The 57,671-nt window shown below is 28.4% G+C and carries 53 protein-coding genes, 2 riboswitches and 2 other annotated features (2 of these 57 cut by a window edge); of the genes, 40 read left to right on the top strand and 13 right to left on the bottom strand.

The genetic code is table 11. The features are described 5' to 3' along the window. From ACYUEX_RS12745 to ACYUEX_RS12710, 8 genes are all read left to right on the top strand, one after another. Positions 1–536, top strand: partial view of a 2-phosphosulfolactate phosphatase family protein gene (locus ACYUEX_RS12745; protein ID WP_460288537.1) — the 3' portion only. The gene continues 196 nt to the left of window position 1, outside the view; only the last 536 of its 732 coding nucleotides appear in the window; the start codon falls outside the window, past its left edge; its stop codon occupies positions 534–536. A 580-nt stretch (positions 537–1,116) separates the two neighbouring features. Then, on the top strand, positions 1,117–1,953 hold the full coding sequence (locus ACYUEX_RS12740; protein ID WP_460288536.1) for a CAP domain-containing protein: 837 nt from the start codon (positions 1,117–1,119) through the stop codon (positions 1,951–1,953). A 284-nt stretch (positions 1,954–2,237) separates the two neighbouring features. Further along, the gene (locus ACYUEX_RS12735; protein WP_460288535.1) at positions 2,238–2,957 is read left to right on the top strand and encodes a LytR/AlgR family response regulator transcription factor; all 720 of its coding nucleotides are present in this window, start codon (positions 2,238–2,240) and stop codon (positions 2,955–2,957) included. Between the two features lie 275 nt (positions 2,958–3,232). Beyond that, complete coding sequence (locus ACYUEX_RS12730) at positions 3,233–5,485, top strand: peptidase domain-containing ABC transporter (RefSeq protein ID WP_460288534.1); 2,253 nt, start codon at positions 3,233–3,235, stop codon at positions 5,483–5,485. Then, positions 5,472–5,969, top strand: coding sequence for a hypothetical protein (locus ACYUEX_RS12725; protein WP_460288533.1), 498 nt, complete (start codon positions 5,472–5,474; stop codon positions 5,967–5,969). The genes ACYUEX_RS12730 and ACYUEX_RS12725 overlap by 14 nt, the downstream gene beginning before the upstream one ends. Then, positions 5,956–7,068 carry an HlyD family secretion protein gene (locus ACYUEX_RS12720; protein ID WP_460288532.1) on the top strand — a complete coding sequence of 371 codons (1,113 nt, stop codon included), beginning with the start codon at positions 5,956–5,958 and terminating at the stop codon, positions 7,066–7,068. The genes ACYUEX_RS12725 and ACYUEX_RS12720 overlap by 14 nt, the downstream gene beginning before the upstream one ends. A gap of 139 nt (positions 7,069–7,207) precedes the next feature. Then, on the top strand, positions 7,208–7,585 hold the full coding sequence (locus ACYUEX_RS12715) for a hypothetical protein (RefSeq protein WP_460288531.1): 378 nt from the start codon (positions 7,208–7,210) through the stop codon (positions 7,583–7,585). A 1,151-nt stretch (positions 7,586–8,736) separates the two neighbouring features. Next, positions 8,737–8,976: a hypothetical protein gene (locus ACYUEX_RS12710; RefSeq protein ID WP_460288530.1), complete on the top strand. Its 240-nt coding sequence runs from the start codon at positions 8,737–8,739 to the stop codon at positions 8,974–8,976. Positions 8,977–9,308: 332 nt separating this feature from the next. Here the strand turns inward: ACYUEX_RS12710 and ACYUEX_RS12705 are convergent, their stop codons facing one another. The 4 genes from ACYUEX_RS12705 to ACYUEX_RS12690 all read right to left on the bottom strand — a co-directional run bounded on the left by ACYUEX_RS12705 (position 9,309) and on the right by ACYUEX_RS12690 (position 12,238). Further along, complete coding sequence (locus ACYUEX_RS12705) at positions 9,309–9,725, bottom strand: zf-HC2 domain-containing protein (protein WP_460288529.1); 417 nt, start codon at positions 9,723–9,725, stop codon at positions 9,309–9,311. Positions 9,726–9,744: 19 nt separating this feature from the next. Next, positions 9,745–10,269: a zf-HC2 domain-containing protein gene (locus tag ACYUEX_RS12700; RefSeq protein ID WP_460288528.1), complete on the bottom strand. Its 525-nt coding sequence runs from the start codon at positions 10,267–10,269 to the stop codon at positions 9,745–9,747. Beyond that, entirely contained in the window at positions 10,262–10,747 is a 486-nt protein-coding gene (locus ACYUEX_RS12695; RefSeq protein ID WP_460288527.1) for an RNA polymerase sigma factor, read from the bottom strand. The genes ACYUEX_RS12700 and ACYUEX_RS12695 overlap by 8 nt, the downstream gene beginning before the upstream one ends. A gap of 315 nt (positions 10,748–11,062) precedes the next feature. Continuing rightward, a complete protein-coding gene (locus ACYUEX_RS12690) occupies positions 11,063–12,238 on the bottom strand; it encodes a class I SAM-dependent rRNA methyltransferase (protein WP_460288526.1) in 1,176 nt (391 codons plus the stop codon). 437 nt (positions 12,239–12,675) lie between these two features. On the opposite strand from ACYUEX_RS12690, the gene ACYUEX_RS12685 reads away from it, so the two are divergent. Then, positions 12,676–13,374, top strand: a complete 699-nt coding sequence (locus ACYUEX_RS12685; protein ID WP_460288525.1) for a hypothetical protein — start codon at positions 12,676–12,678, stop codon at positions 13,372–13,374. A 275-nt stretch (positions 13,375–13,649) separates the two neighbouring features. After that, complete coding sequence (locus ACYUEX_RS12680) at positions 13,650–13,832, top strand: hypothetical protein (protein WP_460288524.1); 183 nt, start codon at positions 13,650–13,652, stop codon at positions 13,830–13,832. Between the two features lie 83 nt (positions 13,833–13,915). Here ACYUEX_RS12680 and ACYUEX_RS12675 read toward each other — a convergent pair whose 3' ends face one another. Then, a complete protein-coding gene (locus ACYUEX_RS12675) occupies positions 13,916–14,134 on the bottom strand; it encodes a (2Fe-2S)-binding protein (RefSeq protein WP_016206921.1) in 219 nt (72 codons plus the stop codon). A gap of 300 nt (positions 14,135–14,434) precedes the next feature. Continuing rightward, positions 14,435–14,696, top strand: a binding site (T-box leader). A 182-nt stretch (positions 14,697–14,878) separates the two neighbouring features. On the opposite strand from ACYUEX_RS12675, the gene ileS reads away from it, so the two are divergent. Together ileS and ACYUEX_RS12665 are read left to right on the top strand one after the other, a co-directional pair. Continuing rightward, complete coding sequence (ileS, locus tag ACYUEX_RS12670) at positions 14,879–17,989, top strand: isoleucine--tRNA ligase (RefSeq protein WP_460288523.1); 3,111 nt, start codon at positions 14,879–14,881, stop codon at positions 17,987–17,989. Positions 17,990–18,166: 177 nt separating this feature from the next. Next, positions 18,167–19,165: a LacI family DNA-binding transcriptional regulator gene (locus tag ACYUEX_RS12665; RefSeq protein ID WP_460288522.1), complete on the top strand. Its 999-nt coding sequence runs from the start codon at positions 18,167–18,169 to the stop codon at positions 19,163–19,165. A gap of 407 nt (positions 19,166–19,572) precedes the next feature. Here ACYUEX_RS12665 and ACYUEX_RS12660 read toward each other — a convergent pair whose 3' ends face one another. Then, entirely contained in the window at positions 19,573–19,758 is a 186-nt protein-coding gene (locus tag ACYUEX_RS12660; protein ID WP_411169422.1) for a hypothetical protein, read from the bottom strand. A gap of 115 nt (positions 19,759–19,873) precedes the next feature. Here ACYUEX_RS12660 and ACYUEX_RS12655 point away from each other — a divergent pair, with 115 nt between their 5' ends. The 6 genes from ACYUEX_RS12655 to ACYUEX_RS12630 all read left to right on the top strand — a co-directional run bounded on the left by ACYUEX_RS12655 (position 19,874) and on the right by ACYUEX_RS12630 (position 25,225). Then, complete coding sequence (locus ACYUEX_RS12655; RefSeq protein WP_411169423.1) at positions 19,874–20,449, top strand: nucleoside recognition domain-containing protein; 576 nt, start codon at positions 19,874–19,876, stop codon at positions 20,447–20,449. A 15-nt stretch (positions 20,450–20,464) separates the two neighbouring features. After that, entirely contained in the window at positions 20,465–20,989 is a 525-nt protein-coding gene (locus ACYUEX_RS12650) for a spore maturation protein (RefSeq protein WP_411169424.1), read from the top strand. Between the two features lie 132 nt (positions 20,990–21,121). Beyond that, on the top strand, positions 21,122–21,334 hold the full coding sequence (locus tag ACYUEX_RS12645) for a hypothetical protein (protein WP_411169425.1): 213 nt from the start codon (positions 21,122–21,124) through the stop codon (positions 21,332–21,334). A gap of 91 nt (positions 21,335–21,425) precedes the next feature. Further along, a complete protein-coding gene (locus tag ACYUEX_RS12640; protein WP_411169426.1) occupies positions 21,426–21,866 on the top strand; it encodes an ACT domain-containing protein in 441 nt (146 codons plus the stop codon). Positions 21,867–21,884: 18 nt separating this feature from the next. Beyond that, positions 21,885–23,126: an aminopeptidase P family protein gene (locus ACYUEX_RS12635; RefSeq protein ID WP_460288521.1), complete on the top strand. Its 1,242-nt coding sequence runs from the start codon at positions 21,885–21,887 to the stop codon at positions 23,124–23,126. Positions 23,127–23,203: 77 nt separating this feature from the next. Then, positions 23,204–23,379, top strand: a riboswitch (Lysine riboswitch). Positions 23,380–23,497: 118 nt separating this feature from the next. After that, positions 23,498–25,225 carry a Na+/H+ antiporter NhaC family protein gene (locus ACYUEX_RS12630; protein WP_460288520.1) on the top strand — a complete coding sequence of 576 codons (1,728 nt, stop codon included), beginning with the start codon at positions 23,498–23,500 and terminating at the stop codon, positions 25,223–25,225. 133 nt (positions 25,226–25,358) lie between these two features. On the opposite strand, the gene ACYUEX_RS12625 is transcribed toward ACYUEX_RS12630, so the two are convergent. Continuing rightward, positions 25,359–25,814 carry a DUF5680 domain-containing protein gene (locus ACYUEX_RS12625; RefSeq protein ID WP_460288519.1) on the bottom strand — a complete coding sequence of 152 codons (456 nt, stop codon included), beginning with the start codon at positions 25,812–25,814 and terminating at the stop codon, positions 25,359–25,361. Positions 25,815–25,981: 167 nt separating this feature from the next. On the opposite strand from ACYUEX_RS12625, the gene ACYUEX_RS12620 reads away from it, so the two are divergent. Further along, on the top strand, positions 25,982–27,748 hold the full coding sequence (locus tag ACYUEX_RS12620) for an aminopeptidase P family protein (RefSeq protein ID WP_460288518.1): 1,767 nt from the start codon (positions 25,982–25,984) through the stop codon (positions 27,746–27,748). A gap of 57 nt (positions 27,749–27,805) precedes the next feature. Here ACYUEX_RS12620 and ACYUEX_RS12615 read toward each other — a convergent pair whose 3' ends face one another. Both ACYUEX_RS12615 and ACYUEX_RS12610 read right to left on the bottom strand, forming a co-directional pair. Then, on the bottom strand, positions 27,806–28,297 hold the full coding sequence (locus ACYUEX_RS12615; protein ID WP_411169431.1) for an FUSC family protein: 492 nt from the start codon (positions 28,295–28,297) through the stop codon (positions 27,806–27,808). 27 nt (positions 28,298–28,324) lie between these two features. Then, positions 28,325–28,846, bottom strand: coding sequence for an FUSC family protein (locus ACYUEX_RS12610; RefSeq protein ID WP_460288517.1), 522 nt, complete (start codon positions 28,844–28,846; stop codon positions 28,325–28,327). Positions 28,847–29,097: 251 nt separating this feature from the next. Between ACYUEX_RS12610 and ACYUEX_RS12605 the strand changes: the two genes are divergently transcribed. From ACYUEX_RS12605 to ACYUEX_RS12540, 14 genes are all read left to right on the top strand, one after another. Then, complete coding sequence (locus ACYUEX_RS12605) at positions 29,098–29,439, top strand: hypothetical protein (protein WP_322413383.1); 342 nt, start codon at positions 29,098–29,100, stop codon at positions 29,437–29,439. 54 nt (positions 29,440–29,493) lie between these two features. Continuing rightward, positions 29,494–29,733, top strand: a binding site (T-box leader). 75 nt (positions 29,734–29,808) lie between these two features. Next, entirely contained in the window at positions 29,809–31,752 is a 1,944-nt protein-coding gene (metG, locus tag ACYUEX_RS12600) for a methionine--tRNA ligase (RefSeq protein ID WP_460288516.1), read from the top strand. A 107-nt stretch (positions 31,753–31,859) separates the two neighbouring features. Next, entirely contained in the window at positions 31,860–32,087 is a 228-nt protein-coding gene (locus ACYUEX_RS12595; RefSeq protein ID WP_460288515.1) for a DUF2164 family protein, read from the top strand. 29 nt (positions 32,088–32,116) lie between these two features. Further along, complete coding sequence (locus ACYUEX_RS12590) at positions 32,117–33,658, top strand: methionine--tRNA ligase (RefSeq protein WP_460288514.1); 1,542 nt, start codon at positions 32,117–32,119, stop codon at positions 33,656–33,658. A gap of 325 nt (positions 33,659–33,983) precedes the next feature. Further along, on the top strand, positions 33,984–35,600 hold the full coding sequence (locus ACYUEX_RS12585; RefSeq protein WP_460288513.1) for a Na/Pi cotransporter family protein: 1,617 nt from the start codon (positions 33,984–33,986) through the stop codon (positions 35,598–35,600). Positions 35,601–35,764: 164 nt separating this feature from the next. Then, positions 35,765–36,550 (top strand): TatD family hydrolase, encoded by a 786-nt coding sequence (locus ACYUEX_RS12580; RefSeq protein WP_460288512.1) that lies wholly within the window; start codon positions 35,765–35,767, stop codon positions 36,548–36,550. 258 nt (positions 36,551–36,808) lie between these two features. Continuing rightward, positions 36,809–37,861, top strand: coding sequence for a 3D domain-containing protein (locus ACYUEX_RS12575; RefSeq protein WP_460288511.1), 1,053 nt, complete (start codon positions 36,809–36,811; stop codon positions 37,859–37,861). Positions 37,862–38,004: 143 nt separating this feature from the next. After that, on the top strand, positions 38,005–38,559 hold the full coding sequence (gene rnmV, locus ACYUEX_RS12570; RefSeq protein WP_411170647.1) for a ribonuclease M5: 555 nt from the start codon (positions 38,005–38,007) through the stop codon (positions 38,557–38,559). Then, positions 38,559–39,404, top strand: a complete 846-nt coding sequence (gene rsmA / locus ACYUEX_RS12565; RefSeq protein WP_411169438.1) for a 16S rRNA (adenine(1518)-N(6)/adenine(1519)-N(6))-dimethyltransferase RsmA — start codon at positions 38,559–38,561, stop codon at positions 39,402–39,404. Before rnmV ends, rsmA begins: the two co-directional genes overlap by 1 nt. A gap of 155 nt (positions 39,405–39,559) precedes the next feature. Next, positions 39,560–40,933, top strand: a complete 1,374-nt coding sequence (locus ACYUEX_RS12560) for a hypothetical protein (protein WP_460288510.1) — start codon at positions 39,560–39,562, stop codon at positions 40,931–40,933. 108 nt (positions 40,934–41,041) lie between these two features. Continuing rightward, complete coding sequence (locus ACYUEX_RS12555; RefSeq protein WP_411169440.1) at positions 41,042–41,494, top strand: hypothetical protein; 453 nt, start codon at positions 41,042–41,044, stop codon at positions 41,492–41,494. A gap of 139 nt (positions 41,495–41,633) precedes the next feature. Continuing rightward, positions 41,634–42,473 carry a hypothetical protein gene (locus ACYUEX_RS12550; RefSeq protein WP_460288509.1) on the top strand — a complete coding sequence of 280 codons (840 nt, stop codon included), beginning with the start codon at positions 41,634–41,636 and terminating at the stop codon, positions 42,471–42,473. A gap of 12 nt (positions 42,474–42,485) precedes the next feature. Next, complete coding sequence (locus ACYUEX_RS12545; RefSeq protein WP_411169442.1) at positions 42,486–43,328, top strand: Mrp/NBP35 family ATP-binding protein; 843 nt, start codon at positions 42,486–42,488, stop codon at positions 43,326–43,328. 71 nt (positions 43,329–43,399) lie between these two features. Beyond that, on the top strand, positions 43,400–43,588 hold the full coding sequence (locus tag ACYUEX_RS12540; RefSeq protein ID WP_460288508.1) for a ferredoxin: 189 nt from the start codon (positions 43,400–43,402) through the stop codon (positions 43,586–43,588). A 175-nt stretch (positions 43,589–43,763) separates the two neighbouring features. On the opposite strand, the gene ACYUEX_RS12535 is transcribed toward ACYUEX_RS12540, so the two are convergent. From ACYUEX_RS12535 to ACYUEX_RS12525, 3 genes are all read right to left on the bottom strand, one after another. Continuing rightward, positions 43,764–43,964 carry a hypothetical protein gene (locus ACYUEX_RS12535; RefSeq protein WP_411169444.1) on the bottom strand — a complete coding sequence of 67 codons (201 nt, stop codon included), beginning with the start codon at positions 43,962–43,964 and terminating at the stop codon, positions 43,764–43,766. A 77-nt stretch (positions 43,965–44,041) separates the two neighbouring features. Beyond that, positions 44,042–44,503 carry a PadR family transcriptional regulator gene (locus tag ACYUEX_RS12530; protein WP_411169445.1) on the bottom strand — a complete coding sequence of 154 codons (462 nt, stop codon included), beginning with the start codon at positions 44,501–44,503 and terminating at the stop codon, positions 44,042–44,044. Between the two features lies 1 nt (position 44,504). Next, positions 44,505–45,350, bottom strand: a complete 846-nt coding sequence (locus ACYUEX_RS12525) for a DegV family protein (RefSeq protein WP_460288507.1) — start codon at positions 45,348–45,350, stop codon at positions 44,505–44,507. Between the two features lie 327 nt (positions 45,351–45,677). Here ACYUEX_RS12525 and nrdD point away from each other — a divergent pair, with 327 nt between their 5' ends. From nrdD to ACYUEX_RS12495, 6 genes are all read left to right on the top strand, one after another. Continuing rightward, positions 45,678–47,795 carry an anaerobic ribonucleoside-triphosphate reductase gene (gene nrdD, locus ACYUEX_RS12520; protein WP_460288506.1) on the top strand — a complete coding sequence of 706 codons (2,118 nt, stop codon included), beginning with the start codon at positions 45,678–45,680 and terminating at the stop codon, positions 47,793–47,795. Between the two features lie 404 nt (positions 47,796–48,199). Next, positions 48,200–49,363, top strand: a complete 1,164-nt coding sequence (gene nifV, locus ACYUEX_RS12515) for a homocitrate synthase (RefSeq protein WP_460288505.1) — start codon at positions 48,200–48,202, stop codon at positions 49,361–49,363. Positions 49,364–49,384: 21 nt separating this feature from the next. Continuing rightward, positions 49,385–51,307: an aconitate hydratase gene (locus ACYUEX_RS12510; RefSeq protein ID WP_460288504.1), complete on the top strand. Its 1,923-nt coding sequence runs from the start codon at positions 49,385–49,387 to the stop codon at positions 51,305–51,307. 117 nt (positions 51,308–51,424) lie between these two features. Beyond that, on the top strand, positions 51,425–52,702 hold the full coding sequence (locus tag ACYUEX_RS12505; protein WP_460288503.1) for a CapA family protein: 1,278 nt from the start codon (positions 51,425–51,427) through the stop codon (positions 52,700–52,702). Between the two features lie 22 nt (positions 52,703–52,724). Next, entirely contained in the window at positions 52,725–53,234 is a 510-nt protein-coding gene (gene nrdG / locus ACYUEX_RS12500) for an anaerobic ribonucleoside-triphosphate reductase activating protein (protein WP_460288502.1), read from the top strand. Between the two features lie 69 nt (positions 53,235–53,303). Continuing rightward, positions 53,304–53,405: riboswitch (purine riboswitch) on the top strand. 87 nt (positions 53,406–53,492) lie between these two features. Further along, positions 53,493–54,065 carry a xanthine phosphoribosyltransferase gene (locus ACYUEX_RS12495; protein WP_460288501.1) on the top strand — a complete coding sequence of 191 codons (573 nt, stop codon included), beginning with the start codon at positions 53,493–53,495 and terminating at the stop codon, positions 54,063–54,065. Between the two features lie 73 nt (positions 54,066–54,138). On the opposite strand, the gene ACYUEX_RS12490 is transcribed toward ACYUEX_RS12495, so the two are convergent. Next, positions 54,139–56,154 carry a penicillin-binding transpeptidase domain-containing protein gene (locus tag ACYUEX_RS12490; RefSeq protein ID WP_460288500.1) on the bottom strand — a complete coding sequence of 672 codons (2,016 nt, stop codon included), beginning with the start codon at positions 56,152–56,154 and terminating at the stop codon, positions 54,139–54,141. Positions 56,155–56,570: 416 nt separating this feature from the next. Between ACYUEX_RS12490 and ACYUEX_RS12485 the strand changes: the two genes are divergently transcribed. Continuing rightward, positions 56,571–57,671: the 5' portion of a leucyl aminopeptidase gene (locus ACYUEX_RS12485; protein WP_460288499.1), read on the top strand. It continues 375 nt past the right edge of the window; the window shows 1,101 of its 1,476 coding nt (coding positions 1–1,101); the start codon lies at positions 56,571–56,573; its stop codon lies beyond the right edge, outside the window.

Here is a 57,671-nt window from a genome sequence, read left to right as displayed (position 1 = left end):
TAGATCCTTTGCTAGGGGGAGAAAGAAAAGCTGTAAAAATAGATGGCTTTGATTTCACAAATTCACCATTAGAGTATACTGAAGAGAATGTAAAAGAAAAAAATATAATATTAAGTACCACTAATGGAACAAGAGCAATTAATTTAAGTTTGAAAGCAAGAAAGATACTTATAGGTGCAATGATAAATGCAGAGGCTGTTGCTAACTCGTTAAGTAAAGAAGACACAGATATAGTTCTTATAAATTCAGGTACAAATGGAGAGTTTTCAATGGATGACTTTATATGTTCAGGATATATAATAAGTTTACTATGTAAAAAACATACTTATAACTTATCAGATATATCTAAAACAGCGAAGTATATATATGAAAGCAATACTAATATATTAGATTATATAAAGGATGCAAGACACTACAATATATTAAAAGAGTTGAATCTAGAAAAGGATTTAGAATATTGTTGTAGAAAAAGCATTATAGATATTGTTCCTAATGTTAATAAAAACACTGGATTTATAGAAATAATATGTAATTGATAATAAATTTCAAATAATTACTTTTTTACTATTGACAATAATATAAAAAGGTTATATTATAATACTAGATTGATAATCAATATCAATTAACGGAATAAATATATTATTATTAGCTCCACACTTTTAATAATATAAACTATATACAAACAAATTTAACTCCTATAATTATAGAATTTATTTCAATAAAAGATGACTAATTATGATGATTAGTCATCTTTTATTTTTTTAATCTGCTATAAATCATAAAAGCAATAAAAATATTCTGGTAATTATATCTAGGGAGAAATATGAAAATTATAGCGATGTTAATGAATAGGATGCATTTTATTATAAAAATACACACATTGTAATCCTTGTGATATCAATAGTTTAAATAATATCTATTTAATAAAAATTATATAAAAAAATAAATTAAATTTTATGAAAATGTTTTATGGGAAAAAAATCAATTACAATAAGACAATTACTATTGATAGAACATTATTCAATAAATAGAAACTAACTCATATTTAGAAGCTATAGGTCATATGTTAGTATAGTTTCGACAGATGAATTACAAATCTGAAGGGGGAATTTACAAATGATAAAATCAAAATTAATAATGTTATTAGCATCAACAGGATTATCAATTGCTTTAGGGGTAGGAAGTTTCTTTATGCCTTCCAAAACTAATGTAACTAATAATGATGGTGTAAAGATTCAATCTAACAGTGAAGCTTCATCTGAAAAGAAAGAAACAAAAAATGAAGAAGCTAAAAAACCAACAGAAACAGCTAATAATGCTGTAGCTTCAGAAAATAAGGCTTCAACTGAATCAAATACTAATGCAAATAATGAATCTTTAAATAATAACAAAGAAACAAATGTACAAGCTGATAAGTCAGGCGGAAATAATCAATCTGGTGAAAACTGCTATACAGATGGACAAAATACTCAAGGACAAAATCCAGTAGAAACTCCATCTCAAGGTGGTGGACAAGCACCTGCTGAAAAACCAAGTACTTCTGACAGTAGCTATATAGCGGAAATTGAACAAGCTATTTTCCAAAGAGTAAACCAAGAAAGAGCAGCAGCAGGACTTCCAGCATTAAGCTACAATGGAACTATGGAAAGTTATGCAAGAATTAAATCAAAAGATATGGGAGACAGAGGATACTTTGATCATAAAGACCCAGAAGGTAGATTAATAACAGAAAAAATGAAGGCTGATGGAGTATCATACAGAGCTTGGGGAGAAAACATTGCCTATATCCAAGGTGTAAATGGTAATTCAACTTTGGCAACACAATTTATGGACAACTGGATGAACTCTCCAGGACATAGAGCAAACATACTTTCATCAAACTTTAGTAGCATAGGGGTTGGAGTCTATAAAATAGGGAACACTTACTATGCAACACAAGAGTTCTATAAATAATTAGAATAGTAAATAATCTAAAACTAGTTAAAAAATAACCACTGAAAATAAAACTCTCACAGAAACTTACAAGTAGTAAAAAGCTATTATTTCTCATAGATATATGGGAGATAATAGCTTTTTTATTATAACATTGTTAGTTTTTATAACGAAATATTAATGAATAAGAAATGAAATATACGATTAATAGATTTATAAATATTAATTTTGTATAATTGTTAATAAATTGACAACAGAAAAGATTTATATTAAAATGTGTAATTATTGGTAAAACGGGAGGAATAATGCTTAAAATTTATATTTGCGAAGAGAATAAGGAACATAGAGATAAGTTAAAAGAAATGGTGAATAATATAATTTTAATAGAAGATTATGATATGAAATTAGAAATGGAAACAGATAATCCTAGTGAATTAATAGATAGTATAAAAGATAATAAAGAAAGTGGTATTTATCTTTTAGATATTAATCTGAATAGTGATACTAATGGAATAATGCTTGCAAATGAAATAAGAAAATATGATCCAAGAGGATTTATAATATTTATAACTGCACATCCAGAATTAATGTATTTAACGTTCTTTTATAAAATTGAAGCTATGGATTATATTATTAAGGGAGATTATGAAATTATTAGAAAGAGCATTAAGGATTGCTTAGAAAATGCTTATAATAAGTATATAACAAAATCTACACATCTACAAAAAGCGTTTTTGATTAAATTTAAAGATAAAACAATTAGAGTTAACTATGATAAAATATTATTTTTTGAAACATCTAAAGCAGTGCATAAAATAGTGATTCATTGTAAAAGCAGAAAAATTGAGTTTTACGGAAAAATGAAAGAGATACAAGAATCTTTAGATGATAGATTTTGTAGGTGTCATACATCATATATAGTAAATAAGGATAATATAGACTACATAAACAAAGCAGATAGAATAATTCATATGATTAATGGAGATAAGTGTTTAGTATCAATAAGGTGTTTAAAACTATTATAATAAACTAAAAATTAATTATGTAAATATTAAAAGCTAGAAGCATAAAAAAATGAGTGTTTCTAGCTTTTTTTGTAAAATAACTAAAAATATAAATGACTTTTATATACAAATTTTATATAAAAAGTGAATTTCATGACAAAAGATAATGCGAATTTTATAAAAAAATAAGTTTGTTTTACTAATATGAGATAATTTGTAAACGTATAGTAGAATACTATTATAGAGATTAAAGAAAATGGTTATTGGAAATCCAGCGTTAAGGAGAATTTACGTTTATGAGAGGTAAAAATTATTTAGTTAGACAACATGATATAACAGATTGTGCAGCTGCGTGTCTAGCTACAGCTTGCATGTATTATAAAAAAGAAATAACTATAACTAAACTAAGAGATATACTTGGTACTGATATAAAAGGGACAACATTAGCTGGATTAGAAAATGGAGCTAAAAAATTAGGTTTTGATACTAGAGCGATTAGAGTTGATAAGGAAGGCTTTAAAGGTAAATATACACTTCCAGCAATTGCTCATATTATCACAAAAGAAGGATTAAGCCATTTTGTTATAGTGCATAAAGTTAAAAAAGAAGAAGTAATAATATTAGACCCTGCAAAGGGAAGAGAAAAAAAGAATATAGATGAATTTTTTAAAATCTTTGATGGAGTCTTACTGTTATTAATTCCAAACAATGAATTTAACCCTGGTAAGATAAAGGGACAAGGAATTTTATCTAATTTTATTCAATTATTAACTCCTCAAAAATCACTTTTTATATATAGCATAATAGTTTCTGTAATACTTACAGTTTTAGGAATAGCGTCTGCATTTTTCAATAAAATACTTATGGATGAAATATTACCATATAATTTGAAAAATCAGTTAAATATATTCGTTATAGGATTCTTAGTTTTAGGAATAACTCAAATAGGATTAGGAGCAATAAGGCAACATATGCTTTTATACCTATCTCAAAAAATAGATATCCCATTATTATTAGGATACTTTAAACACGTATATAAACTTCCTATGAAATTTTTCGGAGCAAGAAAGGTTGGAGATATTCTTACTAGATTTAGCGATGCATTTACAATAAAAAATATACTAACATCAGTATCATTATCTTTAATAATGGATATTGTACTAGCAACTGTTTCTGCATCCATACTTTATGTAATGAATGAAAAATTATTTATAGTTATTTTAGTATTAACAATAATAAGCGCTGCATTAATTTATATTTTTAAAGCTCCTTACAAAAAGATTAACTTAGAACAAATGGAGGCAGGAGCTAGGCTAAATAGCCATATTATAGAAAGCTTAAAGGGCATAGAAACTATAAAGGTTCATGCAGCAGAGGAAAAAAGTATTGAAAAATTAGAAGTAGAGTATATTAAAAATTTAAAAATTGCCTTTAAAGAAGGAGTTTTATCAAATATTCAAGGATCAATATCAGGAGCAGTATCAACAATAGGAAATTTAGTTCTTATGTACATAGGAGCTAGAATGATTATGAATGGAGATATTACCTTAGGTAGTCTTATGGCATTTTCAACTCTTTCAGGATATTTTATGGATCCAATTGGAAGACTTATAGGACTTCAATTAAGTATCCAAGAAGCTAGTATTTCATTAAAGAGAATTTCAGAAATATACGAAGTTGAAAAAGAACAAGATGATAATGAGGTTGAAAAAATAAAATTAGAAAAAATAGATGGAGATATAGAATTAAATAATATTACTTTTAGATATGGAAGTAGATCTCCAGTATTAAAAGATATAAGTATAAAAATACCTAAAGGCAAAAAGGTAGCATTAGTTGGAGAATCAGGAAGTGGTAAAACTACTATTTCTAAGCTTTTATTAAAGTACTATACTCCTGAAGAAGGAAAAATAAATGTTAATGGATACAATATAGAAGAATTAGATTTATATAACTTAAGAGAAAATATTTCATATGTTCCTCAAAATGTAGAGTTATTTTCAGGTTCTATTAAAGAAAATATAACTTTAGGAAAAGTTAATGCAAGCTATGAAGAAATTAAAGCAGCCTGCGAAAATGCAGGGTGTAGAGAATTTATTGAAAAGTTACCTGGAAAATATGGAACCTTCTTAGAAGAAGCTGGGGGAGGACTTTCCGGTGGAGAAAAGCAAAGAATTGCACTAGCAAGGGCATTAATCAAAAAGCCAAGCTTCTTAATATTAGATGAAGCTACAAGTAACTTAGACTTTATAAGTGAAGCTAAAATATTCGATACTTTATTTAAAAAAGGTAAAAGTATAACAATGTTAATGATAGCCCATAGACTTTCAACTATAAGAAGCTGTGACATAATTTATGTTATGGATAAAGGAACAGTAGTTGAGGCAGGAGACCATGAAAGTTTATTAAAGAAAAAAGGTTATTATTATAAGCTTTATATAAGTCAAGTAGGTTCTTTAGAAGAAAAGGAAATAATATTTAAAGATAATTTAGATACAGAAGCAAAAGAAATAGAAGTAGAGGATGGTGAAGAGTATGAATATAATTGAAAAAATAGTTTTAAGAGAAAATAAAACCTTAAAACTTAATAATGTATTAATTAGGGAAGTAAGTGAAAATGAATTAATTGATATAAATCAAATTACTTATATGCTGGATAGCTATATAAAATCAAAAGGTAATTCTACTCTTGGACCAATGATAAATTATTCATCAGTGGAAGTAGATGAAAATGGACAAGCAAAAGTAATAATAAAGCTAATGGTTCAATTAAAAAATCCAATTCATAATATAGAAAAACCTTATGAATTACAATCACAGTTAAGAGTAAATAATTGTTTGTTTGCTAGGTTTACTGAAAAGGAAGAAAACTTACAGTTTGCTTATAAAAAGTTAGGAGTATATGCCTTTGAAAATAATATTAAGTTAAAGGGTGATTCCTATACGGTTTTTGTAAAAAAAGAAGAAGAAAATATAGTAGCTGATGTATTTATGGAATGTATGAAAGGTGGAGAATTACTTGAAAGTATATAAGCTAAATGAAATTACTGATAGTAAGATACTTTACGATAGAAAGCCTCCAGCCTTTATGAATTATATTATTTTGATAGTTACAGCGTTAATTATAGCAGGGCTATTTTGGGCAGATAAATCTGTTAAAACATATATGGTAAAAGGACAAGGGTTAGTAGTTTCAGAAAACAAATCTCATATTATGACTAAAGGAGCAGGAGAAATAAAAGATGTTTTTATAAGTGAAGGTACTGAGATAAAAGAAGGAGATGTATTATTTACAACTAATGGAGTTGAGTCAGACCTTCAATTAGAGCAAATAAATGCACAAATAGATACCTTTAGCAGGAGAATTGAGTTGTTAAAAAAGGCTGAAGAAAATGCAACAAATGGAACAAATTATTTTGATAGATATAGTGATGTAGAAAGTGAATTTTATAATAAATTAACTGCAGCTTATATAGCTAGAAAAGAATTTAATATAGATAAGGAATCTTTAAAAAAACAAGGGATTGAAGATAAGCAAATTGAAGAATATGCTAAAACACAAAAAAACAAAGCTGATGAACATTATTATAAGACTATCTCAGAATTTACAAATGAAAAAAATCAATATGAAGTAGAACTTTCAAAGCTAATTGCACAAAAAGAAGCTTTAGAAAAAGGAAAAGATCAGTACCAAGTAGTTGCACAAAAAAGTGGAACAGTACATTTAAATACACCATTAACAACTGGTATGGTGCTCCAAGGTGGGGCATTAATAGGTACAATAACAAGCAAAGAAGAAGAACTAATAGTAGAAACAATGTTACCATCTAGTGATAGACCAAGAATACATGTAGGTGATGAAGTTTCTTTAGCAGTAGGAGGATTACTTCAGTCTGAATATGGAACAATACCAGGAAGAGTAATAAGTATAGATGAGGATGCTACCATAGATAATGAAAAAGGAAATATATTTTTTAAAGTTAAAGTTAAACCAGATAAAACATATTTAGAAGACTCTAAAGGAGAAAAAGTTAACTTGAGCATAGGTATGGTAACAGAAACAAGGGTTAAGTATGAAAAAATAACTTATATGAAATATATTTTAGAACTTATAGGAATTAAATTTAGTTAATTACTTTGCATTAAAAGAAATTTGAATTAAAGTGAAGATTAATAAGTATAGCGCGCACAGGTTATATAAGTACTTTTTAAAACTTTGCATAGATTCAACATTCTTTTAAAATATATATAAATACAAGGAGAGAATAAAAATGAGTACATTTGTTTTAAAAAGAGAATATGCATTACAAATGCCAAAAAACTATGTAGAAATTGATAGAGAGGAAATGGAATATGTTGATGGAGGAGCTGAAAAAATAAATTATTGGTGGGGATACGCTATCAACCTATCGGCAAAGGAATGTAGTGCTACAGCAGATTTATTAGAAGCTAATATAGTTGGAGCGGCTGGAACTGGTGCATTGGCAACTGCGATTGGAGGACCATTAGCATGGGCAGTAGATGTTGCAGCAATTATCTATGGATTAGGTGTTGCATACACCATTGCACAATTAAGAGCATGTGCAAATTTGGAGAGGGGAGCTACGTTATCAAAAACTATGGTAGGTTATAGTGTAAACCCATGGTAATTTAATAGAAAATACCAAATAATACATAATATGTTATTTGGTATATAAATGTATTGGAAAGGAAAATCCAAGTTTATTTATTAAAATTAATGGATTTTAGGTAGAAGTTTACCGTGAGAAACTTGCTTTATAAAAGACCGTTATTAAGCTCAATATGTATCAATTTGATTTTTTTGTTAGTATGTATATTACTAATTAAATATGATTTGATTATTTTATTTGAAATAGCCATTTTTATAATTTGGGGAGATATAAATAGAAAAATATTAATCAATCAAAGAGGTGTGAGCAAGAAAAATACAATATTTATAATTGTTAATGTGATTATTACCATACTTATAGTATTAGTTTATAATTACTATACAATAATTACTAGAGCCATTAATACAATATAAATATTATTGTTAATAGAAAAGAAAGTATAGCTAAAATTTTATCAGTAATATGTCCTCCTAACCATAAATAGATGGTGGTAGGAGGACATACATACATAGACGTCAAGCTTAGCAGGTCTAAACTTTGACTTATGTTATAATTTTAGGGAAATAGAAAGGAAAATGACACAATATTATTTATTGTAGACATATAAATTTATATATAGGGGTTTTGAGAAATTTAAGTAAAATAAGATTAATATAAAAAACATATGAAATTAGGAAAAAGAAGACTCATGGAATTGATATAAAAGACTATTTAGGGGGAGTTATGAAGAAAAAGATAAAAAGTATAATATATTTAAATATACTTTGTTATTTAAATAACTTTGCATACATATTAATAAGTTCTAATATAAAAATTTAAGGTTATATTGCTCTTTGGGTATTATCACCATTTGTTTTCTTAACAGTAACATCAGTTTTAATAGAGACCAAATATCATAAAGAGCATTTGTATATAAAAAAACATGCAATAGTTGATTTTATTATAAGATTTGCTGGTTGTTTTGTGGCTTTTGCAGAATTTAAATTAAGCTTTAAATTAAAAATTATTTTAACAATAATATTATTTATAATAAATAATATTATTGAAATAATAATGTTAAATAAGAAAGATAATATACCTTATGAAAAAAATTACCAAGAAAACAAAAATATAAGGTTAATAAATCTAATGCAGGAAAGTCTCAGTCAATCGGAGTTGGTACATTTATTATGATGGCTGCTTTCATAGGAATGGTAAATGCAGAATATTATATAGAAAAAAATATAAGAAAGAAATTATTTCTTAAAAATATAATACCTTTTGGGTTTAGTGTAGTATTTTTTATATTACAAAAATTATTATTAAAAGGAGATGGTTTTGATACTTTAAGTATTTTTTTAATAATAATATCTATGCTACCATCTATAGAAACTACAAGAGATATTGCTACGGATTATCTAAATAAATAAAAATGATATTTATTTTTACAGGATTAGTATCATAAAAGGAGTGCTAATCTTTTTTTTATTTATAAAAAATTCTCAGGTTACGCTAAAGTTTATTTAGTAAGCTTTATAATAGAAAAGAGTTACAAATTTAAAAAAGATAAACTTATAAAAATATCAAGATAATTTTCAAAATACTCCATAGAGCATTGTTTTTATTCATAGCATATTTCTGTATTTTACTTATAATATAAAAGTTCAAATAGATACTAAAATCCATAGTTAACTATATTATTGATTAAGGAAATTAGTGAGTTTAAAAATATATAACTACACATAATAAAAATTAAGATTAACTATTTTTTCTTTGTTTTCTTGTAGTTTAAAATACTTACTATTGCACCGAATAATGACAATAAATATTTTATAATTACCACTACTATAATCATCAAATATAATGCTAATGTAAAGAAAGCCTCATCAATATTTGGTTCACTATTAAATATTGCTAGTATAAAAGCAACACAACTAAGAATAATACATATAAGTAAAATATTCTTACATTTTTTATGTATTCCTTTTAAATAATCGAATTCTCTTTCTTTAACAGGAGCTACCTCAAGTAGTGAATTCATACTCTCAAATTCTTTTTTACAGCTAACACATTTATCAAGATGTGTATCTATTAATTCTTTACTTTCATTACTAATGATTCCTTCAATATAATTTGGCAATAAATCTTGAATAATATTGCATGAAATATTTTCCTTCATAATTATACCTCCTTATTGATTAATAACCTCTAATAATCACGAAAAAGTGCCATAATAGTAATAATATTTCAACTAGAATCCATATTCCTAAAAGTAAAATGATTACATTTGGCCAAAAAGAGCTATCCTTTTTATTAATTATTTGTTTCCATATTATAGAAACAAATAGTCCTAGTAAAGGTAAAAAATACATTCCGATATATAAAACTATTAATGAGAAAAATTCAAAAATTGTTGGGTTATTGTAAATTGACTCGCGATGAAAGCAAAACATAGCTAAACTTATTAATAGAATACTTGATATAACAACTGTAATAAATGAAGCCGCTATTCTTTTTTTAAATCTTATTATTGAAGATGCTTCATTAACAACTATTTTATTTTTCTTTTCTGTAATTTCATAAAATTTTTTATATTCATTTAGGCAGAGTTGACACTCACTTAAATGCTTTTTTACATATATATTGGTTTCTTCACTTGCAATTCCATCTAAATATATAGGTAATAAGTCTTTTACTACATTACATGATAAATCATTATTCATTTTGAACCCTCCTAATAACTTTTGATTTTCCTCTAAAAAAAATAACTCGAGCCCAATTCTCTGTTTTGTTGAGAATTTCACCAATTTCTCTGAAACTCAAATCTCCTGTAAGTCTAAGATACATAACCTCTCTAGTAACATTATCTAGAGATTGTATTATTTTATAGATCTCTTTTTTATTTTCAGAGGAAATAACTAATTCTTCTGTGGAATAGTGATTAAATTCTATATTGTCATTAAGCTCTGTTGTTTTACTTTTATTTTTTTTATCAAATTCCTGATACAAAACATGTTTGGCTATCTGACAAAGCCAAACTGAAATTTTACATTTTCCATTATATTTATTAAGAGATTTTATTGCTCTTAAAAAGGTCTCTTGAGTTAATTCTTCTGATAAATCAGCATCATGTACATAGCTATATAAGAAACGATACACCGTTTTTACATTCTCTCTATAAATCTCCTCTATACTCAGCACTATTTCACCTCCCACAATATATATCCGATTTTTATTAATTTCGTTACAAAAAAATGTTTTTAGCTGTATATTAATGGTATTTCAATTATACTTATTCATTTGATGTTTATCAATTTTAACTTAATAAGGAAGATGATGGAGTGTGTGATTCTAAGATAATTTTTTAGATAATGAAAATAACTCCTTATTAGTAATAACTAAAATATAAATTATTACTAATAAGGAGCTATTATTTTAAAAGATACCTTCAATTATAAGTTGATATCTATCAGTTGTAGTATAAATACAATATTATCTAAAGTAATAGAAAATAAGTTAAATTACTTGGAATATAAAGAACTTCAAGTAATATGATTCATCTGAATTCCAAAGTATTGGATGGTCAGCAGACTGAGTTCTAATTTCTACTTGTCTTAATGTTCTTCTAGCATCATGTGCTGCTTCTAGAACTGTCTTTTTAAGTTGTTCTTCACTCATATAATGTGAACATGAGCAAGTTGCAAAGTATCCACCTGATTTAACCATTTTTAAGCCTCTAAGATTTATTTCCTTGTAGCCTCTAATAGCAGATTTAATTGTATTTCTTGATTTTGTAAATGCTGGTGGATCTAATATAACTACATCAAATTGTTTACCTTCTCTTGACCATTCTCCAAGGACATCGAAGGCATTATGACATTCAAACTTAACGGTATCTTGTAGGTTATTAAGTTCAGCATTTCTTCTTGCGCAATCGACTGCATGTTGGGATACATCTATACCAAGAACTGACTTAGCTCCAGCAATACCAGCATTTAAAGCAAAGGAACCTGTGTGAGTAAAGCAATCTAAAACCTCTTTATCTTTACAGATTCTATGCATAGCAGCTCTATTTTCTTTTTGGTCTAAGAAGAAACCTGTTTTTTGTCCGTTTTCTAAATCAACTATGTATTTAACTCCATTTTCTACTATTTGAATATTTGTATCAAATGTCTCTGTTAAGAAGCCTTTAGTTTGTTCAAGGCCTTCGATTTCTCTTGTTTTAATATCACTTCTTTCATAAACACCTTTAGCACCATATTCATCAACTAAAATTTTTACTACTATATCTCTATATTGATCCATTCCTAAAGTAGAAATTTGAATTACATAATAATCTTCAAATTTATCTACAGTAAGACCAGGTAAAAAATCAGCTTCTCCAAAAATAAATCTACAAGATGATGTGTCTATAACTGTTTTTCTATATTTAAAGGCATTGTAGAATCTCTTTTTAAAAAATTCCTCATCTATTTCTTCATTAATATCATTAGTCATTATTCTTATAGTTATTTTACTTCTATCATTTATATAACCTTTGCCAATGAAGAATCCTTTATGGTTATATACTTCAACTATATCTCCATTTTTATAATCTCCATCATATTCATTTATTTCATCAACATATATCCAAGGTCTTCCTTGCTCAGCTCTTTTATTTTTTCCTTTATGTAAATAGAATTTACTTGCCATTAAATTAGCTCCTTTCAGATTAATTCTTATAAGATTATAACATATATATAATTAAAGAAATATTATAAAGTTTAATATAATGATTTTATATAAATTGATAAGCAATAGTGTGAGATTAAACTAGGTTATCAATTTAAGAAGGACTTATTCGGTGATATTAATAATAACTGTAGTATAATATTAACAATAATAAATACCATGAAATTAAAAAATATAAATATTTAACCAAAATGGTTATAAAGTTATAATAAAGTATTATATTTATTTTTATGAATATTAAATATAAATTCAAATTTAAAAGTAATATAAGTACATTTTAGGTTTAATTTGGTAGAATTATTTGATACAATATACATATAAAAGTTTCTATGTAAAAGGGTAAAAACTACAATTTATATTTATATGAAAATAATCAAATGGTGATTAGGAGAATGAGTATGGAATCAAAAAGACTTAAAGCAACCATGGCAAAATTGTTAGCAATAGCAGTAATTGGGGGTATAGGAATAGGTTATAAGGCTTTTTCTGATAATAGAGTAGAGGAAAAGTTAGCTCTAAGTGCTAAAACTTCCGAAGAAGCTAAAAAGGCTGAGGAAGATAAAAAACTTGAAGAAACAAAAAAAGAAGAGGAAATAAAAAAACTTGAAGATGAAAAAAAGGCAGAAGAAGCAAGAGTAGCTGAAGAGGCAAAAAAAACAGAGGAGACCAAGAAAGCTGAAGAAGAAGCACAGCAAGCTGAGCAAAAGGTTAATTCACAAGTTCAAACTTTAAATAAGAAAATAAGAGGATTTGCTGACTTAAAGAATGGAGATAAATTTTATAGATACCCATCTGATCCACTATATAATAAATTATCTAACTTTGGAAGCTATGAAGAATTTGCAACGGAGGCACAAGCAGAGGCAGCAGGTTATCAACTAGCACCAAAAAACACTAGCGTTGCACAAAATGATAAAACTCAAGTAGTAACATCTAATAGTCCAGTTAGGGGATATGAGGATGAAAAATTAGGTGGAAAATTCTACGTGTTTCCAAGAGATAAGGTGTATGACATTATGGGGGCTGAAGGTTATGTACAATTTAACAATGAACAAGAAGCTATAAATGCGGGATATAAGCCAAGGCCTGCACGATAATAAAGGAAAGTGCTATACATATCGAATAATAAAATTCAATATGATACAGCACTTTTTTTCTGATAAGCTTTGATTTTAATATTCCTTTATTAGATTGTTTAAATAATCTAATAATTAATTTTTTAAATTATATTTTTCTTTTTTATCAAGGTTAGTTTTCTTTAATAATATATATATATATTAAACTCATTCATAAATTTATGCCCCTAAGTATGAATATTAAATATAAACACAAATATAATTATAGTATAAAGCAATTATTTGGGGAGATATATATGATATTTAAGGCAATTGTTATACCAACTCCAAGAAGAATAAGAAAGTATGTGGAAAATACAATAGATAAATTAACTTGTGAAAGTATAACAAAGGATAATTATAAAAATAAAGAATTAGAACATATTGATATAAGTAAAGATACTTTTAAGAATTGTGGATTATCCATTAGAATTTTCTAAGAAATAAAAAACCACCTGATTTCATAACAGGTGGTTTTAGGGGAGATATAATCTATATGCTAATATAGTTTGGGGGAACTATATTAGTTATTTTCCAGATGTTTATCAATCAAATTTTGGATTGTAGGGGTACATCTGTAGCCTCTGCATCCACCTGTACAAGCTCCTGTTGCCTTAGAAACTTGTTCTACAGTATGGGCTCCGGCTTTGATTGCATCTTTTATTTTGGATCTTGGTATTGCCTTGCAAGTACAAACTTTAGTAATCTTATCAAGGACTTGTTCGTTTAAGTTATTTTCCATCTAGTTTTCCTCCTAATATTAATAAGAATTTTACTAAGGAAAATAAAGGGGATAAAAAATAAATTTAATGTTTATTCTTTATGTTTATATTATATATCCGCTTTTATAGGAAGTCAATACTAATTGATAAAAATTATTAGTTAATTTTTAATATCTAAACAAATAGTTATATTATTATTTTGTGAAAAATAATATAAAATATTCTTCAATATAATCTTTTATATTATTTTACTTTGTAGTAGAATATAATTATTATTAACATAATGATTATATTTATATTATTTATTATTTATTAAATATTTAAAAGCTATGATTAGGAGAAGTACTTAGTTAGATACTTTAAGAGAGTGACTGGTTGGTGTAAAGTCATAGAGAAGACTAATGAAAATCACCTAGGAGTTTGAGGCTGAAAGGTTATAAATTACTGATTAAGTTTTTCACGTTAGCCTGCGTTAAAGGATAGAGTATGATTGTACTCGAAATAAAGAGTTTCCAAATATGAATTATATTTATGGGGAACCTCTAACCTTAGGTGGTATAGCGAATTATCTTCGTCCTATTGGGCGAAGTTTTTTTTATATATTTAAATAGTTATATTACCTATTAACAACTAGGTTGTGAATAATTAACTATCTATAGTTAATAATCTAAGATATAACTTAAGAATAGTTCATATTATTTAAGTAAAACCTTAAAGCTTTAGTAGCTTTTAATATAAATTAATCAACAGAAGGGAGTTTATATATGTACAAAAAGGTTGAATTACCAAAGGGGTTTGTTGGTATGGAAAAAGAAGTAGCAGACCTTTGGAAAGAAAATAATGTTATCAAAAAGAATTTTGATATGAATCAAGATGGAGAATATTTCACATTTTATGATGGTCCTCCAACAGCAAATGGAAGACCTCACGTAGGACACATTTTAACAAGGGTTATGAAGGATATAATCCCAAGATATAAGGTAATGAAGGGATATAAGGTTATAAGAAAAGCTGGTTGGGATACTCATGGACTTCCAGTTGAACTTGAAATAGAAAAGAAGCTTGGTATTTCAGGAAAAGATCAAATTGAAGATTATGGTGTGGAAAAATTTGTAACAGAATGTAAAGAGTCAGTTTTTACTTACGTTAATATGTGGGAAAAAATGACTGAACAAATTGGATACTGGGTTGATATGGAAGATCCATATGTTACTTATCATAATCCATATATTGAATCAGTGTGGTGGGCTTTAAGTCAAATGTGGAACAAAGGACTTCTATATAAAGGTCATAAGGTTATGCCTTATTGCCCAAGATGTGGAACAGGTCTTTCATCACATGAAGTATCACAAGGATATAAAGATGTTAAGGACTTAACTGCAATAGCTAAGTTTAAAGTTGTAGGAGAAGAAAATAAGTATATACTAGCTTGGACAACAACTCCATGGACACTTCCATCAAATTTAGCATTATGCATAAATCAATCATACACTTATGTTGAAGCTAAAGTTAATGATGAAATATTAGTAGTAGCTAAAGATTTAGCAGCAAAAGTATTAGGTGAAGATTTTGAAATAATAAAAGAATTTAAGGGTACAGAATTACTTGGAACTAAATATGAGCAATTACTTCCATTTGGAAAAGTTGAAGGTAAGGCATTTGAAGTAATTCATGGTGATTACGTAACATTATCAGATGGTACTGGTATAGTTCATATAGCTCCGGCTTATGGTGAAGACGATAGTTTAGTTGCAAAGAAAAATGGAATTGCTTTTATAAACTTAGTTGATGCTAGTGGTAACTTTGTTGAAGAAGTAACTCCTTGGGCTGGTAAGTTTGTTAAGAAGTGTGATGAAAGTATAGTTAAATACTTAGAAGAGCGTAATCAGTTATTTAAAGCAGAAAAGCATACTCACTCATATCCACATTGTTGGAGATGTGATACACCACTTCTTTACTATCCAAGAGAGAGCTGGTTTGTTGCAATGACAACTTTAAGAGATAAGCTTTTAGAAAATAATAATAAGGTTAATTGGTATCCAGATAACATAAGAACAGGTAGATTTGGTAAGTTCTTAGAAAATGTTATTGACTGGGGTATTTCAAGAGATAGATACTGGGGAACTCCACTTCCTATTTGGGAATGTGAATGTGGCCATAAGGAATGTATAGGAAGCATAGAAGATTTAAAGAAAAAAGGAATTAATGTTCCAGAAGATATAGAACTTCACAAGCCATATATAGACAATATACATTTAAAATGTTCTAAGTGTAATAAAGAGATGACTAGAACAGCTGAAGTTATTGACTGTTGGTTTGATTCAGGTTCAATGCCGTTTGCACAATTACATTATCCATTTGAGAATAAGGAATTATTTGAGAAGAACTTCCCAGCTCAATTTATATCAGAAGCTGTTGACCAAACAAGAGGATGGTTCTATACATTATTAGCTATTTCAACAGCTATATTTGATACTAATCCTTTTGAAAATTGTATAGTTTTAGGTCACGTTCTAGATAAGAAGGGCTTAAAGATGTCTAAGTCAAAGGGAAATGTTGTAGATCCATTTGAAGTATTAGATGCTCAAGGTGCAGATGCAACTAGATGGCATTTCTATACTGCAAGTGCTCCATGGCTTCCAACTAGATTCTCAGTAGATGATGTTTCAGAAGCTCAAAGAAAATTCTTAAGTACATTATGGAATGTATATTCATTCTATGTGTTATATGCTGAGTTAGATCAATTTAATCCATTAAAATATTCTGATTTTGAATCAGAAAATGTAATGGATAAATGGATAATGTCTAAGCTTAATACTTTAATTAAAGATGTAGATGATAACTTAAATTCATACCAAATAACTCCAGCTGCGTTAGCTATCGAAGAGTTTACTGATGAATTATCTAATTGGTATGTAAGAAGAAATAGAGCTAGATATTGGTCAGAAGAATTAACTGATGATAAAATTGGTGCTTATGTAACATTATATAGAGTATTAACTACATTAGTTAAAGTTACATCTCCATTTGTACCATTTATATCAGAAGAGATTTATCAAAACCTAGTAGTTAACTTAGATGAAAATGCTACAGAAAGTGTTCACTTATGTACATGGCCAGAAGTTAAAGAAAATGCTATTGATAAAAATTTAGAAGAAGAAATGAATTTAGCTTACACAATAGTTAAACTTGGAAGAAGTGCTAGAAATGGATCTAATATTAAGAATAGACAGCCACTTTCAAAGATGCTATTATCAACAGATGCTATTCCAGAATATTATGGTGATATTATAAAAGATGAACTTAACATAAAGGCAGTAGAGTTTGGAGCAGATCTTTCACAATATGTTAACTTTGAAATTAAGCCTAACTTACCTGTATTAGGAAGAGCTTATGGAAAGCTTATTCCAGGAATAAGAAAAGAAATAGCTTCAAGAAATCAAATGGAGCTTGCTCAAAAGCTTCAAAATGGTGGAACTGAAACTATAGTAGTAGATGGAACGGAAATAGTTTTAAATAGTGAAAGTGTTTTAGTAACAATGCAAGGACTAGAAGGATATGCTTTTGCTGGTGAAGGTCAAATTGGGGTTGTTCTTGACACAACTATTACAGAAGAACTTAAAGAAGAAGGTCATTTAAGAGAAATAATATCTAAGGTTCAAAATATGAGAAAAGAAAAAGGTTTTGAAGTATCAGATAAGATAAAACTATATATATCAGGAAATGATATGTTATTAGAAGTTGCTAATAAGTATTCTGATATAATTAAAAGAGAAACATTAACGCAAGAGATTATGATAGATGCAGAAGTTGATTATATTGAAACTGTTATAAATGGAGAAAAGCTAAATATGACAGTTGAGGTATTAGGATAAATTATAAAATAGATTAAAAAGTTAGAAGTTTTGGTTAAACTTCTAACTTTTTGACTATATTATAATAAATTTTTATAAAGAAAATCCTTGAATGTTGTATTAATTACCGTTAAAGAGTATAATATATAGTTAGAATAGGGATAAAAGACTATAAAATAAAAATGGAGTGATGTTGGTATGGCTACTTCTATAAAAGATGTTGCTAGAGAAGCGGGTGTTTCTATTGCTACTGTTTCTAGAGTTCTAAATGACATAGATGTTGTAAACGAGGACACAAAAAAGAAGGTTTTAGATGCAATAAAAAAGCTAGGATATAGACCTAATATAGTAGCAAGAAGCTTAAAAACGCAAAAGACAAAAACAGTAGGAATTTTAGTTCCTGATATTTCAAGTGGTTTTTACCCAGAAATAGTTAGAGGAGCTGAAGATGTTGCAAATATTTATGATTACAATGTAATATTATGCAACTCTGATTTTGATGACGAAAAGGAAAAAGAATATTTAAGAGTCCTTAAAGAAAAGATGGTTGATGGAGTTATATATATGAGTTCATCACTACAAGAAGAAACTTTGGATATAATAAATGAGTTAGATTTAACTACAGTTTTAGTTGAAACTAAAGATAAGGAAGAAAGTTTACCTAGCGTAACAATAGATAACGTAAAAGCTATGCAAGAAGCTACAAGCTATCTTATTGATAAAGGTTTAAAAAACATAGCATTTGCAGGAGCTAAAAAAGGTAGTATGAACGCTTGGGGAGATAGATACATAGGTTATGAAAATGCCTTAAATGATAGAGGTATTAAATTAGATGATAATCTAGTGTACACAAAAAACTTAAAGGTTGGTACTGGATACGAAGCAGTTGAAAAATTCGAAAATAGCAAAAAGGAATATAGTGCAGTAGTTTGCGCTTCAGACGAAATTGCTATGGGAGTAATAAATGCATTAAGAGAACGTGGTAAAAAAGTTCCAGAAGATGTAAGCGTTATAGGATTTAATGATAACGCAGTTTCCTCAGTATTTTATCCAAAGATAACAACAATAAAGCAACCTAGTTATGATATGGGATCAGTAGCTATGAGAATGCTTATAAAAATGTTGAATAAAAAGGAACTAGATGAATCACAATTTATTCTTGATTATGAATTAGTTGAAAGAGAAAGTTGTAAATAAAAATAAGATAAAAATGTAGTGGTCTTACCACTACATTTTTATTTTTTTAAATCATATATTGCCAGGAAATAAAAACCATGATATAATAAAAGTAAGTTATTAAACGTTTTCAAATTTCAACTGTGTGTAAGAGAAAATATGAGTGTATGATTTATAAGATTAGAAATGGGTTATCTAATCAATTAAAAATGTGAGTTATGGGTATAAAAATTGACTATATAAAATTAATTTTATATAGTCAATTTTTATTTTATTTTTTAGGAAATTATAAAAAATTTACCCTGTGAATAACTTTTTATAATTTCCTTCTTTCAGATTTAAAGTTCACCTATGTAATTTTGCGATGACTTGAAGCGAAGCGACGGAATAAGCAAAATTTACATAGGTGAACTTTTTTATTATAAACTTTATAGAATTCCTTCAGTTTTTAGTATTTCTTCTAATTCTTGAACCTTTTCTGTTAGCGTAACAAATTTTTCTTTTAATACATCCTTAGGAAGATCGGCGTTATCTATTACACTTACCATATCTTCTACAGTTTTTAGAGCGTCATCAATATCTTTTTGAGCTAATTTTAAGTTTGATTCCTTCATATTTCGTCTCCTTTATGTATATAAACATAATTAGTATTATATATATTTATCCTATCACTAATAAATATTTGATGCAAGGCATATATTGTATAAGTAATTCATAAGGGGTGAAATTTTGATAAATTATATCTGGTTCATAATGATATTTCTAGGAATACTTGTAGGATTATTTACTGGAAATGGGGAGGTAATATCTAAATCAATAATAACTTCAGCAGATTCAACGGTATCTCTTATTGTAGGATTAGTTGGGCTGATGTGTTTTTGGTGCGGAGTTATGAAAGTAGCAGAAAAAAGTGGATTTACTAATAAACTAGCAAAGGTTCTAAGACCAATTTTGAAACTAATATTTAAGGAAGCTGCAAAAGATGAAAAAGCATTAGGAGCTATAGTTATGAATATAACAGCTAATATGATGGGACTTGGCAATGCTGCAACTCCATTTGGAATAAAAGCTATGCAAGAAATGGATAGACTTAATAAAGAAAAAGGAACTGCATCAAATGACATGGCATTATTCTTAGTTTTAAATGCAGCTTGTATACAATTGGTACCTTCAACCATTATATCTATAAGAGCTGCTTGTGGCTCAAGTAATCCAGGGGCAATAATATTACCCGCTATATTAGCAAGTACCACTGCAGCTGTAATGGGAGTTATTTGCTGTAAAATCTTACAGAAGTACTTTTAAAAGGAGTGATTTAGAATGTTTCAGTATTTAACAAAAAGTATCATTCCTATAATAGTTGTAATAATTATTACCTATGGAATGTTTAAAGGACGAAAGGTGTATGAATGGTTTATAGAAGGAGCAAAAGAAGGATTACAAGTTTGTTTAAACATATTTCCATATTTATTAGCTATGATTATAGCTGTTCATATATTTAGAGAAGCTAAATTGTTAGATATATTAAACAATTTTATATCTCCAATAGGTAGAGTAGTAGGGTTACCTAAAGAAGTAATACCATTAGTTTTAGTAAAACCCTTATCTGGAAGCGGGGCAATGGGTATTTTAACGGATATATTAAAAACATATGGACCTGATACAGCTATAGGTTTAATAGCTTCGGTAATTATGGGCACTACAGAAACTATATTTTATACAATAACAGTTTATTTTGGAGCTGTTCAAATTAAAAAAATTAGACATACATTATGGGCAGCTATATTAGCAGATTTAACGGCAATAATAGCAGCTATTTTTTTAGTAAGCAAATTCATATTATAGAAAATTTATTAAACTAAAATTTACTTTTAAAATTTAACAAATTTTAATAAAGACGTAATAATTTTGTAACTAGTTATATAGTAAAATATCCTATAATAATAGTATAGAAAAAGGGAGGGAAGTGTTTTAGAGATGGAGTGGAATGACAGGTTATTTTTGTCAGACGAAGAAATAAAAGTTTTAGCTATATTTCTAGCATATGGAGTAGGAATTGGAGTATTAGTTGGTTTATTTATAGATAATGTTCAGCTATGCTTTGCTTTGGGAGGAGTTATATCTATATTGATTTCACTTTTAAAAACATTTTTTGTTAGAATAAAGAAATCAAATAAGATTCACATATAAATAACATCACTAATAATATGTATTTTATTTTTAAAAAGTTATATAATTATAAATTATATAGCTTTTTAATTTTTATAGGGTAGGTGATTTAGTGGCTTCAGAAAAATTTTATATAGTTAATGGTAAGGTACTACCAGAGGTTTTTAAAAAAGTTTTAGAGGTTAAAGAAAACCTTCTTATTGGAAAGGCAAAGGATATCAGCGAAGCTGTAAAGCAAGCAGGAATAAGTAGAAGTACCTTTTATAAATACAAAGATTATATTTTCCCTATGTCAGAGGGGATAAATAGTAAAAAGATAACATTAATTGTCTTATTATCTCATGAAGCTGGAACTTTATCTAAAGTTTTAGATTGTATAGCTTTTAATAAGGGAAATATACTAACAATAAATCAAGATATACCTATAAATATGGCTGCAAATGTAACCATAACATTAGATATATCTAATATGAAAAAAGATTTAAAGCACTTAGTTAATACTTTAAGAGGGTTAGCAAATGTAGTCAGTGTTAAAGTGTTAGCTATGGAATAAATAAGAGGGAGTGAATTTATGAATAAAGAGTTTTATAAGAATAATAGAAATAAGGTTTTAGAAAACATTAAAGATAATTCTTTATTAATATTATTTGCAGGTAATTCGCCAAAGAAAACTGCAGACGAAAAATATCCTTTTACACCAAATAGAAATTTTTATTATTTAACAGGAATAGATGAAGAAAAGCATATTTTAGTTTTATCGAAAATGAATGGAAAAACTAATGAACATTTATTTATAAAAGAGGTAAATCATATTACAGAAAAATGGGAAGGTAAAACTATTAGAAAAGAAGAAGTATTAGACATTTGTGATATAGAAGATGTTAAGTACTTAGGGGATTTTAACGGGTTTATAGAAAAAATATTAATTAATAAAGAAGACATAAATATATATTTAGATTTAGAAAAAGATAATTCATCATATAAGTATATAAATGAAATTAAGGAAAAGTATTATAATATAAATATTAAAAATGCATATAAGATTATAGGAAATTTAAGACTTATAAAAACTGAAGAAGAAATTAGCAGGATTAAGAAAGCTATAGAAATTACTATAGAAGGCGTAAAAGAATTAATGAGAAATTCTAAGCCGGGCATAAAAGAGTACGAACTTGAAGCTTACTTTGATTTTATTTGTAAGAAAAATGGTGCAAAAGACTTTGCATTTAAAACTATTGCAGCAGCAGGGAAAAATGCAACTGTTTTACATTATGTAAGTAATGACTCAGAATTAAGGGTTGGGGACTTAATATTATTTGATTTAGGTGCTCAATATAAATATTATAATGGTGATATATCAAGAACCTTCCCTATTAATGGAAAGTTTACTGAAAGGCAAAAAGAAGTTTATAACGCAGTTCTTAGAGTAAATGAAAGAGTTATTAAAGAAATGAAGCCAGGAGTTAAATTCATAGATTTAAACAATAAGGCTAAAGAGTGGGTTGCAGAGGAGTGTATATCTCTTGGATTAATTTCTAAAAAGGAAGATGTATCTCAATTTTATTATCATAGTATAGGTCATAGCTTGGGTATGGATACTCATGATATAGAGTTAGAAAATAGGGATGTAACCTTTGAAGCTGGAATGGTATATACTGTTGAGCCTGGAATATACATAGAAAATGAAGGTATAGGAATAAGAATAGAAGATGATATTTTGATAACAGATAATGGAAATGAAGTATTAACTAAAGAAATGATTAAGACAGTAGAGGAAATAGAAGAATTTATGGCCAATAGATTAGTTAAATAGAATTAAGGCTGGGCATTAAAGGTTGATTCAACTAGTGAAAAACTGTATAATAATCCTGTAAATTAAATATGAATAACGACAAGGGTAGAGGCGCGATAATTAAGAGTACTATTAATGAGGTAAGCACTTTGATTTAATAGAAAAGGAATTATCGCCGAAGCGTATGATTAATGCTTTAATATCATATGGCTGGGGTTTCACAAAATATGTGTAACACTGTCACAAACTTAATTTGTGGTGAGCTATCGCTTGAGGATTTTTAACTTTATTTAGAATATTAATTAAAGTGTATCTATAGCCTTGAGTGAAAACTCAAGGCTCTTTTTAATTTCTGCCCTTAAATTATTCATGAAATATATAGGGGGAGCATTATGAATAATAAAAGAAATCTAAGATTAATATTAATGACTATGATGATGATTTTAATGTCAACATCAATAGTTTTCGCAGCAGAGGTAGATCAATCTACATCTAATGCAAATCATTACGGATTATTAACTTTGATACCGCCGGTGGTAGCAATAGTTTTAGCATTTATAACAAAGAATGTTATTATATCTTTGTTTATCGGAACTTTATCAGGTACATTTTTAGTTCAATTAGTTGATAATACTTTTCTTGGAGCAGTTACACAATCTTTTTTAGATTTTGTATCTAGAGTTTTAAACTCATTATCTGATCCATGGAATGCAGGTATAATTCTTCAGGTATTAGTTATAGGGGGAGTTATACACTTAGTTGCTAAAATGGGGGGGGCTAAGGCTGTTGCAGAAGCATTAGCAAGAAGGGCTAAGAATGCTAGAAGCACACAATTAGTTACATTATTATTAGGGTTAGCTGTATTTTTTGATGACTATGCAAATTCATTAATAGTTGGTCCTATAATGAAGCCAGTATCAGATAAGATGAAAATATCAAGAGAAAGACTAGCCTTTATAATAGATGCAACAGCAGCACCAATAGCAGGATTAGCTATTGTATCTACTTGGATAGGGTTAGAAGTAGGGCTAATAAATGATGCTTTTATAAATGGAATAGGGCAAGAAGTTGATGCTTTTGGAGTGTTTTTACAAACTATACCATATAGATTTTATAATATACTAATATTAGTATTTGTATTTATTACCTCAGTTTTATTAAAGGATTTTGGTCCTATGTATAAGGCAGAAGTAGAGGCAAGAAAAAGAGGGTTAAACTCTAATGTTGATGAAGTTGCATCAGATTCTAACTTAGATCATTCAGACCTTGAACCAAAGGAAGGTGTAGAGTTAAGTATATGGAATGCTATAATACCAATAGGTGTTTTGGTTATAGCTTCATTAATATGTTTCTATTTTAGTGGTTATACAGTAATAATGGGTGGTGAAGATGTTGCCCTTCAAAATATAATGACTAATTCACCAGTATCATTTAAGGCTATACAAGAAGCATTTAGTGCATCAGATGCATCAGTAGCATTATTCCAATCAGCATTAATAGCAAGTATAGTATCAATTATAATGGGAGTATCTAAGAAAATATTTACTGTTTCTGAAGCTATAGAAACATGGATAGATGGTATGAAACCATTACTTATAACAGGAGTAATTTTATTATTAGCTTGGTCACTAAGTTCTGTAATAAAGGATTTAGGAACTGCTAAATATCTAGTTTCATTACTTTCAGGATCACTACCAAATTTCTTGCTTCCAAGTTTAATATTTACCTTAGGTGCAGTTATTTCTTTTGCAACAGGAACGGCTTATGGAACAATGGGAATACTAATGCCACTTGCAATTCCACTAGCTTATTCAATGAATCCAGATATGAGCTATGTAATAGTTAGTACAAGTGCTGTTTTAACTGGAGCTATTTTTGGAGATCACTGTTCACCAATATCAGATACTACAATACTTTCATCAATGGGAGCAGGTTGTAATCATATTGCTCATGTTAACACTCAAATGTGGTATTCACTATTTATAGCTGCAATTACAATTTTATTTGGATATATTCCAGCGGGTTTTGGATTAGCTTGGTATATTGTACTACCTATATCTATATTAGCAGTATATGTAGGAATCCAAATATTGGGTAAGAGTGTAGAAGAAGCAAAATAATAATAAGATATATTTAGGTTATAATTATTAATGGATAGTTATATATACTTATAACTATTAAGAGTATGAAAAGAAGCTTTACAAATAAATTTAGTTATTTGTAAAGCTTCTTTTACTTTAAAACAAATGATATTTATTTTAGACTTCCACCATGAAAGTAGAGCTTAAATATTTCAATTCCATTATGTGATATTGATTCAACTCCATTAAAAGAAGCTAAATCACCATCCCAATTGCATTGATATGTAAAATCATCTTCTTTAAAATATTTAGGTCCTCTAAACGGACAATCATCGGATACATTTTTTAAAGATTTCTTTAAAAAATTATTAAATCCTGAAGGTAATTCATCAACAAGAACTTGTCCTTTATAATTCATTCCCCAGGAAACTTTTTCATTTTCCCAAACTAATTCCTCTCCTATAAATTCTCTATCACCTAGATGGCTATCTAGATAATAGTAATTAAATTTTTTATAGGCATAATCCTTTGAGTTTGGCCTAGAAGGTGTTTCTTTTTTAGCACCTGAAGCATAAGTATTTTTCTTCGCTTCAATTATAAATTTTTTAAATTTTAATAAGTCTCCCATGTAAGCTCCCCCTTTTTTATACATCATTTAGATTATATATAAAAAACTTAGGTAAATCAACGAGTTTTCAGAAAATATAATATATTTAGAATTAAATGAATATATGGAATCTCATAAAGTATATAGGGTATAATTATAAATATAAAATTATTAAGGGGGCATTTAATATGAGCAATTTAGCTAAACTTAGGGAAGTAATGAAAATAAAGAATATTGACTACTATATTATTCCAAGTAGTGATTCTCATCAAAGTGAATATGTATCTGACTATTTTAAAGGAAGAGAGTTTATATCAGGTTTTACTGGCTCAGCGGGTACTCTTTTAGTGGGGTTAAGCTCTGCTTATTTATGGACTGATGGAAGGTACTTTATTCAGGCTGATAAAGAATTAATTGGAAGTGGAATATCACTTATGAAAATGAGGACAATAGGATATCCAACTATTGAAGAGTGGATTGAAAAAAATATTAAATCAGGAGAAGTGTTGGGATTTGATGGAAGATTATTTTCGGTAAATCAATATAAGAGCTTTTTAAAGATAGCAAAAAATGTTGGATTCCATATAAATATGGATAATGATTTGTTAAAAGAAGTTTGGTTAACAAGAAGCGAACTTCCTAAAAATAAAATATTTATACATGATGAGGTATATTCAGGTAAGTCTTCTTCAAAGAAGTTAGAAGAAGTGAGAAGCCATATGGAAGAAAAAAAGGCCAAAAATTATATAATATCATCTTTAGATGATATAGCCTGGTTATGCAATATAAGAGGAAATGATGTTAAGTTTAATCCTGTAGCACTTTCATACATTATTGTTAATGAAAAGTATGCTAATTTATATATAGATAAGCAAAAGGTTGATGATATAACAAAGGAAAGTTTAATATCTCAGGGATTTAACATATATGATTATGATGAAATAGGAAATCATGTTAAATTAATAAATGAAACAACTATAATAGATCCTAATAAATTGAATGCTAAAATATATTCATGTTTAAGTAAAGATATAGAAATAATAGATGAAGTTAATATAACAACAAGACTAAAGGCAATAAAAAATGAAGTTGAAATAAACAATATAGAGAATTCTCAAGTTAGAGATGGTGTTGCCATGGTTAGATTTATAAAATGGCTAAAGGATAGTATAGAAAAAGAGAAAATAACAGAAATATCTGCAAGCAAAAAATTAACTAGCCTTAGAGCACAAGGAGAAAATTATAAAGGAGATAGCTTTGGTACTATAGCTGGGTATAAGGAGCATGCAGCAATGATGCATTATTCAGCAACGGAAGCAACTGATTATGAATTAAGACAAGAAGGTATGTTTCTTGTGGATTCTGGCGGACAATACCTTGATGGAACAACAGATATAACAAGAACTTTCATTTTAGGAAAGATATCTGAAGAAGAAAAAAGAGATTTCACATTGGTATTAAAAGGGCATATAGCTTTATGCAAAGCTATGTTTTTAAAGGGTTCCACTGGAATGAACTTAGATATATTAGCAAGAAGACCTCTTTGGGAATACGGTATTGACTACAAGTGTGGAACAGGTCATGGAGTTGGATATTTCCTAAATGTACATGAGGGACCACAAGGAATAAGGCCAGAGGGAAACACAACGGTATTAGAGCCTGGTATGATAATAACTAATGAACCAGGAGTGTACAAAGAGGGAAAGCATGGAATAAGGATAGAAAATACTCTTTTAGTAGTTAAAGATATTAAATCAGAAGAATTTGGTGAGTTTTATAAATTTAAAACTATATCATATTGTCCTATAGATTTAAATGGAGTAGCTATAGAGATGCTAACATCAGAAGAAAAAGTATGGCTAAATAATTACCATAAGACTGTATTTGAAAAGTTAAATCAATATTTAAATAAAGAAGAGATAGATTTCTTAAAGAATGAAACTAGAGAAATATAATAATTGAAAATAAAAAATGGACAATTTCCAATTGTCCATTTTTTATTAAATTATATACTATTCTTTTGGTGGAACTATAAACTTATTAACTAGTAAAGCTATAAAAATACCAAAAAGAGTTTCTACAGTTCTATTAACTGCATAAAAAATTGGATCAGAAAAGGCATGAATAGTTGTTACACCAAGAAAGGCTATGCAAGATACATTAATTGCTCCTGGCTTCTTTATTAAGTTACATGAGTATATAACTGCTATTATACCTATAGCTATAGTAAAGTAAATCAATAATTTGCTTAAAATGTCGGATTCAATATTAAACTTGAAATATCTACACAGAATTAAAAATAATAATCCTATAGCTGCTCCAACTATTGTTCCAACACCCCTATTTATGGCCATTTTAACTGAGTTTGAAACAGTACTCTGAAGACAGATAACAGCAGTTAAGCAAGCAAAAAATGGCTCGTGGGGAAATAGCAATAAACATAAAAATACTGAAATTGCAGTTTTAATAGTTCTAAGTCCAACTTTAGGGATAGTAAAGTTCATATGTTGTTCTCCTTAATATTTATAATATCATTTGATTTCATTAGTTTTATCATCTTCTGATGAATTAATTTCATTAGTTTTATTATATTCTGGTGGGTTAATGTATTTATTAATAACAATTGCAATCATTATTCCAAAAGCTGTCTCTATAGTTCTTCTAAAAGAGTAAATTAATGGACTATCATAATTAGGTGATATAATAATACCAATTAAAACAATAGAAGCAATAGAACAGGCAGCTGGCTTTTTTACTAGATTACACAAATAAATAATTAAAGATACACCAATTGCAGCTATTATTGCAGAGAATGATGATAAATTAAATTTATTTATTGTAAAAAGTAAAAGAACGCCTAGAATACCACCGAGTAATGTACCTATTAATCTATTAAGGCCTGTTTTAACTGAGTTTTCTACTGTGTCTTGTACACAGATTACAGCTGCAATTGCAGCAAAAAGAGAATTCGGCCAAAATATTAGGCAAATTAAAACAGAAAGAGCTGTTTTAATATTTCTATAACCAATATGAGGTAAGTCAAATTTTCTCACAGTATCAACTCCAATCTTTTTTATAATATTATAGCATATAACTTATATAAGGTTAGTGTTATAAATATGACTTAAAATTATAAGACTATATGAAATAGTACATATTTTTAATTTGAGGATTATATTTATAGGTATGTGGTTACTAATTAATTTTAATTAGTAACCACATACTTATAAATATATATTGCAGATATAGTTATTACTATTATAAAATATAAATATTACAAATATGTTTAATAAGGATTGATTATATGAGTTTTTGGGTTTATTTAGTATTAACAGAAATAATACCATTAGGTTTGTTTATTGTAGGAGGATTGTACGAATCAAAATCTACAAAATATCCAGATATGAAAATAGGATATAAAAATAAATATTCAACACAAAGTAGCTTAGCATGGGAATATTCAAATAAGTTAGTGGCTAAGTTAAATGGATCTGTAGGAACATTACTATTTATAGTTAATGCAGTATTATTATTTATAATTGGAGAAAGTGCTTTTACTTTTTTATTAGCATTTAATTTATTTATGGTTGTTTTATCAAGATTGATGATAGATAATATAATAAAGAAAAAGTTTGATAAAGAGTGAATTGTTAAAAATAATTGACAGTATTTTTAATATAGAATATCATAATAATAAATGGAAAATGCAGTGAAGAGAAGAGTAGTGAAGAAATATAGTCTAAAAGAGAACTAGGTAAGGTGAAAGCTAGTGACAGTAATCTTCATGAATATGGACTTGGAGCAGATTCTTTGAGCTTATTAAGTTAGAGGAATACGGTAGCAACCGTTATATTGCAAGGTGAATAAATTTCACCTATTGAGATATTTATTGCGAAATAAGTATGAAATAGAGTGGTAACACGTATAATACGTCTCTATATAGGTCTTAATATACCTATATAGAGATTTTTTTTATTATTATAAAGAAGAAACCATGTTAGGGAGGAGAAAAGATATGTGTAAAAAGACATATTATATAACTACACCAATTTACTATCCATCAACTAAGCTTCATATTGGAAATACTTATACTACTGTAGCAGCTGATGCTCTTGCAAGATATAAGAGATTAACTGGATATGATGTAATGTTTTTAACTGGAACAGATGAACACGGTCAAAAGATACAAAGAATAGCAGAAGAAAAAGGTATAACACCAAAAGAGCATGTAGATGAAATAGTGGCAGGAATAAAAGATCTATGGAAAATGATGAATATCAATTATGATAAATTTATAAGAACAACTGATGATTACCATATAAAAGCTGTTCAAGATATCTTCAAAAAATTATATGATAAAGGAGATATATATAAATCATCATATGAAGGACTATACTGTACTCCATGTGAATCTTTCTGGACAGAAACTCAATTAGTTAATGGAAACTGCCCAGATTGCGGTAGACCAGTAGAAAAGTCAAAGGAAGAAGCATACTTCTTCAAAATGAGTAATTATGCTGATAAATTAATGGAATATATAGAGTCTCATCCAGAGTTTATACAACCAGAATCAAGAAAAAATGAAATGGTTAATAACTTTTTAAAACCAGGTCTTCAAGATCTTTGTGTTTCAAGAACTAGCTTCAATTGGGGCGTTCCTGTAACGTTTGATGAGGGACACGTTGTATATGTATGGATAGATGCTCTTTCAAACTATATTACAGCATTAGGTTATGGAAGTGAAAATAAAGACTTATATGATAAATATTGGCCAGCAGATGTACATTTAATTGGTAAGGATATTTTAAGATTCCATACTATTTATTGGCCAATTATGCTAATGGCTTTAGATTTACCATTACCAAAGCAAGTATTTGGTCATGGATGGTTACTTGTTGATGGTGGAAAGATGTCAAAATCTAAAGGCAATGTTGTTGACCCAGTAACATTAGTGGAACATTTTGGAGTAGATGCAGTTAGATATTATCTATTAAGAGAAATACCATTTGGATCAGATGGATTATTTAATAATGAAATATTTATAAAAAAGATAAACTCAGATCTTTGTAATGATTTAGGAAACCTTCTTTCAAGAACAGTAGCTATGATTGAAAAGTATTTTGATGGAGCTATACCAGAAAATTCAAGCAAAGAAGCTATTGATGATGAATTAATAAGCTTAGCTTTAGAAACTACAAATAAAGTTAATAAAGCTATAGATGACTTAAGAATTCCAGAAGCTCTAGAATATATATTTGATTTAATAGGAAGAGCAAATAAATATATAGATGAAACAACTCCTTGGATATTAGCTAAGGATGAAGAAAAGAAGGGAAGATTAGGTACTGTATTATATAACTTGGTAGAAAGTTTAAGATTTGCATCAGTTTTATTATCTGCATTCTTACCAGATACAAGCAAGAAGATAAATGAACAAATAAATACAACTAATATTTCTTTTGAATCCTTAAGTAGCTTTAATGGTACTGTTGTAGGAACTAAGGTTCAAAAAGGTGAGGCTTTATTCCCAAGAATAGATGTTGATAAGAAGCTAGCAGAATTGGATGCCTTAAGAGAAGCTCAGTTAGCAGAAAATAAAAAAGATGAAAAAAGAGAAATTACTCCAATAAAAGAAGAAATCACAATAGAGGATTTTGAAAAAATAGATTTAAGAGTAGTAAAAGTATTAGCTTGTGAACCGATAAAAAAAGCTAAGAAGTTACTAAAATTAAAGGTAGATTTAAATGGAGAAGAAAGACAGGTAGTTTCAGGAATAGCACAATACTACAAGCCTGAAGATTTAGTAGGAAAATATGTAGTATTAGTAGCTAACTTAAAACCGGTAACATTAAGAGGTGAGTTATCACAAGGAATGATATTAGCAGCATCAACAGATGATGATAGTTTGTTAAAGGTAGTAAATCCAGGAGAATTACCAACTGGAAGCCAAGTAAGATAAATCTTTATAATTTAATTAAGTTTATTTTAAAAATCAGGATAAAGGAGGATAGGGGAACCTATCCTCAAATTTTTATAAAAAAACAATTATAATAAGGAGACATTGATATGAAAAAAATATTCGATATATCTAAAGAAAAAAGAGAAGCTTTAAAGAATGAAATAAAAACCTATTTCTATGAAGAAAGAGATGAGGAATTAGGTGATTTAGCATCAAATATGATACTGGATTTCTTTATGGATAAATTAGCAGTAGAATTTTATAATCAGGGGATAGAAGACTCTTATAAATATATTATAGATAGAGCAGAAGATTTACTTGGAATACAAAAATAAAGCAATAAGAAAATAGTGAGGGGACATTTATGAATATTATTATAGGAAATGCATGGCCATATGCAAATGGACCACTACATTTAGGAAGAATAGCAGTATTACTCCCAGGAGATATTATTGCAAGATATCATAGGCTTATGGGAGATGATGTTGTGTTCTTGTCAGGAACAGACTGTCACGGGACTCCTGTAACTATGAGAGCTAAAGAAGAGGGAATAACCCCTATGGATGCTGTAGTTAAGTATCATAATGAATTTAAAAAGTGTTTTGATGACTTAGGATTTTCTTTTGATATATTTGCTAAAACTCACTCTACCTATCATGAGAATAAGGTTAAAGAGTTTATATTAGATTTATATAAAAAGGGATACATATATGAAAAGGAAATTGATCAAAAATATTGCGAAAACTGCAATGAGTTTTTACCTGAAACATATATGGAAGAAAAATGTCCTTATTGTAAGGAAGATTTAGTTCTGCAAACAAAGCATTTATTCTTTTCACTTTCGCAATTTGAAAATGATGTTAGGAGACTTTTAATTAGGCAAAAAGGTTGGAGAGAAAATGCTCAAAAGATAGTAAAAAGATATTTAGATGAGGGTTTAAGAGATAGAGCTGTAACAAGAGATTTTAATTGGGGAGTAGATGTTCCTTTAGAAGGATATGATGATAAAAAAATATTCGTTTGGATTGAGGCGGTTATGGGATATTTAACTGCTAGCATGAAGTGTTTAGAGGAAAGAGATGAAGATTGGAAGGAATATTGGCAAGGAGAAGATTCAAGAATTTACTTTGTTCATGGTAAAGATAATATACCCTTCCATACGGTTATATTTCCAGCTATATTAGCAGGGATTGGAATAAAGAATCCTAATTTAAGAATAATATCAAGCGAATATATGAAGCTAGAAGGGAAAAATTTTTCATCAGTTAAAAATTGGGCAATATGGGGTGACAATATAGTTGGCAATTATAATATTGATACTTTTAGATATTATTTATCCTTAAATTCGCCAGAGGTTAAAGATACCGATTTTACTTGGAGGGATTTTATAAATACAGTAAATAGAGATTTGGTTAATTGTTTTGGAGGCCTTGTTAACAGAACAATTGAACTTGTTCAGGATAAGTATAATTCTAATATACCAAATGGAAAAGTATCAGAGGATTTTAAAAATGAAGTGCTTAATTTATATTTTGATGTAGGAGATAGTATAGAAGAAGGAAGTTTCAAAAAGGCTCTTTCGCAAATATTGTCATTTATTAAAAAGATAAGTAAGTATTTTAATGATGAAAAATTATTTGTAGAAACAGAAAAAAATAATGAAAAATGTATAAATACAATATATGAATGTATTCAAGCAGTTATAAACATATCTAATTTGCTAGAGCCATTTATTCCAAATACATGTGAAAAAATTAGAAAAGCATTAGATTTAGATGAACCTATATGGAGTTATGTAGAAAAGAAAAGTGGCAAAGTATCAGAATTAGAGGTGTTATTTGATAAAATAGATAAGAGAAGGGCCTTTGAAGAAGTTAAAAGATTAAAAGAAGAAAAAATAAAATAAAAAGGAAAAACCCTAGATTAAATTACTTTGGGGAATAATTTAATCTAGGGACCATTAGATGGTTTTAGGGGTAAATAATAATGCTTTAACTACTTTACAAGTATTATAATACATTAATAATATGACAGTAATGTGTCAAAAAAATAAATAAAATATGAATAAATTAGTAACCTTTTCCTAGCATTAAAAATAATTTTATTAATAAAATTAAATTTCGATATTATTAATATTTACAATTCTAATTAATAGTTGTATAGTATTTTTGTTAATAGAATATTAACACATTAACAATTGAAAATTATTTAATGTATAAGGAGAAACATTAATGGACAAGTTTTCTATTTTAACAGGTCTTATAGGTGGACTAGGCTTATTCCTATACGGAATGAAACTTATGGGTGATGGCTTAGAAAATGCTGCCGGTGAAGGATTAAAATCAATATTAGAAAAACTAACAAGTAATAAGTACATAGGAGTACTGGTTGGAGCTGGGGTCACTGCTATAATACAAAGCTCAAGTGCAACAACTGTTATGGTTGTTAGTTTTGTAAATGCAGGATTAATGAATTTACTTCAAGCTGCAGGAGTAATAATGGGAGCTAATATAGGAACAACTATTACAGCTCAAATGGTATCATTTAAATTAGATGCAATTGCTCCATTATTTATAGGAGCAGGAGCAATAATATTACTTGTAGCTAAAAAGAAAAGAGTTAGAGATTTAGCTAGCATTGCATTGGGATTTGGTATACTATTCATGGGTATGGGCGTAATGTCTGGCGCTATGAAGCCTATTGCAGAAGCAAGTTGGTTTAGAGAATTTGTTATAGTAGTTGCAGATAATAGTATCCTAGGATTACTTGCAGGTCTTGGAATGACAGCTGTTGTACAAAGTTCATCAGCAACTACAGGTATTTTAGTTGCTTTAGCAACAACAGGAGCTATAGATATGCGTTTAGCATTTCCTGTAATATTAGGTTGTAATATAGGAACTTGTGTTACTGCTATATTAGCATCATTAGGAGCTAATAGAACAGCTAAAAAAGCTGCACTAGTGCACTTGTTATTTAACACAATAGGAGCTATAATTTTCTTCCCATTTATAGATCCATTTATAAGGTTAGTAACAGCAACTGATCCAACTAACGTAGCAAGACAGGTTGCTAATGCACATACTATATTTAATGTTACAGTTACAGTATTGTTATTACCGTTATCAGCATATTTAGTTAAAATAGTTAATAAAATACTTCCAGGAGATGCTGAAATAGAAAAAGAAGGAGCTATTTACTTAGACAAAAAGTTATTAGAAACTCCTATAGTTGCAAATGGACAAGTTTTTAAAGAAACATTAAGAATGGCTACTAAGGCAAAAGAAAACTTAGCATTAGCGATGAATGCATTTACAGAAAATAATGTAGAATCAGTAGATAAGGTTTATCAAAATGAAAAGATAATTAATGCATTAGAAAAAGATATAACTGATTACTTAGTTGAATTATCACAATTAGAGTTACCAGAAGAAGATATAAAGTTGTTTAGTTCAACTTATCATGTAATTAATGACATAGAGAGAATAGGAGATCATGCAGAAAATATTGCTGATTTAGCTATAGAAAAAATTAATAAAAACATACATCTTGGCGAAAGTGCAAAAGAAGAGTTATCAATTATATTTGGTAAAACTATGAAAGCTATCGAAATAGCTATCGAAAGTTATAATAGTAAGATGTTAGTTGCACCGAAAGAAATAGAACAAATAGAAGACGAAATAGATAAATTAGAAAAGCAGTTCAGAGAAAATAATATAAAGAGATTAAATGAAAAGTCTTGTTCCGCAGCTTCTAGTGTAATATTTTTAGATTTAATAAGTAATCTAGAAAGAATAGGGGATCATGCAAATAATATTGGGAATTCCGGAAAAAAGCATAAAATAAAATAATTAATAAATGAAAAAGCCTGCTATTTGAGCAGGTTTTTTTACTATTTATGAAATTATATTTTTATATTTATTTAATGTAAAGAGTATATAAAGTGTGTATTATATGATTTTTTGTAATATAATAATATTTATAATAATTTAGGGATAAAATTGGAGGAATTATGATGGAAAATAAGTATGTAATATTCGACACACATGCACATTATGATGATGAAGCTTTTGATGAAGATAGAGAAAATGTTTTAGAGCAAATTAAAGATAATGGAGTTATAGGAATTTTAAATTGTGCATCAAGTTATAAAAGTATAGAAAAAACTAATAAGTTAACTGAAGAAAAAGATTTTATATACGGAGCATTAGGGATACATCCAGAGAATGCAAATGAGTTTAATGAAAATGTTAAAAGAGAAATAGTAAGTTTAATTGAAAAAAATAAGAAAATAATAGCTATTGGAGAAATTGGATTAGATTATTATTGGGACGAAAATCCATCAAAAGATATTCAAAAAGAAGTATTTATAGAACAAATGAAACTAGCAGAAATGTTAAATCTACCAGTTGTAATTCATGATAGAGATGCTCATGGAGATACTTTAGAAATAATAAAAGAGTTTCCTAATGTTAAGGGGATAGTGCATTGCTTTTCAGGAAGCACGGAATTTGCTATGGAGTGTATAAAATTAGGGTATTATATTGGTATAACTGGAGTAGTAACATTTAAAAATGCAAAGAAGATAATAGAGGTTGTTAAGCATGTCCCACTAGAAAAGCTACTAGTTGAAACAGATTGTCCATATATGGCTCCAGCGCCAAATAGAGGAAAAAGGAATAAATCAGACTATATAGCTTATATAATAGAACAAATTGCTGTAATAAAAGATTTAGACCCAAAAGAAGTAAATTTAGCTGTAAATGATAATTTTAAGAGGTTGATTGGAAATAATATATAAAGTACAATAAAAAAGTAATAACTTGAAAAAAATTACAATTTATAATTATTGATACACAAGGATGAAACTAGAATAAAGAACAATCTACTTTTGATAAAGAACTGCAATTTGGCTATTATTTATAATTTATAATTTATATTTTAGTATGCATAGTATGCATTTATTCGCAGTTTTATTAATGCAAGAGGTCTCAATTTGACAAAAATGTTTATTTCAATTATAATTCAAAAGACGCTCTTGCCAAGGGAGGTAAAGTAGATGGTAGAAAAATATAAAGAATACCTGAAAAATAATTTTTCTAACGGTCCAAAGGCAAAAATACTGATAGGCGCTATAGTAGCTACTATTATTCTATCAGTGACGTTCACAAGTATGAGAAAGACAATAACAATGAAAATAGACGGAGAAGAAAAGACTTTTGTCACATATAAAGGGACTGTTAAAGATGTGTTGAATACTAACGGGGTAGAAATTGGCCCTAAAGATAAAGTTCAACCAGCTTTAAATAGTAAAGTATCTGAAGGCGATACAATAGCTATTAAAAGAGCTGATTCAGTAGAGCTTACTGTAGGAGATAAACAATTAAAGATTGATACTGCAGAAGATACTATAAAAGAAATGCTAGATGCAGAAAAAGAAGAACTTAAGAATCAAGGTGTTGAATTTAATGAAGGAATAGATGAAATTAGCCCTACATTAAATTCAGAAATTTCAGACAAATTAAAAATTAACCTTGTTAAGGTTGAAGTGAAAAATGAGTTAGCTAAAGAATCTATAGGTTTCGATGTAGTTATAGAGTCTGATTCAAGCCTTGATAGTGGACTAGAACAAGTAAGACAAGATGGAACTTCAGGAGAAAAAGAAGTAAATTATGAAATAGTTTACAAAAATGGCAAGGAGTTCTCTAGAGAAATTAAGAGTTCCAAAGTGGTAGCAGAACCAGTTAACAAAATAGTTGTGCAAGGAACAAGAAAAACCCTTGCAAGTAGAGATGGTCAACTATTAAATTATAAGAGCGTAATATATTGTGAATCTACTGCATATAGCGGAGGCGGAGTTACAGCAACAGGAACTGTACCTGTAAGAGATCCAAGTGGGATAAGTACTATAGCAGTTGATCCAAGGGTTATCCCTCTAGGAAGTTTAGTATATGTAGAGGGATATGGAAAGGCTGTAGCTGCAGACACTGGTGGTGCTATAAAAGGAAATATCATTGATGTATATGTTAATTCTCAAGAAGAAGCATATAATAGTTGGGGAAGAAAATATAATGTTCCTGTTTATATTTTAGCTTATCCAGGAGAATGGTAAAATAGAGGATGCTCTCAAAGTTAGAGCATCCTTTTATTTTGCAATTAATTTGACATAATAAGCTTATAGGGATAAATTATTATTTGGATATAATAAATAAAGATAAGGAAATTACTTTTATTAACGGAAAGGAAGTTAATATTTTGATTAAAGAAGTTATAGTTGTTGAAGGTAGAGATGATATAACTGCTGTAAAACAGGCAGTTGATGCTGAAGTTATAGCTGTAGGCGGATTTGGAATAAATGCAAAAGTAATAGAAAGAATAAAAGAAGCTCAAAGAAGAAAAGGTGTAATAGTTTTAACAGATCCTGATTTTGCAGGAGAAAAGATTAGGAGTATAATATCTAAAAGAGTAAAAGGAATAAAACATGCATATATAGCCCAAGAGGACGGCATAAAGGGTGATGATATAGGTGTTGAAAATGCAACTCCAGAAGTTATTATAGAAGCTTTAAATAGAGCTAAGATATCAGAAGAAGTAGTTGAAGAAGTATATACATCAGAAGATATGTTTCATTTTAAACTAACAGGTGATATTGATTCAAAAAGAAGAAGAATTATTTTAGGAAAAGAATTAGGAATAGGATATGGAAATGCAAATCAAATGTTAAACAGATTAAATAAATATTCTATAACTAAAGAGGAATTTATTTCGGCAATAGAAAAAATAGAAGAAAGCTTAGGGGTGAGTAGATAATGGAAATACAAGATATAAAAACAGCAGAGTTGGTTAAAAAATATAATTTTAAATTTTCTAAAAGTCTAGGACAAAACTTTTTAATTGATGATTCTGTACCAAGAGATATAGTATTAGGAGCAGAAGTTGATGAAAATGACTTAGTAATAGAAATAGGCCCAGGAGTTGGGACCTTAACAGCACAGCTTTTAAATAAGGCTAAAAAAGTAGTAGCAATAGAGCTTGATAATGACTTAATACCAATTTTAAATCAGGAAATAGGGGATAACCCTAAATTCACATTAATACATAGTGATGCATTAAAAGTTAATTTTAATGATATAATTGGAAACGAAGAAAGCGTTAAATTAGTTGCTAATTTACCTTACTATGTTACTACCCCTATAATAGTTAAATTATTAAAGGAAAGTTATAATTTTAAGTCATTGACTATAATGATACAAAAAGAAGTGGCAGAAAGAATGAATGCAGAGCCAGGAAATAAGGATTATGGTGCTCTTTCATTATTAGTTCAATACTATTGTAATACTAAAATAATAAGAAAAGTATCACCACAATGTTTTATACCAAGACCTAAGGTAGATTCTATAGTAATAAGATTAGATAAGCTACAAGAACCGAAAGTAAAGTTAGATAATGAAAAATTATTCTTTGACATTATTAGAAGTTCTTTTAATATGAGAAGAAAAACTCTTTGGAATGGTGTAAAAAATATAGGATTAAGTAAGGAAAAATTAGAGCTAGCATTCAATAATGCAGATATAGATCCTAAAAGAAGAGGCGAAACTTTAACTATACAGGAGTTTGCTAATTTAGCAGATAAAATAAATGAGCAGTTAAAGTAACTATATTAAATAAGTTTATATAGAAATAAAATTATTTCTGACTCGTGAGAATTTTGGTGTAATATCAAATAATCTCACGAGTTTTATTTTTAACATATTTAGCTATACTATGCATATAATGTATTGAATTAATCTAAAGTGGAGGTTCTAGAGGTTTGTCGCAGTTAAATAAATTGTATAGAAATTTTATTATTTTACAAGAAGATGAGAGAGGCTATTCTAGCTCTAATGACAAAACCTTATCAGGATATTCAAAGATAGAGGCAAAAGGTGATAGATGTAAAATTTCATTTTATGCTCAAAATCTAAGAAATGACGGTGATGATTATTGCATTATGGCTATATGCAATAAAAAAGATACTAAGAAAATAGTAGACTTGGGTAAAATCACTATATCAGATGGGGGAAAGGCAGAAATAACAAAGGAGTATTCTGTTGATGACATAGCAGGCTTAGGACTATCTTATGATAAAATATCAGGGGCTGCAATAGCTAAAATGAAAAATGAAATGCCTATAATTATTATGTGTGGATTTATAAATGGAGAACAACCGGGAGATAATTGGAAGAATTATAAGATGGTTAAATCTGCAAAAGATCATTCAAAAGATAAAATGGATTATATGAAAAAAGAGGATAAGAAGAAGGAGAAGAAAAAGGACGATAAGAAAAACGAGCATAAGAAGTGTGAAGAATATAGAGAAGAGGAAATAAAAGAAGAAATAGTAGAAGAAGTAAATGAAATAATAGAAGAATTAGAGGAGCCAAGAGAGGAAATAAGAGAAGAGATAAGAGAGGAAATAAAGGAAGAAATAAGAGAAGAAGATGTTAGGGAAGAAAAGCCTTACGTAAAGGAAAATCAAAATTATTATACTTTAAATGTAGAAGAGGAAAATACAGATGAAGTATTTAACCAAAGTGAAAATGGAATGAACATGAAAATGGAATATCACAATACAGACAATCCATTTATAAACAATGGCTATGGACAAAATCCATTTGCAAACAAAGGCTTTGATCCTAATTACTATGGTATGAATTCATTAAATAGAGAAAAGAATAAATTTGATGAATATGAAGAAAAAATAGAGGAAACTTCAGATATATTTAAAATTAGAGGAAGTGTTGGAGAGTACTTTGAAGGAATTGCAAGTGGATTTGAGTGTTGTAGAAGTGAGTATAGAGAAATAAAATACTGTAAGTGGTATAAGATTCCAATACATGATTTACACGAAATGTGCAATATGTCAAACTACAATAGATATACTGTAGCATATTATCCAATGCTTAATTACTATCCATATATAAGAAAGTATGGAAACTTCATGTTAGGATACAAATGTGATAAAGAAGGGAATTTAAAATATATAGTATATGGTATTCCAGGAAAGAAAAATAGAGATGAGCAGCCTTATGAGGGAAAAACTGGATTTGTAACTTGGATAAGTAATGAGACTAGGGATGGTATGGGATGCTGGCTAATGTTCTATGATTTCAGAAATTCAACTGTTGTTGTACCTATGCAGTAAGGTATAATAATAGAATGTACTTACAAACCCTAATGAGTATATTAAATGAATAAGAAAAAAATTTATATAATGGCTCTACTGTTATTCCTAATGTTTCTTATTCTTTGTATGAAGAATTTATTTATAAATGATATAAGAAAAGTTGCAATTTCAAATAATAATATAGAAAAATTTAATGACCATTTATTGAGAGAAGGAAAATATAAAGTTTCATTGCCAGAAGGTTGGGAGATAGATGAAAAAAATACAAGCTATAATAGTGATATAAATATTATTTTTAATAATAAAAATAATATAAGTGGCAATATTTCTATTATAACTGGAGATGTAGAAGATATTGCGGAGAATATTGCTGTTAATGATGCTAAGATTATAGTTGTTGATGATTATGATTATACTTGGAATATAGTAAGTATTAATAAAGAGAAATTCATAAATAAATACTATATAAGAAAATACTCAGAGGGAAAAGTTCTTATAATCAAATATTTTTATAAGTCTGGAAAAGAAAAAAATAGCATAAATGTTGTCTTTGATACAATATCGAAGAGTTTTCAATAATTCTTTAATAAAATTTGCTATTAAAGAATTAAAGTATTATAATTTATTTATAGTTAAGGAGAAGCTAATGCTTCTCCTAATTAATTATAATTTATTGTAGGGACACTATTGACTTTTTAAATAGAGGGGAATGATACAATTGAAAAAGCCAATAAAAAATATAATTACTATATTAGTAATAATCCTATCGGTTAGTTTAACATCCTGTGGAGTGATGGATAATATAAAGGGTAAGTTTAAGAGGGATAATGGTTATTTTGACTACTTAGGAAGTGGAAAAGTAGATGTTATAAGTATTCAAAGTGTTAGGGATAAGTCGTTTAAATTTATTGTAACAGATGATAAAGCTATATTAAGTATGTATGAACTTTTATCAAAGGCAAAAGTTAGTGAAAAAAAATCTGATTTACAACCAGATTACATATTTGAAATAAAAATAGGTGATGAAGTTAAAAAATTTAACTATATAGTAGGTGCCTATGATGGTAATTTTTATGATGAAAATATGAGCTTTACAGTATCTAAAAGATTAGATGAGAGCATAATACAAAATTTATCTATTATAAGAAAGCCTAGAGATTTTGAATACATATATTATAACTCAATATTAGAAGTTATGAATCGAAAGAAAAAAGAACTTAACGATGGAAATAATAAGGTTGGAATTGATATTCAAGGAGATATAGATTGCCTTAAGTATATTTTTTCAGCTGATATAGAAGACTTTTTAGAGAGAGCTAAGAAAATTACTCCTAATGTTGAAATGGTAGAGAATAATGAGAGTGAATTTGATATAGTTATAAAGGTTAAGAATAGAGGACATAATTCAACTGTATATAAAAGTAATATAACAGTAGAAGATAAGAAGAATAAATTAGAGGATTATTACTATGTAGTTGGGGAAAATGAATTTAAAGAATGGAACATTGATATTTACTCAAAAAAAGATGTTCCAAAAGAGGTAGAAAAAAACTGGTAGGAGGTAATAATTATGTCAGGTTGTTCAACTTGTCCAAGTAAAAATAAATGTAGTTCTAAAGAAACAGTAGGCTCACAAGGTTGTGGAAAACTATTGCCGAAGTACGGTGAAATAAAAAATGTTATTGGAATAATTAGTGGTAAAGGTGGAGTTGGTAAGTCTACAGTTACTGGTATATTAGCAAGTACCCTAAGAAAAAAAGGATATAAAGTTGGAGTTTTAGATGCAGATATAACAGGTCCATCAATGCCAAGATTTTTTGGTATAAATGATAAAAGAGCAGTGATAGAACCGATAGATGAAAATAATTTTAAATATAATCCTGTAGAGTCTAAGGGTGGAGTAAAGGTATTATCAATGAATTTACTAATACCAAAAGAAGATGATCCAGTTGTATGGAGAGGGCCTATAGTAACAAGTGTATTAACCCAATTATTTACTGATACTATTTGGGGAGAATTGGATTACTTATTAATAGATATGCCACCTGGAACATCAGATATTACATTGACAGTAATGCAAAGTTTTCCTATAACAGAACTTATAATTGTTTCAACACCACAAGATATGGTTTCTATGATAGTTAAAAAAGTAATAACGATGGCAAATAAAATGCCATTACCAATAAGAGGCGTTATAGAGAATATGTCTTATATTCTTTGTCCGGGATGCGACACAAAGATGAGGGTGTTTAGTAAAAAATCTGCAGAAGAACACGCTGAGTATTTAGGAGTTCCTTTACTTGGAGAGCTACCTATAAATGTAGATTTAACTGAAGCTTTAGAAATGGGAGCAGCAGAAGAGTATGTAATTAATAATGATTTATACTCATTAATTTTTGAAGGTTTATACTAACAATACATAATATTTATATTTACTGGGGATATTATTACTGAATTTTAAAAAAGAAAGGAAGTAATAATGATATGAAGGCTCATGTAGATAAGGATATTTGTATTGGATGTGGACTATGTCCATCAATTTGTGAAGCAGTTTTTGAAATGGATGATGATGGGAAAGCAGTAGCTAAGGTTCCAGATGTTCCTAGCGACAACGAGGACGAAGCTAAGGATGCTGAAGCAAGTTGTCCAGTAACTGCGATAAGTGTTTCATAATAAAAAGATGCTTGATATCAAGCATCTTTTTATTATTTAGGAAATTATAAGAAGCTTACCATGTGAATAGCTTTTTATAATTTCCTTCCTTCAGTTTTGAAGTTTGCCTATGTAATTTGGTGATGACTTGGATGACACGACGGAATAAGCAAAATTACATAGGCGAAATTTTTTATTAGAAAAAATCTACTAATTTGTCTTGTGTAATTTTAGGATTACTATTAGTATTACAACTTAAGCTGTTTGAATTTATATTTACAAAAGCACCAATACTTAAATAATCACTTACTTGAGAAAGAGGAACTTTAACAACAGTATCATCTTCCAATGCTACAAATGCTTCAAAGTAATTATAATCAATAATTTTACCTTTCAAAATAACACCACCTAGAAATTATTAATATTATTTTGTGTAAAATTATAAATAAAATACATAAGGAGAATATAACTAATTTATTTATAAAGATCTTTATATATTATTTTAAAAACTTTTAAAGCTTCTTCTATTTTGGGTTTTAGAAGATGTTTTCTAGTATTGTATTCATTTAGTCCTTTAGGTGTAAGAGAGTACACCTTTTGAAATTTCTTCTTAGGATCATCCCATTCACCAGTAATATATTCATCTTTTTCAAGTTTTTTTAACAAAGGATATATTCCACCTGTACTGGGAATCCAAAATCCATTTGTACGCTGGCCTATTTTATTTGCGATATCATTTCCATTAGTAGGTCCTGTGGTAAGTATATGAAGAACATAAATAGGTAATAGCCCTTTAGTAAATACTTGGCCAACAGATTCTTTTTCTTTTTGAATCTTTTTTAGTTCTGCTAATTTTCTTTTATATTCTTCATGAAGTCTTTTTTCCTCTTCTTTTATATCTTCTATACTGCTTAAGTGAAGATTATACTTATCCATGTTAATAAACCTTTTGAATTGCTAGGCCAAGTAAACCCGGTCCTCCATGTACACCTAAAGCAGGGCTTATTTGAGACATATCAAGGTTAACTATATTTTTTAATGACTTTAGAGATTCCATAAATTTTTTAGCCTCTTCTAAAGCTCCACCTTGGAGAACCCAAACCTTACAAGGTCCTAAAGCAAGTTCATCCTTTAATATATTTGTTAGTTTTAGTATAGATTGTTTTCTTCCTCTAGCTTTACAAACGGTATAATAAACACCATCTTCATCAACAGATACAACAGGTTTTAAATTTAACATTTCACCTATTGTACCAGAAATTTTACCAATTCTTCCGCCTCTTTTTAAGTATTCTAATGTATTTATAGTAAAGTATCCACTAATTTTTTCTCTTATTTTTGGTATAGAATCTACTATCTCTTGAAAGCTTTTGCCACTTTCAATTAAATTAGAAATTTCTAGTGCAATGATACCTTCTGGCATAGCCAAAATTTTAGTGTCAAAAACATGTGATGTTAAATTAGGATGATCCTCTAATGCCAATCTTATAGAGTTAAATGTTCCAGATAAACCACTAGACATAGTTACAGCAATAACGTGAGTATATCCTTCATTTTCTAATGAAACTAAAATTTCTTCTGTATTGTCTGCACTTGGTAAAGAAGTTTTAGGAACTTCTTTTTCTAAGTTGTTATAAATTTCATCAGCAGATATATCTATTTTATCTATATATTCCTTATCAGAATAAATAATTTTAAGGGGTAGTAACTTTATATTTTTTTCTTTAAGTATTTCAAGAGATAAATCACAAGCGCTATCAACTAATAATGCTATTTTTTGCATAAAAATCCTCCCGATATCAAATTAAAATCATAATTTTATAATCTCAAAATAATCAAATTATATACATTTGATTATATCATATCAAATATATATATCAATACTGATACTGTTTTTAGTTATCAGTACTGATATAGTTTTTTATACTAAGAATCTTTACTATAAATTTTTAGTTACTTATAAGAAAAGTCTAAATAAAAGGAGAAAAATACCATAAATTAAATTAAAACTATAAAATATGAGTACCCTATAATTTGATATGAATATTTTTAGAGAGTATAATAAATAATAGTATTAAATACAATATATTGTATGGCGGAGGTTATATAAATGCTATATGTAGTAAAAAGAGATGGTAGAGAGGTTTCGTTTGATTCAATAAAAATAGCTACGGCAATAAAAAAAGCAGGAGATGAAATAGGAATTAATTTAAGGGATATTGAACTTTTAGATATAGTTAAAAAAGTTATAAGCTATATAGAATTATCAGGAAAAGAAAAAGTAACTGTTGAGGAAATTCAAAACTTAGTTGAAAAAGCATTGATTGATAGTAAATATGAAAATATTAAAGTGGCATACTCTAATTACAGAAAAGAAAGAACTAAGGTTAGAGCAATTAAATCGGATTTAATGAGGGCCATAGAAAAAATAGGAATAGAAACAGATAGAGATAATGCTAATGTTGGAAATAATTTTAGCTCTAAGTTGCTAAGAATAGCGTCAGAGTCTAATAAGTGGCACAATTTAGCTGTTATGCCTAAACATTTAGCAAAGGCCCATGAAAATGGAGATTTATATTATCATGATTTAGATAGCTATAATTTAACTACTAATTGTTTACACATACCGACTAGGGAGATTTTAGAAAAAGGATTTAATACTGGATATGGCACTATAAATCCACCTAAAAGAATAGAAACAGCGGCAGAACTTTCTTGTATTTTACTTCAATCAACTCAAAATGATATGTTTGGAGGGCAGTCACATCCAGACTTTGATAATGACCTGGGTATATTTGTTGAGCCTACAAGGAGAGAGTTAATGCTAGAGTTGGAGGAGCTTGGTTTAGATAAAGAAAAGATAGAGACATTAACAGAAGAAAGATTGAAAAAGAGAGTGCATCAGGCTATGCAAGGAGTCGTATATAATTTAAATACTATGCATTCAAGAGCAGGATCACAGGTTCCATTTAGCTCAATAAACTTAGGGATACCAAACTCTGAAGATGCTGCATTAATATGTGAAGTATTCTTATTAGAGTATGAAAAGGGATTAGGTAAGGGAGAACAACCTATATTTCCAAACATAATATTTAGAGTAAAAGAAGGTGTAAATAGGGATCCTGGAGATAAGTACCACTATTTATATCAATTAGCTTGTAAAGTTGCAGCTAAGAGAATGAATCCTACATTTATGAATATAGATGCTGATTTCAATAAAGAGTATTATGATATGGGATATATGCCAGCAACTATGGGATGCAGAACTTATTTAATGAAAAATGTTAACGGAGAGCCTGGTTGTAAGGGAAGAGGTAATATAGCTCCAGTAACTATTAATCTACCTAGAATAGGAATTCAGGCAAAGGGGAATATCCAAGTATTTTTTATTATATTAGATAAAAGATTGGAGCTGGCTAAAGAAGCCTTATTACACAGATATGATATTTTGAAAAAGCTTAAGGTTAAAGATTTACCTTTTGTTGCAGGTCAGGGTTTGATGAAGGGATCTGAGGGACTTTCGCAAGAGGATTCAATAGAGCCAATATTAAAGCAAGGAACTTGGGGAATTGGGTTTATAGGTCTTACAGAAACATTAGTTGCTTTAACTGGAAATCATCATGGAGAAAATATTAAATCAAGAGAATTAGGGATTGAAATAATAAGTTATATAAGAGCATTTATTGATAGATCAACAGAAGAAACAAAATTAAACTGGAGTTGTTATGCAACACCAGCAGAAGGTCTTTCAGGTAAATTTATAAAAAAGGATAAGAAGGCCTTTGGAGTTATTAAAGGGATAACAGATAAAGATTATTACACTAATAGTTTTCATATACCAGTTAATTATCCAATATCTATAAAGGATAAGATTGATATAGAAGCACCTTATCACAAATTATGTAATGCAGGTCATATAAGTTATATAGAAGTAGATGATTCTCCATCTGGTGAAGCTATTATGGATATATTAAATTATGCGTATAAAAATACTAACATAAGTTATTTAGGAATAAATTTCCATATAAGATATTGCAAAAATTGTGGAAAATACTTAAATAGTAGTGAAAGAAAATGTATTGAGTGTGGAAGTGACGATATACAAGGTGTATCAAGAGTAACTGGTTATTTAAGCTTAGATGAAAGATTTGGACCTGGGAAGTATGAGGAAAGAGCAGATAGAATATCTCATGTAGGAAGTAAGAAGAATAACTATAAAGTTTTATAAAATATAGTAATACAGTAGATTAATATTTTCTTTAAGTAGAATTTATTTAAAGAAAATATTAGTTATAAATATTAAAAAATATAAGTAGAGGATTGTAAATTTAGGTTTTAATAAATTTACAATCCTTTTTTTGAACTAAATCAATGATGCAAGATTTTTATGAAATATTTCATTTTTATGATTTTTAGACCTGTTTTAAGTGTTTTAGTTACGTTATTTGAAATAAATTTATAAAATGTTGCAATTTTCATAAAAGTCAGATGAAATTCACTTGTTTGAAGTTAGTGTGTATGCTAAAATTAGTAATAATAATTATAGGAAAAATATAATTTATTCATTTATTAATTGGGGTCAAGTTAATTAGCAATAAGCAGTAATTATTTTTGAAAAGGGGGAAATTGAATATGTCCATTAAAAATTTAAATAATGGTAAAGAAATTTTTATTGTGGATACTACTTTAAGAGATGGAGAACAAACAGCAGGAGTTGTTTTTGCAAATGAAGAAAAAATAGCAATAGCTGAAATGTTAAGTGACATAGGAGTTGATCAGTTAGAAGTAGGGATACCTACAATGGGTGGAGATGAAAAGAAAGCTATAAAGCAAATTGTTAAAAGAAATAAAAAATCAAGTATCATGGCTTGGAATAGAGCTGTAATAAAGGACATAGAAGAGTCAATAGATTGTGGTGTAGATGCTGTAGCTATATCTATATCAGTATCAGATATTCATATACAACATAAGCTTAAGACATCTAGAGAATGGGTACTTGAAAATATGGTTAAGTCAGTAGAGTTTGCTAAGAAAAATGGCTTATATGTATCTGTTAATGGGGAAGATGCATCAAGAGCAGATAGAGAGTTTTTAGTTCAATTTATTGAACTAGCCAAACAAGCTGGCGCTGATAGATTTAGATATTGTGATACAGTAGGTATAATGGAGCCATTTAAAATTAATGAAGATATAAAGCACTTATATTCAAATACTAATTTTAATATTGAAATGCATACTCACAATGATTTTGGAATGGCAACAGCTAACGCTATAGCAGGAGTTATGGCTGGAGCATCACATGTTGGAGTAACAGTTAATGGTTTAGGAGAGAGAGCTGGGAATGCAGCTCTAGAAGAAGTTCTAATGGCTTTAATGTTTGTTTATAACTATGATAAAAATATAAATACAACTATGTTTAGAGAGGTTTCGGAATATGTCTCTAGGGCATCAGGAAGAATATTACCTTCATGGAAAGCTATAGTTGGAGATAATATGTTTAGGCATGAATCAGGAATACATGCAGATGGGGCAATAAAAAATCCTAAAAACTATGAAGCTTTTGATCCTAAAATAGTTGGATTAGAAAGACAAATTATTATAGGTAAGCATTCTGGAAAAGCTGGAGTAGTAAGTAAGTTTAAAGAATATGGGGTAAATTTAGATGAAAAATCTGCTCAAGTTATACTTGAGATGGTAAGAGCAACATCGGTAAGGCTTAAGAGAAGCTTATTTGATAAAGAAATTGTTCAGATATATAAAGAATATTTAAGGCTAAGTGAAGAACAAAGCAATTAATTAAAAGGGGGCAATAAATAAATGGGGCATAACTTAGTTTATAAGATTTTAAAAAGTCATTTAGTAGAAGGAAAGATAGAATCAGGAAAAGAAATAGGTATAAAAATAGATAGAACATTAACTCAAGACTCAACAGGAACAATGGCATATTTGCAATTAGAAGCCATGGAGATAGATAAAGTAAAAACAAAAAAATCCGTAGCTTTTATTGATCACAATATGCTTCAACAAGGATTTGAAAATGCTGATGATCATAAATTTATACAAACTGTAGCATCAAAATATGGGGTTTATTTTTCAAAGCCGGGTAATGGTATATGCCATCAAGTATTTCTAGAAAGATTTTCAGTTCCAGGGGACACTCTCATAGGTTCAGATAGTCATACACCAACTGCTGGAGGGGTTGGAATGCTTGCAATGGGAGCAGGTGGATTAGATGTGGCTTTAGCAATGGGGGGAGGAGCCTACTATATAACAATTCCGAAAGTCTGTAAAGTAAACTTAGTTGGTGAATTAAAGCCAATGGTTGCAGCTAAGGATATAATATTAGAAGTTCTTAGAAGACTTACAGTTAAAGGCGGTGTTTCCAGAGTATTTGAATATTCAGGAGATGGAGTTAAAACTCTTTCAGTACCTCAAAGGGCTACTATAACCAATATGGGTGCAGAGCTTGGAGCAACAACATCTATATTTCCAAGTGATGAAAAGACCTTAGAGTATTTTAAGGCACAAGGAAGAGAAAAAGATTGGGTAGAGTTTAAAGCTGATGAAGAAGCAGTATATGATGAAGAGATTACAATAGACTTAAATAACCTTAAGCCTTTAGCTGCTAAACCTCATAGTCCTGACAATGTAGAAGTGGTTGAATCTATTGGAAAAATAAAAATTGATCAAGTAGCTATAGGAAGCTGTACAAATTCTTCTTATGAGGATTTAATGAAAGTAGCAAAAATATTAAAGGGAAGAAAGGTTCATAAAGATGTAAGCTTAGTTATAGCTCCAGGCTCAAGGCAGGTTATGGAAATGATAGCTAGGAATGGAGCGTTAGGGGATATAATAAGTGCTGGAGCAAGAATATTAGAAAATTCTTGTGGACCATGCATAGGAATGGGACAAGCGCCAGGAACTGATGGTGTATCATTAAGAACTTTTAATAGAAACTTCTATGGTAGAAGTGGAACATTATCTGCTAAAGTATATTTAGTTAGTCCAGAAACAGCAGCAGTTTCTGCAATAAATGGAGTCCTCACAGATCCAAGGGAACTAGATATAGATATCACAGTAAAAATGTCAAAAGAATTCTTAATTGATGATTCTATGATAATAGAGCCGGCAGAAAATGGTGATGATGTAGAAGTTGTAAGAGGATCTAATATAAAGCCATTCCCTGTAAATAAAGAGTTAGGAGAGAATTTAAAAGGTAAAGTGATTATAAAAGTACAAGATAATATTACAACAGATCATATAATGCCATCTAACTCGAAATTACTACCATTTAGGTCTAATATACCTTATTTAGCAGAATACTGTTTTAATACATTAGATGAAGGATTCCCTAAGAGAGCTAAAGAAAATAATGGAGGTATAATAGTTGCTGGAAATAACTATGGACAAGGATCTAGCAGAGAGCACGCAGCATTAGCACCGCTATATTTAGGAGTTAAAGCTGTAATAGCAAAATCTTTTGCAAGAATTCATAAAGCCAATTTAGTTAATAATGGAATTGTTCCTATGGAGTTTGAAGCAGAAGTTGATTATAATAAAGTAAATCTTTTAGATGAGCTAATTGTGGATGACATCAAAGCAGCTTTAGTAAATGGGAAGGCTAGAATAAAAAATTTAAGTAACGGTACCAGTTTTAATGTATATGTTAATTTAAGGGATAAAGAGGTAGATGTAATAAAAGCTGGTGGAAGATTAAATTATGTTAAATTAAATAGTTAAATATAAAAAAAATTGCATGTGAGAATACATGCAATTTTTTTTGCCTAATAGTATGTTTACTTTATACTTAATGTTATATAATTAAGTTAAAATATGTAAAATAAGGGGATATTTACGATGAGTAGAAGAAAAGTTTTAATTTTATTAATGGTTACAATTATTATAATCATATCAGGAATATTCTGCATATCTAAATTCCAGGTATTATTAAGTAAACATAACACTATTTTAGAAAACTCAGATAATGAAAATCTAGAAAAGGATATAGAGAAAGATGTTATTAAAAAGGAGGATAATATAAAAGCTATTGAAGTGGTTGCAACAGGAGACTTTTTAATACATAAGGAGATATTAGAAACTCAGTATAATACTAAAGATAACACATATGATTTTAAAAATACTATTCAATATGTAAAAAATTATCTAAATGATGCTGATTTAACTATTGCAAATTTAGAGGGGACCCTTTCTGGTATTGAGAATTATGGCTATTCAGGCTATCCAAGTTTTAATGCACCAGACGAATTGGCTGATGCAATGAAATGGGCTGGAGTAGATGTAGTTAATAATATGAATAATCACTCCTTAGATAGAGATGTAAGAGGCTTTAATAGAACTAGAGAGATCTTAAAAGATAGAAATTTTGATATAATAGGAACAAGAGGAAATACTAATGAAAATAGGTATACAATAAAAGATATTAATGGTATTAAAATTGGGATTATCTCTTATAGCTACACTATGACGGCTGAGGGGGGAGCTAGAGGATTAAATGGAGCAGTTATTCCTCAGGATATATATCCATTAATGAATACATTTAGAGAAGATACATTAGATTTAGATTTACAAGAAATGAAGGATAAGATAAATGATATGAGAAGCTCTGGAGCAGAGGTTATAATATTTTATATGCATTGGGGAGATGAATATGAGTTAGAGCCAAATAATACTCAAAAGAAGATAGCTCAATTTTTAGCTGATGAAAAAGTAGACATAATATTTGGTACTCATCCACATTCATTACAACCTATAGATATTTTTAAATCTAGTGATGGTACTAAAGAAACCGCAGTTATATATTCCATGGGAAATTTTCTATCTAGCCAAAGAACTGAAAGAATACAGAATCCATATACAGAAGATGGTGTTATAGTATCAGTAAAAATAAGCAAGAATATAGATAAAAATGAGATAGAAGTAGAATATCCAACATATATACCAACTTGGGTTAATTGGTATGATAAAGATGGAAAGTTATTTTATGAAGTTGTTCCAGCAACTATTAATAATGCTGAGTATTTAACAGAAGAGGGTAAAGTAAGAGTAGTAGAATCCTTTAATAGAACCAAGGGAATAATAGAGCAGTATAGTGATAAAATAAAATTAAGAGAATAATTAAATAAAGGGGATGTTATATATGAAAGGTAGTATAAGGCTTTCCGGTATAGCTTATGAAAGTTTAGTTAATGGGCCTGGAATAAGAAGAGTATTTTTCTCTCAAGGATGCAAACATAACTGTGAGGGATGTTTTAATCCTGATACTCATGATTTTAATGGTGGAGAAGAAAAAAATATGGATAGTCTTATTGAAGATGTACTAAATAATCCTATTATTAAAGGAGTAACATTTAGTGGAGGTGATCCTTTTGAGAGAGCAGAAGAGTTTGCATATATGGCTAAAAAATTTAAGGAAAACAATATTAATGTATGGAGTTATACAGGATATACATTTGAGTATATAATTAATAACTTAAGTGCTAAAAATGAATGGAGAGATCTAATTGAGAACATAGATGTTTTAGTAGATGGTAGATTTGAAAAAGATAAGTTAAAAGATGGATTAAGATTCAGAGGTTCTACCAATCAAAGAATAGTAGATGTTAAAAAAAGCTTAAATGAAAATAAATTATATACATTAAATTATTAATACTATTGGTTAAAATTTGTAATTTAAATAGTTTATTGATATTTTTTATATATGAGTGCTATAATAAATCAAAAAGATATAAATAGTATTCGTATATGCTTGAAAATATGGTTCAAGTGTTTCTACTAGGAAACCGTAAATATCCTAACTACGAAATTCAATTGTTGCCATGTATTTATTTGGCTTTATTACATGAATTGCTGAGGAAGACAAGCTTTTGAGAATACTATATCATTAAGTAATAAAGGGGATAATTATATGGAAAAGTTAAAAGAAAAAATCCTAAAAGAAGGAAAAGTTAGAGAAGGAAATATATTAAAAGTAGATTGTTTTTTAAATCACCAGATGGATATAAGGTTTTTAAATGAGGTTGGACAAGAGTTTAGAGAAAGATTTAATGGACAAAAAATAGATAAAATACTAACAATTGAAGCTTCAGGAATTGGTATAGCAGCTATAGCATCTCAATATTTTGACTATGTTCCAGTAGTTTTTGCAAAGAAAACTGAAAGTTTAAACTTAGATAAAGAGGTATATGAATCAGAGGTCCATTCCTTTACAAAAAACAAGACTTATAAAGTTAGGGTTGGAAAACAATTTATAAATGAAGGTGAAAATATACTAATAATAGATGACTTCTTAGCCAAAGGTTGTGCTGCTAAAGGGATGATAGATATAGTAAAACAATCATGTGCTAACTTAATTGGAGTTGGAATAGTTATAGAAAAAGGCTTCCAAGAAGGAAGAAGCGTTTTAGAAGATATGGGAGCTCGTGTTGAATCACTAGCTATAATTGATAAATTTGAGGATAATAAGATAATATTTAAATAATATATAGACTAATAATTAAAAATAATTTTAATAAAAAGCAGTATATAGTGTTTGTCTATATACTGCTTTATTTCTATCTATTTAGATAATATTCCATAACATTTCTTACTTTAGGAACAGTTACATGGCTATGCCCTCTATCTTTAACATCTTCAATAATCATTGATAAGGAAATTTTAGATGTATCTGGATCAACAGATACGAACCAACCATTTTCAGTTCCAGTAGTATCATCTTGAGATTTTTTTATTTCAGCAGTACCTGTTTTACCTGCCACTCTAAATCCTGGGACAGCCCCATCTGGAATAGTTGCACCAACATCATTTATTAAAGCAGTAAAGGAATTTATTAATGTAGGCAGATTATCTTTTGATATAGCACCTTGTTTCCAAACTTTTGCTTCAGAATTTTCACTTGTTACTAACCTTGGTTGCATTATATCTCCATTGTTAGCTAAAGAACTGTAGGCTAAAGCTACATGCAAAGGTGTAACCATTATTTCCCCTTGTCCATATCCTGTATCAGCTAATAAAATTTCTCTACTTAAAGCACCATCATTAGAAATTTGTGATTCTTGCATAGGGTATTCAAATGCTAACTTTTCGCCAATACCAAAGTTTTTAATTCCATTTATAAACTTATCACTACTTAGTTCTAAAGCTACTTGTCCAAAATAAATATTATCTGAGTGATTAACCGCATCTTTTAAATTTTCAGGCTTACCAGGATCAGTTACTCTAGTAATTTTGAAATCACCCCAGGAACTATCTTTTTGCCATTCTAATCCTTTAATATCTCTTGTTGCATTTGGGTCTATAACTTTATTTTGTAATCCTATTGCAGAAGTTATTAATTTCATAGTCGAGCCAGGAGAATATATTTTATTAAATCTGTTTATTTCATCAGCGTTATTAGTCTTTTCCCATTTTGATTTTTGAGTTTTAGTTACATAAGTTGTAAAGACATTAGAATCAAAAGAAGGGGCACTAACCATGGCTAATACTTCCCCAGTTTTAGGATTAACAGCTGTAGCAGCTCCTTTTTCACCAGTCATTTCACTGTATATCTTGCTTTGAAGAGCTGAATCTATAGAAGTTTTAATATCTTTTCCATCTTCTCCTTCTTTATTAGCAATAGTAATTTTTTCTTTTCCTCTTTCTATATATATTTCAGCTGAATCTTTTCCTCTTAAAGTTTCTTCGTAAACTTGTTCTAATCCAGCTTTACCTATAAGGCTTGTATCACTATAACCTTTACCTTTATTTGCTTCTAATTCTTCTGCAGTTATACTTCCAATATAACCAATTAATCTGCCAAATGCCTCTCCACCAGTATAGACTCTACCAGCCTTTTGTTTTATTAATATTCCCTCATTGTCTATACTTAAAACCTTAGCTATTTTAGAATCATCTGGTAATATATCTACTAAAGGTACAAAGTGCTCAGGATCAGTATTTTGATCAAGTTTACTTTTTATATTTTCTTCACTTATATCTAGAATATTTGCAATTTCAGTTGTTTTAGTATCTACATTTGATAAATTAAACTTTGCAGGATAAATCCCTATTGTTTTAAGAGTGCCATCTTGTGCTAATGGGTTTCCATCTTTATCTAATATACTTCCTCTTTTTGAAAGAGCGGTATTTACTCTTACTTTATCCTCTTTAGCCATTTGAGGAAAAATCAAACTTTCATCCCATTTAATTTTATATTCTTTATCTTCTTTAACTAGAACTAATTTGTAATCTGTAAGTTCAATGTCTCCAGCTATTGTATTCATTTTTAATTTAAATGGAATAGTTATGATACCATCAGATTTTTCTTTATCACCATTAACTTCTAGTGATAAATTATTAGCATCTATGGCAGAAAATATATTAGTATATCGTTTAATAAAATCTTCTTCTGATATGTTTATTTTTGAATCATTAGTTAGCATTTCATACATACCTTTATAGTCATTTTGTGTCCATTTTTCAGAATAAGCATCAAAGACTTTTTGTGCTTTATCTATTTTGGAGCATCCACTAATTAATAGTATAAATGACAATAATAATGTAGGTATTATAATTAACTTTCTATTTTTCATTTTAATTCATCTACCTTTCTTAAACTATTGACTTATTATAAATTATAGCATTAATTCTATATATTTACATAATATTATTCAATTAAGAGAATTAAAATATTATTTACTAAAGAATTTAAGAAATTATTGAGTTTTTTAATGATATATTTAAATAGAAATGTTTATTAGAGCAGAGTTTTGTTTTATAAAATAAAAAAGCGCCGAAGCGCTTTATAAATAAATGGGGGATGGGACCTGTATTAAACAGGTTTTGTATCTACATTAGTATTATTTACACAAATAAAATTTTTATACAAAAAATTAAAAAAATTTTTTAGAATAAAATATTTTTTCAAACAAATAATAATTGTTATCCATTGAATAGATTTTATAATAATGGTATTATGATTAAAAGACAATTAACGTGAGGTGATAAAATGAATATATCATATAAAAGTTTAACTTGTTCAACAGCGGATGCTCTAGTTATATATTTATTAGAAGATAGTCTTAGAGTTTCAAATGACGAACTAAATAAAAATATAAAATTTGCAGAAGATAAAGAATTATTTAAAGGAAAAAACGGAGAATTATATACATTTACTAGAGAAGTTAATGATAATATACAAACTGTAATATTAGTTGGATTAGGAAAAGAAGAAAATTTGACTTTAGACAATATAAAAGCTGCTACAGGTAAAGGAATTAAAAAGAGTAAAGAATTAAAAATTAATAATATATTCTTAAGAGTTCCACATACAGAGTCTATAAAGCTAGAGGAAATTATAAAAGCTATGGCTTGTTCTGCTAAATTAGCTGACTATACATTTAATAAATACAAGACAGATGCTAAGGAAGAAAAAGAACTTAATGTATCAATAGCAAGATGTGGAATAAAGGAAGCTACTAAGGAAATAGAAGAGGCTATTAATGAAGGTAAAGAAATAGCAGATGGAATCATAATTGCTAGAAACTTAGTTAATGAGCCATCAAATATTATTTATCCAGAAACTTTAGCTAAAAAGGTAGTTGAGTTAGGTACTGAAAGTGGATTTGAAGTAGAAGTTAATGGAGTAGATAAAATTAAAGAATTAAAAATGGAAGCATTCTATAATGTTGCTAAGGGATCTGCAAAAGAACCAAAGCTTATAGTTATGAGATATTTTGGAGATAAAGACAATAATGATAAGGTTCTTGGATTAGTAGGTAAGGGTTTAACTTACGATTCAGGTGGATACTCAATAAAGCCAACAGATAGCATGATGGATATGAAAAATGATATGGGTGGAGCAGCTTCAGTTATAGGAGCGATGTCAATTATTGCAAAAAGACAATTAAAGATAAATGTAATTGCAGTTGTTGCAGCATGTGAAAACTTAATATCTGGAGAAGCTTACAAGCCAGGTGAAGTAATAGGATCTATGGCTGGTAAGACTATAGAAATAGTTAATACAGATGCTGAAGGTAGATTAACTTTAGTTGATGCAGTTCACTATATAATTAATAATGAAAAGGTTGATGAAGTTATAGATTTAGCT

The sequence above is a fragment of the Clostridium sp. CTA-7 genome (assembly GCF_054768095.1).
The sequence above is the reverse complement of the archived record's forward strand: the minus strand, read 5'-3'. Positions and strand labels throughout refer to the sequence as shown.

Coding starts and splice junctions, on each gene's coding strand:
- ACYUEX_RS12620 (WP_460288518.1), top strand. CDS start 25,982: ATGAGCAATTTAGCTAAACTTAGGGAAGTAATGAAAATAAAGAATATT.
- ACYUEX_RS12530 (WP_411169445.1), bottom strand. CDS start 44,503: ATGGATAAGTATAATCTTCACTTAAGCAGTATAGAAGATATAAAAGAA.
- ACYUEX_RS12675 (WP_016206921.1), bottom strand. CDS start 14,134: ATGGAAAATAACTTAAACGAACAAGTCCTTGATAAGATTACTAAAGTT.
- ACYUEX_RS12505 (WP_460288503.1), top strand. CDS start 51,425: ATGAGTAGAAGAAAAGTTTTAATTTTATTAATGGTTACAATTATTATA.
- ACYUEX_RS12685 (WP_460288525.1), top strand. CDS start 12,676: ATGGAATCAAAAAGACTTAAAGCAACCATGGCAAAATTGTTAGCAATA.
- ACYUEX_RS12635 (WP_460288521.1), top strand. CDS start 21,885: ATGAATAAAGAGTTTTATAAGAATAATAGAAATAAGGTTTTAGAAAAC.
- ACYUEX_RS12645 (WP_411169425.1), top strand. CDS start 21,122: ATGGAGTGGAATGACAGGTTATTTTTGTCAGACGAAGAAATAAAAGTT.
- ACYUEX_RS12605 (WP_322413383.1), top strand. CDS start 29,098: ATGAGTTTTTGGGTTTATTTAGTATTAACAGAAATAATACCATTAGGT.
- ileS (WP_460288523.1), top strand. CDS start 14,879: ATGTACAAAAAGGTTGAATTACCAAAGGGGTTTGTTGGTATGGAAAAA.
- ACYUEX_RS12665 (WP_460288522.1), top strand. CDS start 18,167: ATGGCTACTTCTATAAAAGATGTTGCTAGAGAAGCGGGTGTTTCTATT.
- ACYUEX_RS12650 (WP_411169424.1), top strand. CDS start 20,465: ATGTTTCAGTATTTAACAAAAAGTATCATTCCTATAATAGTTGTAATA.
- ACYUEX_RS12705 (WP_460288529.1), bottom strand. CDS start 9,725: ATGAAGGAAAATATTTCATGCAATATTATTCAAGATTTATTGCCAAAT.
- ACYUEX_RS12715 (WP_460288531.1), top strand. CDS start 7,208: ATGAGTACATTTGTTTTAAAAAGAGAATATGCATTACAAATGCCAAAA.
- ACYUEX_RS12735 (WP_460288535.1), top strand. CDS start 2,238: ATGCTTAAAATTTATATTTGCGAAGAGAATAAGGAACATAGAGATAAG.
- ACYUEX_RS12630 (WP_460288520.1), top strand. CDS start 23,498: ATGAATAATAAAAGAAATCTAAGATTAATATTAATGACTATGATGATG.
- ACYUEX_RS12660 (WP_411169422.1), bottom strand. CDS start 19,758: ATGAAGGAATCAAACTTAAAATTAGCTCAAAAAGATATTGATGACGCT.
- ACYUEX_RS12690 (WP_460288526.1), bottom strand. CDS start 12,238: ATGGCAAGTAAATTCTATTTACATAAAGGAAAAAATAAAAGAGCTGAG.
- ACYUEX_RS12575 (WP_460288511.1), top strand. CDS start 36,809: ATGGTAGAAAAATATAAAGAATACCTGAAAAATAATTTTTCTAACGGT.
- ACYUEX_RS12730 (WP_460288534.1), top strand. CDS start 3,233: ATGAGAGGTAAAAATTATTTAGTTAGACAACATGATATAACAGATTGT.
- ACYUEX_RS12740 (WP_460288536.1), top strand. CDS start 1,117: ATGATAAAATCAAAATTAATAATGTTATTAGCATCAACAGGATTATCA.
- ACYUEX_RS12495 (WP_460288501.1), top strand. CDS start 53,493: ATGGAAAAGTTAAAAGAAAAAATCCTAAAAGAAGGAAAAGTTAGAGAA.
- ACYUEX_RS12490 (WP_460288500.1), bottom strand. CDS start 56,154: ATGAAAAATAGAAAGTTAATTATAATACCTACATTATTATTGTCATTT.
- ACYUEX_RS12700 (WP_460288528.1), bottom strand. CDS start 10,269: ATGAATAATGATTTATCATGTAATGTAGTAAAAGACTTATTACCTATA.
- ACYUEX_RS12615 (WP_411169431.1), bottom strand. CDS start 28,297: ATGAACTTTACTATCCCTAAAGTTGGACTTAGAACTATTAAAACTGCA.
- ACYUEX_RS12725 (WP_460288533.1), top strand. CDS start 5,472: ATGAATATAATTGAAAAAATAGTTTTAAGAGAAAATAAAACCTTAAAA.
- rsmA (WP_411169438.1), top strand. CDS start 38,559: ATGGAAATACAAGATATAAAAACAGCAGAGTTGGTTAAAAAATATAAT.
- ACYUEX_RS12680 (WP_460288524.1), top strand. CDS start 13,650: ATGATATTTAAGGCAATTGTTATACCAACTCCAAGAAGAATAAGAAAG.
- metG (WP_460288516.1), top strand. CDS start 29,809: ATGTGTAAAAAGACATATTATATAACTACACCAATTTACTATCCATCA.
- ACYUEX_RS12590 (WP_460288514.1), top strand. CDS start 32,117: ATGAATATTATTATAGGAAATGCATGGCCATATGCAAATGGACCACTA.
- nrdG (WP_460288502.1), top strand. CDS start 52,725: ATGAAAGGTAGTATAAGGCTTTCCGGTATAGCTTATGAAAGTTTAGTT.
- ACYUEX_RS12585 (WP_460288513.1), top strand. CDS start 33,984: ATGGACAAGTTTTCTATTTTAACAGGTCTTATAGGTGGACTAGGCTTA.
- ACYUEX_RS12540 (WP_460288508.1), top strand. CDS start 43,400: ATGAAGGCTCATGTAGATAAGGATATTTGTATTGGATGTGGACTATGT.
- ACYUEX_RS12555 (WP_411169440.1), top strand. CDS start 41,042: ATGAAGAATTTATTTATAAATGATATAAGAAAAGTTGCAATTTCAAAT.
- ACYUEX_RS12580 (WP_460288512.1), top strand. CDS start 35,765: ATGGAAAATAAGTATGTAATATTCGACACACATGCACATTATGATGAT.
- ACYUEX_RS12525 (WP_460288507.1), bottom strand. CDS start 45,350: ATGCAAAAAATAGCATTATTAGTTGATAGCGCTTGTGATTTATCTCTT.
- ACYUEX_RS12510 (WP_460288504.1), top strand. CDS start 49,385: ATGGGGCATAACTTAGTTTATAAGATTTTAAAAAGTCATTTAGTAGAA.
- ACYUEX_RS12625 (WP_460288519.1), bottom strand. CDS start 25,814: ATGGGAGACTTATTAAAATTTAAAAAATTTATAATTGAAGCGAAGAAA.
- ACYUEX_RS12545 (WP_411169442.1), top strand. CDS start 42,486: ATGTCAGGTTGTTCAACTTGTCCAAGTAAAAATAAATGTAGTTCTAAA.
- ACYUEX_RS12595 (WP_460288515.1), top strand. CDS start 31,860: ATGAAAAAAATATTCGATATATCTAAAGAAAAAAGAGAAGCTTTAAAG.
- nifV (WP_460288505.1), top strand. CDS start 48,200: ATGTCCATTAAAAATTTAAATAATGGTAAAGAAATTTTTATTGTGGAT.
- nrdD (WP_460288506.1), top strand. CDS start 45,678: ATGCTATATGTAGTAAAAAGAGATGGTAGAGAGGTTTCGTTTGATTCA.
- ACYUEX_RS12710 (WP_460288530.1), top strand. CDS start 8,737: ATGATGGCTGCTTTCATAGGAATGGTAAATGCAGAATATTATATAGAA.